The following is a 56504-nucleotide window of genomic DNA, read 5'->3' as shown; positions in this document are numbered from 1 at the left end:
GTGGCAGCGCGATCCGGCGCTGGCAGCACCAATATTCGCACCACCTGCGCATCAGCGACACGCTGATCGTCTGCGCCTCGGTGCTACTGGCGCAGTACGTCCGATTCGGCGAAATCGCCAACACCTCGGGTTACTCGGACGTCGCGATGACGATGCTGTCGTTTCTCTTCGCGGCGCTATGGCTGTCGTCGCTGGCGGTATTCCAAACGCGCTCACCGCGAGTCATCGGCGCCGGCATCGACGAGTACCGCCGGATCGGCAGCGCCTCGTTCTGGACGTTCGGAATCATCGCGATGGTCACCTTGCTCGCCAAGGTGGACCTGGCCCGCGGTTACCTTGCGATCGCGCTCCCCGTCGGGACCATGGGCCTGCTGGGGAGCCGCAGCCTGTGGCGCAAGCACATCCGGCAGATGCGCGCGAACGGTCAGTGCCAGACGACGGTGCTGGCGATCGGGGACCGCAAGGCGGTCTCTCACCTGGCCCACGAACTTTCCCGCAACCCGCTGGACGGATACCTCGTGGTAGGCGTTTGCATTCCAGGCTACGGGCCACCGCGCGGCAACACCATCACCCTCGGCGGACGCGCTGTGCCGATCCTCGGTGACGTCACCCACGCGGTGGCCGCCATCAACAGCTGCGGTGCGGACACCGTGGCGGTCACGCAGACGGACCACTTCGGGATGCACGGGATCCGAGAACTGATGTGGCAGCTGGAAACGATGGACGTCGACGTCGTGGTCTCACCGGGCGTGATGGACGTCGCGGAGGCCCGCCTGACCCTGCGCCCGACCGCGGGGATGCCGCTGTTGCACGTCGAGAAGCCGCAATACGAAGGGACGCAACGCTTTCAGAAGCAGGTGTTCGACTTCCTGTTCTCGCTGGCGGCCCTGATCGCGACGGCGCCCGTCCTCGTCGCGGCGGCCGTCGCCGTCAAGCTCACCAGCAAGGGCCCGGTGTTCTACCCATCCGAACGGATCGGCATCGACGGCAAGCCCTTCAGGATGCTGAAGTTCCGGACCATGGTCGACGGCGCCGACACCCAGATCGAGCACCTGTTGGCGCTGAACGAGAGCGCCGGCGGCATGCTGTTCAAGATGCGCGAGGACCCACGGGTCACCCCCGTCGGCAAGATCCTGCGCAGGTTCAGCATCGACGAGCTGCCCCAGTTCATCAACGTGCTCAAGGGTGACATGAGCGTCGTCGGCCCGCGCCCCCCGCTGCGCCGAGAGGTCGACAACTACGACGGTGACGTCAAGCGGCGACTGCTGGTGAAACCGGGGGTCAGCGGGCTGTGGCAAGTGAGCGGCCGATCGGACCTCTCCTGGGAGGAGTCGGTGCGGTTGGACCTGTCCTACGTGGACAACTGGTCGATGTCGGGTGACCTCATGATCATCGCCAAGACGGTTAAGGCCGTTCTCACCAGTCACGGCGCATACTAGGGAGTCATGACTGAGCCGACGACGCCCGAGGCGGTCGTCCCGTCGGTGCCGCTCTCCCGGATGGCTCACGCCTTCTCGATCCAACTGATCTGCCGCGCACTGGGAATGCTGGCCTCGGTGGTCTCCGTGGCGATGACCGCGCGGTACCTGGGTCCGGGCCGCTACGGCCAGCTCTCCATCGCGGTCGCGTTCGTGGGAATGTGGAACAGCTTCGCCGATCTCGGTGTCGCCACCGTGATCGTCCGCCGCGTCACCTCCGGCCGCGGCGACCTCGAACGTCTGGTGCGCGTCAACAGCGGACTGGCCCTGATCTACTGCGTTCCGCTCGCCGCACTGGCGGCCGGTTCCGGGTTGCTCGTCTATCACGACTACGACGTCCGGGTCATGCTCGTGGTGCTGTCCGGGGGCCTGCTGCTGCAGACCATGACCACCCGCTTCGAGCCGGTGTTTCTGGCCACCGTCCGGTTCTCCGCGGTGGCCATCTCCGACGTCACGGCCCGCACGGCCACCCTGGCCATGGTCGCGGTCCTGGTCTCCGCGCACTCGAACGTCATCTGGTTCGCGGTGGCACAGCTCATTCCGCCCGCCGTCCAGCTGGTTATCCAGGGCGCCGCGGCGATGCGGCACATCTCGGTGCGCCCGGTGTTCGCGCTGCGCGAGGCCGCCGATCTGTTGCGGGAAACCCTGCCCCTGATCGGATTCCTGGTTGTCGGAATCCTTTACACCCGCGCCGACGGTGTGATCTTGTCCTTGCTCAACACCCACTCCGAGGTGGGCGTGTACGGGCTCGCCTTGACGATCGCGTTCAACACCATCGTGGTGTCGCTGGTGTTCCTCAAGGCGACGCTGTCGACGGGCACCGAACTGTTCGCGCGGGACGTGGCGGCGTTCGCCGCCTTCCTGCGCCGCAGCGTCGAGCTCATGTATTTCGCGGCGGTCCCCGTCGCGGTGGTCGGAGCGCTGCTGGCCGGACCGTTGATCGCGTTCTTCGGCGACAAGGCGTTCGTCGCGCGGGGAACGCCGACGCTGGCATTGCTGTTCGTCGCGGCGGCGCTGCGGTTCGTCGGCGGCACTCTCGGCCAGGGTCTGGTCGCCAGCCACCACCAAAAGGTTCTGCTGTGGTTGACGGTCGCCACGCTGGTGGTCAACGTCTCGCTGAATCTGGTTCTCGACGGGCGGCTGGGCGCCGTCGGGCCCGGCATCGCGCTGGTGTGTACGGAATTCTTCAACATGCTGTTCAGCAGCTGGTGGCTGCACCGGCGGTGCGGTTACCGTACGCCGGTGATGTTCTTGCTGCGGGTGCTGATCCCGACGGCCGCCAGTGTCGCGGTGACACTGCTGCTTTCGGGTCAGCACGTCGCGCTGATCCTGCTCGCCGCCGCCGCGGCCTACCTGGCCACCAGCGCCGCGGTCGGCCCGCTCAAGTGGTCGTCGCTGGCGTCGTTGCGCAGCAAGCAGCTGGCGTGACCGGCCGCGTGAAGTCTCCACGGGTGCTGTGGCTTTCGCCATGGACACGGCCGGCGGTGCGCGTGCAGTCCGAAGCGCTGATCCGGCACGGGGCCGACGTGCTGCTCGTGACCTCTGACCGGCACCCGGAGTCAGACGCCGCCCGCGAGTACGAGGTGGTGCTCGAGCCGCGATTCCTGTCGGCCAAGACGTGGCCGCCGACGCTCAAGGCCTGGCGGCTCGTCCGCAAGTTCCGGCCGGACGTCGTGATCGCCGAACAGGTCCGTGATCCACGGTGGATTGCGCTGGCCGGAAGGACGCCACGCATCCAGGTGATCCACGACGATCGCCCCCATGACCCCGCGGAAGCGCTGCCCGCCTACGAACTCGCGGCGCTCGATCGCTGGGGCGCCCGCTCTGCGGCCACCATCGCCTACTGCGAATACGTCGCGCGCGCGGTCGCGACACGACGCGACGTGATCGGCACACCGGTGCACGTTGTACCGCTCGCCAGCGATCTCGATCTCGACCGCGTCCCTCCGTTCGTGGATGCCGAGGGGCGCCACGACTTTGTCATGTTCGGCCGGCTCAACCCCTATAAGAACGTGGACGTGGTGTTGCGGGCCTGGCAGTGCCACGTCGAAGGCGGCGGCTGGCGCGGCGACGACCTCATCCTGATCGGCGACGGAGCGCTGGACGCCGACAAGCTGCCCGCGCACACGCAGTGGCGTCGCGGCGGCTATCGCTACCGCGATGTCGTCACCACCCTGGCCGCCGCCAAGGGCTCGATCGCCCACTACCGGCGCGCCACTCAAAGCGGCGTGCAGGTCCTCTCAATGCAGTTGGGCGTCATGCCGATCGTTTCCACCGAGGGCGGGCCGCCCGAGTATCAACCCCCGGACTGCCCCCCGATCGGCGTCGACGACGTTGCCGGACTGGCGGCCGCTTTCGACGTCCTGGCCGACCCGGACACGGCGGCGCGGCACGGGGCCACCGCGGCGCGGCACTACGAGCGCCATTGCGCCGTCGACCTTGTCGCGGATCGCTTCCTGGAGGTCATCGACGAGGTGATGGGCCGTCGACGTTGACCGGGTACCGAACACACCTCGCGTATCCGGATGTATGGACGCGAGAGGGATAGAAACGTGAGCACGTATCTGGTCACCGGGGGTTGTGGATTCATCGGATCGGCGGTCGTCAACTCGTTGCTGGAGCGGGGCGCCGAGGTCTTCGTCATGGATGACCTCTCGCTCGGAAAGGACCACTGGCAGAAGGCACCCCGCAAGCCGACGCTGATCGTCCGCGACATCCTCGACGCCGACGCGTGCGACGAGGCATTCCGTGACATCAAGCCGCAGAACGTCATTCATCTTGCGGCGCAACACTTCGTCCCCTGGTGCGAGGAGCACGTCTACGAGGCGTACACCTTGAATGTGCATGGCACGTTGAACGTCCTGGAGTCGTCACGCCGGCACGGCGTCTCAGCCTTCTTCTTCGCATCTACCGGCGACGTCTACCATCCGAACTTCGTGCCCCACCGGGAAGTTGATCCGACCGGGCCGGTGTATGTCTACGGCCACACGAAATACCTGGCCGAGCAGCTGTGCATGCGCTATTTCGAGTCCACCGGATGTTTCCGCACGCTGGTGATCGGGCGGCTGTTCAACGCCGCCGGACCGCGCGAAACCAATCCGCACATGCTCGCCGAGGTCACCCGTCAGATCGCGCAGGAGGGCAAGCGCGAAGTGGAAGTCGGTAACCTCTGGCCACTGCGCGACTACGTTGACGTCGACTCGATGGGCGCCGTTATCGTCGACACCGTTTCGCGGATAGCGGGATTGGAGATCGTCAACATCGGATCCGGCAAGGCGATCGAGGTCCGCGAAGCGCTGGACATCATCGCGTCCGTCCTGCCGTTTCCCGTTGACTTCACCTCGGTGCCCGAGCGCCAGCGCCCCAACGACCGACCGTTCCTGTGCCCGGATACGCACCGGCTGCGCCGCACCATCGGCCGTGCGGCGGAGCCGTTCGGCCAAGCCACGGCGCGAAAGATCTTTGCCGAGTACCCGGGCATCGCGCTCGAAAGTGGCCGCGGTGCGCCCTGATTCCGTCCGCCCGCTGCGGGTCGCCCTGGTAGGCGACTACCCCACCGATGAAGGCGCGACCGTGCACAACGGGGTGCAGTCGGTGACGTACACGTTGGCGCATGCGCTGGCTGCCCGTCCCGACGTCGAGTGCCACGTCGTCAGTGCGATGAACGGTGTGACCACAACCTACCGGCGGGCCGGCGCCCTGCACGTTCACTACGTCAAGCGCCTGAACCTCCCCCGATTGGTCACACTGCGTGTCAACGACGTGCCGCGCCTGGCGGCGGTGATCCGTTCGATCAATCCCGATGTCGTGCATGGACAGGGCCAGGATCGCCACGCGCTCGGCGCGTTGGCGAGCGGGGCGCCGACGGTCATCACTCCGCACGGCGTGCTCTTCATCGAGAGCCGGTTACTGCAAAGAAACCGGTGGGACGCGTTGGGCGCCTTGAAGAAACGGGCTGTCGCGAACATGGAGCGGGAGGTGTTTCGCCGCGCCCGGGACATGATCATCATCTCGCCGTACCTGGCGCAGGTTTACGGGCCGATGCTGACGGCGCGCTGCCGGTTCATCGAGAACCCGATCCAAGACGACTTCTTCCGCATACGGCGCGCACCGGAGCCCGGCCGAATGTTGTTTGTCGGAACCCTGGTGCCGCGCAAGAGTGTGGACCATCTCGTGCGCGCGGTCGGCGAGGTCGCCAACGACCGTCGCGCCATTGCCGACCGGCCGTGGCGGGCGGGCCTGCAACTCAGGGTCGCCGGCCCCATTGCGGACCCGAGCAGCGAACACGAAGTCCGGCGGGCGATCGACGAATGCGGCCTGGGGGAACGGGTAAGGCTGCTCGGCCCCATCGGCCACGAAGAACTGCTCGATGAATACGCGCGGGCCCAGGTTCTCTTGCTGGGCTCGCGCGAAGAGACCACTCCGCAAGTCGTCGCTCAGGCCATGGCGTGTGGACTGCCGGTGATCGCCTCTCGCGTTGGCGGCATTCCGGACATGGTCGAGGACGGCAACACCGCGCTGCTGTTTCCGCATGGCGATGTCGCGGCCTGCGCCGGGCACATCCGCCGGATACTTGACGACGACGCCTTCAGAGCCGGCATCGAACAGCGGGTACGCGTCGAGGCTCAGCAGCGTTTCGACCCGGAATCGGTTGCCGAGCAGACCGTTAGCGCCTATCGGGAGGTCATCGCCCGAGATCGGCAGACCTGAAGTACTCGATCGTGAGTTTGACGCCTTGGCCGAATGGGACCACCGGACGCCAGTCGAGCCTCGACTCGGCGAGGGCGATGTCCGGCTTGCGCTTCTTCGGGTCGTCCTCGGGCAGGGCCCGGAAAACGATCGGAGAGGGCGATCCGGTCATCTCCTTGATGATGCGGGCGACCTCGAGGACGGTCAGCTCGTCCTGGCTACCGAGGTTGACGGGTCCGGTGAAGGACGCCTCGCTGGTCGCCATCTTCACCAGCCCGTCGATCAAATCGTCGACGTAGCAGAAGCTTCGGGTTTGGCTGCCATCGCCGAAGATGGTGATCGGTTCGCCGCGGAGCGCCTGCACGATGAATTGTGAGACGATCCGCCCATCCTCGGGATCCATCCTGGGGCCGTAGGTATTGAAGATCCGGACGACCTTGATCCGAGCGCCGAAGCGGCGCGCGTACTCGAGCATGAGTGTTTCGGCAACCCGCTTGCCCTCGTCGTAGCACGCGCGGGGGCCGAAGCAGTTGACGTTCCCCCAATAGCTTTCGGTCTGCGGATGCAAGGTGGGATCGCCATAGATCTCGCTGGTAGAGGCCTGCAGCATCGTCGCCTCTTTGGCGAGCGCCAGCTCGAGCACGTTCCTCGTGCCGAGGTAGTTGGTGTCGAGGGTGAACACGGGGTCGCGCTGGAATGCGAAGGGCGAGCCCGGGCATGCCATGTTGAAGACGAGGTCCAGCGGTCCCGCCACAGCAGCGGCGTCCAGCGGCCGCGTGACGTCGTGTTCGAAGAAGCTGAACCCCGGGTCACCCGAGAGGTGGGCGAGGTTTTCACGCCTGCCGGTATAAAAGTTGTCCAGGCCGAGAACCTCGACGCCGTCGCGGCGAAGGCGATCGCAGAGGTGGGATCCGAGGAATCCGGCGGCGCCGGTGACGAGGGCTCTCATCCACCCAGCCTAGTGGCGGCCCATGCCGTAGTAGTCGAAACCCTCGGCCCGCAACCGCCTGGGGTCATAGATGTTTCGACCGTCGAAGACGACATGACCCCGCATGGCCGACCTGACGCGCTGCCACGACGGCCGGTGGAACTGCTTCCACTCGGTGACCAGGACGAGCGCGTCGGCGCCCTCGACCGCCTCGTACATGTTCCCGGCGTATTCGATCGAATCGCCCAGCGCCTCTTTGGCTCGCACGCTCGCCTCCGGGTCGAAAGCCCGCACCGTCGCGCCGAGCTCGAGCAGTCGCCGCACGATCACCAGCGAGGCGGCCTCGCGCATGTCGTCGGTCTGCGGCTTGAAGCTCAGGCCCCACAGGCCGACCCGCAGGCCCGTCAGGTCACCCGCGGGCCGTCCGTCACCGAAGTGCGCGACGATTTTGGCGACCAGCGTTGCCTTCTGCTCCGTGTTGACCTGGTCGACGGCGCGCAGCAGCCGCATGTCCGTGCCCAGTCCCGCGGCGGTGTGGATCAGGGCCTGAACGTCTTTCGGCAGACAGGACCCGCCGTAGCCGACTCCCGGGAACAGGAATTCGTAGCCGATGCGCCGGTCCGCCCCGATGGCCTCCCGCACCGCGCTGATATCGGCCCCGGCCTTCTCGCAGAGGTTGGAGATCTCGTTGATGAACGAAATCTTGGTTGCCAGAAAGCAATTGGCCGCATACTTGGCCATCTCGGCGCTCTTGATGTCCATGACGATCAACGGATGGAAGGTGCGCAGGTACGGCTCGTAGAGCTCCCGCATGATCTCCACCGCGCGTTTGGAGTCGCTGCCGAGGATCACGCGGTCGGGCTTCATGAAGTCGGTGACCGCCGTGCCCTCCTTGAGGAACTCGGGATTGGACACCACGTCGAATTCCTGCGAGGCCGTGGCGGCGATGATCTCGCGGACCCGCTCGGCGGTGCCCACCGGGACGGTCGACTTGTCGACGACGACCTTGTAGCGATCCAGGTATGTCCCGATGTCGGCGGCCGCCGCGTGCACGTAGGACAGGTCGGCCTCGCCGCTTTCGCTCATCGGCGTCGCGACGGCGATGAAGACCACGTCGCCGTGTTCGATCGCCCTGCGCCGGTCGGTGGTGAAATCGATCGAGCCGTTCTCCCGGTTCCGGGCGATCAGCTCGGCGAGGCCGGGTTCGTAAATCGGAACCCCCCCGGCCAGAAGCTCGTCCACCTTCGCCTGGTCGATGTCGACACACACCACGTCGTTGCCGCTGTCGGCCAGGCAAGCGCCCGTGACGAGCCCGACGTACCCGCATCCGATGATCGAAATCTTCAAGACGACACCTTCGCTTCCCGATGATCGCCCAATCGTCCCGCACGCGAGCGGCCCACGCGCACTTTTTCAGCTAGCTTCTTTGACCGCTCGACATCAACCGGAATCGGCAGCCGGCCCCGGCACGCCACCGGCGCGGGACAGCGGGAATCTTTGTCCAAATGGGATTTTGGCGACAGCCCAGGTCGGATAGGGTGTGGTGCGTGCCTAACGCGGATGCCGAGCGCGACCCGACGCCATCGGCGCCAACCCGGCGGCTCCTCCATCGCGTCGGCGGCACGGCAAAAACGAAAGTCCGCCTGTCGCTGATGAAGGCCGGCCGTCGAGTGACGGCCAGCCGGCTGGCGAATCTGCGTTCAGTGCTCAGTTACCTCGAGCTCGGCCATTGGCTGGCGCACGATTTTTCGAATGCAACGGTAGATGTCGTCGCCGACCAATTTGCGTTGTTCGACCGGGCGCTGGCCAAGGTCCGCGGGCAACGGCCCCTGTACCTCGAATTCGGTGTGTTCGAGGGCGGCTCGATGCGGTGGTGGTCGCAGCACCTCCCGCATCCCGAAGCGAGGCTGATCGGTTTCGACAGCTTCGAAGGCCTGCCGCAGGACTGGCGGCCCGGCCTGGGAGCCGGCCACTTCGACGTCGGCGGCGAGCCGCCGAAGATCGACGATGCCCGCGTCTCGTTCGTCGTCGGCTGGTTCGACGACAGCCTCCCGAAGTTCGACGTCCCCGAGCACGACCAGTTGATCATCAACGTCGACTGCGACGTGTACTCCAGCGCTGCCACGGTGCTGAGTTGGGCGGAGCCGCTTCTCCAGCCCGGTACGTTGATCTACTTCGATGAGTTCCCCGACCGCGATCATGAGATGCGGGCATTCAGGGAACTCATGGCCCGTTCGCCACGGGAGTTCCGCCCGCTGGCCACGGCGCGTGGCCATCACTGGCTGTTTGAGGTCGTCAAGTGACTCCACCCGCGGCAGCTTCCGCTTTGGCTGTCCGCAAATAACTTGGGCGATACCCGGATTCAGCCCATGACCGACCACCCGCCGGCGATTCCGGGCCGCTCCGCTCGAGCGCCGATGAGCCGCTCCGCAAGCCGCACACCGAGCGCTATCCCGAGCAGCGTCGGGTTGGCCTGGCTCGACGTCGGCAGGACCGAGGTGCTCGCGACGTACAGCCCGCGCACCCCGTGCACCTGAAGGTCGGGGTTCACGACGCCGCCGTCGGCGGTCGCAGACATCCGGGTCGTGCCGGCCTGATGAAAGCCGGCGTAGCCCCGCATGAAATCGTGCACCGAGGCCTCGACGTCGTCGGCGAGCCACTCCACGTGTCCGACGCCGTGGCGGCGCAGCTGCTTGTCGATGAGGTCGATTGCCCTGCGCACACTTTCGTAGTCGGCGTCGGAGAAATGCATGTGGGTGCGTATCCGGCGCATGCCGAGGGCATCGCGTTCGTCGGTCAGCTCGATGCGGCTGTCCCAGTGCGGGAGATGCTCGCCGTGGTAGTGCAGCAGGTATCGATTGCCGGACCCCTTGACGAAGAAGCCCGGCGCCTTGCGGCCCCGGCGCAGGAACCGCGCGTAGGAGAACCGGACCGCGAATCGGATGGAACCGAACAGGTCTCGAACGATGTTGCGCAGGTGCGCGGCGACGCGCGGCGGGCCCGCGGTCTTGGTGTGGGCCTCGCGGATGGCCGCCGCGAGCAGGAAACGCCCCAGCGGGGAGATCAACGTCAGGTAGACACCCGACAGGATTCCGCTGCCGTGCGCGGGATCGCTGATCGGCGGATTCACCATCCAGACAGCGGCATTCGGCATCCCGAGTTCGCGTTGCAGCTGTGGAGTGAACGTGAAACGGCGTCGGACGTAGACGCCCTCGCGATCCCGCTCGTGTTCGTAGATGACGTCGTCGCTGGTGAAGTGCACGCGCGCGACCCGGGCCTCGACGTGGGACATGTACCAGCGCCCGAGGTGGCCGCCCGCGTTGCCCAGCCCGGCCGGATGATGACGATCCGACGCGAGCAGCAGGCGGGTGGCCTCCAGGCCGCCGGTGGCAAGGACGTAGTCCGCCGCAATGACTCTGCCCTCCCGTCCATCGAGCGTCTTGACGACGAGATGGTCGACGGCATCACCGGCTTCGGTGGTCACCACCTCGGTGCACGTGAGGCCGGTCCACACCGTCAGTCCGGGGGTGTCGCGCAACTCGGCGCGGTACTCGCGCCCGAAACGCGTTGGCAACGACCAGCGTTCGAGGTCGGTGGTGCACACCTGTTCATCGGGCAGCCCCACGACCAGGTCCCGCTGGGCCAGCTCCGGGATGCCCCGCGCATTGAATACCGCCTGCCCGCATCCCGCCCAGTCGCAGGCCCGCTGCAGGTAAGGCTCGACATCGTCGAACCCGATCGGCCAGGGCGACTGCGCGGTGATGGGCCGATTCTCGAAGTCGATGGCGTCGAACTTGACACATCGCCCGCCCCACAGCGCCGAGGTGCCGCCCAGCTGCCGGCGAACGGAGACCTCACTGCGTGAATGAAAGTAGTCGTCCTGGCGGGAGTCGAACGTCGCCAGCTCCTGTGCCGCGCGGTCCTTACGTTCCAGACCACTTTCGATCAGCGCCACCTCGACGCCGGCGGCCGCGAGCTCGAGCGCGGTAGCGATGCCAATCGGGCCGGCACCGACCACCACGACATCGGTTCGGATGGTCATATCGGGAGCGAACTGCGCCGGACCAACGATCACGCGGCGGGGCCCCGTCGCAACTGCCGGGCGAGATCTACGAAACGCCGCAGCAGCCCCGCGTCGGGCGGCGACGAGACGGCTTGCGCCGCGTCGGCAACCCGCCGCGGGTCGGTGCTGCTGTAGAGGATCGCGCGACAACCCGTGGCCGTGGCCGACGACGCCAAGATCAGCCTCGGCAACACACCGGGGGCCAGCGGGTCCATCTCGAGTGTTTCCCGCCAGCGTTCGGCCGTTCGGGCATCCGCCGACAGCGCCGCGGACAGCGTCGTGTACGTCCGGTTGAAGACCCCGAACACGAGATCAGCAGGTCGTGGCGGAGGACCGAGAAGGTCGCCGCGGACCTGGCTGACGCCCCGCGGTGCGAATGCACCGGCGAAATCCACCTCGAGGCCCTCGTCCTGGGACACACCCCAGGCGCGAATCTTGCCCGCCCGGTGGGCCCGTTCGAAGAACTCGCCGAGTTCCTCGCTGGCGACGGTGTCGAAAGGCCTTGGGCCGTGGACGAACAAGATGTCGACGTAGTCGACGCCCAGCGCCGCCAGGCTCAGGTCAAGGCTGCGGGTCGCGACCGCCGCGTCGTAGCGCCGCGGGGTCAGGTCCGGTTCCTGTTGCCGCTTGACCGCGCGGCGCAGCGCTGGGGCTTTGCGCAGCAACGCCCGAGCAGGCGCCTGGAAGCGGCCGAGACGCCGGGCCGCCCCGCCGACGTCGATGCCGAACTTGGTGGCCACCGTCACCGCGTCGCGATTCACGCTGCGCAGGAACACCCCCAGCTCGGACTCCGCCATGCCGAGGCCGTACATCCGCGCGGTGTCGAAGTGCGTGATGCCGTGCTCGACCGCGCTGCCCAGCACGGCCATCCGCTCCTTGCGGAACGGCGCCTGCATCAAACCCCCGCACCCGAAACCGACCGCGCTGACCTTCAGCGCCGGTCCGCTGAGCTCAATCTGCTCCAACGCCGAGGCTCTCGTAGATCCGGCGAAGCTCGGCGCCGATGACCTCCGGGCTGCGCGTCGCCGCGATGTGCGCCTGACCCTTGAGGCCGTCGCGCTCCGCCAGCTCCGGATCGCGGAGGTACCGGCCGATCGCCGCCGCCAACGCGGGCGGATCGTCAACGGGGACGAGCATTTTCGGGTCGGGAACGATGCCCGGCGTGCCGGAGACGGGGGTCGCGACGGCCGGGCGCGCGCCTGCCAGGGCCTCGGTCACGATCAGCGGCATCGCCTCGGCGCGCGACGGCAGCACCACCACCCGCGCGGACCGGATCAACTCGGGGATCGCGTCCGGATGCACCGCGGGTTCCACGGAGAAGCGCTCCAGCTGCGGGGGCGTGTAGTCGTCGATGGGCCCGACCACCCGGCACCGTCCTTCGATGCCCTCGTCGAGCAGCAGCTGCCACGCCGCCGCGAGCGTGTCGACCCCCTTGCGCAGGCCGATGGTCCCGGCGAAGAGCGCGACCGGCGGTGTCGTGCTTGCCCCGGGCGCGTCCCAGTCGATCGGTGCCGGGTTCACCGAGATGGTGCTCGGCACCCGTGGGGCCAGCTCCGCAACGGTGGCCCGCGCGTCCTGCGAGAACACGATCAGGTGGTCTGCGCGGCGCAGGGTGGCACCGATGTAGCGGCGGTGCCGAAGCGCTTCGTTGGCGACGTCGGCGCCCTGCAGCGTCGCGACAATCCGCAGGCCCCGCGCCTTGGCCAGGCGAATCAGCGATCCTTCGCGCAGCCACGCCCCGCCGTCTGAGATGTGGAAGTGCACGATCGTCGTGCGGGGCGCCCGGGCCAGCACGGCCGCCGCGCGCGCGGTCAGCACGAAGTTCTTCGCGTGGTGCCGCCCTTCCCACGTCGACAGGACGCGGATGTCGTCGGCGCCCATCTTGTGGTCCCGGATGACTCGAATCACGGTCTGCGTCCCGCCAAAGCTGTAGATGCCCGGCCCGACATGAATGACGGAGATCATCGCAGTCCGGAAATGAGATCGCACAGCGGCGCGTGGCGGGGATGGTCGAACAGGCAGCTATTTCGCATTCGGCTAACTCCCAAGGTGATTGGCCACGGCGTCAAAGTACACCGGTCGGCCGCTCGTCGTGCCCACTTCAGTGGGCTCCGGACGGTGCCGTGAGTACGGCCGCGTCGGGGTTGACCGCGGGGTTGGCGTCGCGCTCCCTGCCGCGCAAGCCGGCGAACCCCATCGCCGAACCGAGCGCGATGCCCAGCGCGAAGGCGTCCGATGGCATCTCGGGCAACGGCCAGACCCAGGATATTGCGAGGAGGCCGGCGCTGACCGCCACGCTGACCTTCGCCGCCGCGGTGCGGCAGCGCACCGCTTGGATCAACGGGATCAGTGCGAAGACGACGAACGCCGTCATCCCGACCGTGCCCGCCTTCGCCAGCCACCACAGATAGAAGTTGTGCGAGTAGGCGGGATAGAACTTCGCGGAAAACTCGTCGTCACCTTTCGGCGGCTGATACGCGTAACCCAGGCCATGGCCGAATACGGGCGCCTGAGCGATCGAGCGGTTCAGCAGGGAGTTCTCCCGCAGCCGCTCCAGCGCCGATTCGTCCACGGCGAGCGCGCTCGACGAAACCCCGCCGAGCACCCGCTCGTTGAAGGCGGTGAGCTGGTCGGCGAGCCACGCGCCGGCTTGCGAACCGTGCAGCAAGAACAGCAATCCCGGCACCGTCACCGCGATTACCGCCGCGAAGATCGCGGTGACGACGGCGGTCCGGCGCAGGGTTGGCACGCTCAGGCTGACCAACAGAGCCGCCCCCGCCGCGACGGCCATCGAGATAAGCGTGTTCCGGGAGAACGACAGCAGCGAAATGATCAGCGCGGGTGGGCCGAGGGTCAGCAGCGTGGCAGGCCTCAGGCAGCCGATGATGGCGGCGGCCACCAGCGCGCTCAGCGTCGCGGTGGCCGGGGATTGCGTGGTCAGGATGATCCGGACAGCTTGGTCGGCGCCGGTCGCGGCCCCCAGACTCTCGGCCCTGCCCGCCAGCCGGATGGCATGCAGCGAACTCACGACCGCCATGCCCGCCGAAAACCACAGGATGCCGGCCGTCACGCGGATCGACGACTTGATGTAGTCGCCGTACACCACCAACATCGCCAGCACGAAGCCCACGACGATCTCGAGCATGGACAGTGATTCGCGCAGCACGATGGTGGCGTCATGCCCGTTCTCGAATCCGGCCGCCGTCGACATCACGAGAACGACCAGGAACACGGAGGGCAGCCAGAAATCGGAGAATCGCGGTCGCACAATCGGAATCAGGTAGCCGATCGCCAGCATCGCGGCCAGCAGATACAAGTAGATGACCGCGGGGCCGACGACTTTGCCGACGTGCAGGCCCTGGGGCAGCGCCGCGAACGCCCCCACCAGCGCCACCCATACCATCGCCTCGGGTCTCACCCAATAGACGACCAGGCAGAAGGTTGCGGCGATCAGCATGATGCCCTCGGTGGTGAGTCGCACCGAGAGCACGCCGAACACGAAACATCCGAACAGGAACAGCGCCAGCGAGGCTGCGCTCATGGCCATGCGATGCCGACTGCGCAGGTAGAAGATCACGTCGAAGGACTGGCCTTCGAACGGTAGACCTGGGCGGCGGCCTTGCGGTGCAGCGACAGCCTCGCGTCGGTCAGGACCGTACCGACGATCTCCGCGTTGGCCGAGCGCAAAGTTGCCAACGCGTCCTTGAGTTCGTCGGTCGTGGTGCGTCCCGCCCGGACCACCAGCACCGTCGCCTGAACGGCGCCGGACAGCAGGACCGCGTCGGCCGTGGCCAGCACCGGCGGTCCGTCGACCACGATCCGGTCGAATCGCGACGACAATTCCCCCAGCACGGTGTCGAGCACTTCCGGCGGGTAAGCGGAGCAGGGCAAGGTCTCCCGGCGGGCCGCGCGTGACGCCAGGACGAACAGCCTCGGGAAGGGTGTCGGTTTGACGGCTTCGGCCGCGATCTCGGGGTTCGCCAGCGCGTTGGCCAAACCCTCCCCCGATTCGACCTTCAGCAAGCCGCCGATCACCGGCCGGCGGGTGTCGCCCTCGACCACCAGTACGTCGTCACCGACCTCGGCGAATGCCCGGGACAAGTTGAGGACCGTCGTCGTCGTCCCCTCCCCCCCGAACGGTGACGCCACCAGCAGCCGGCGCCCCTCGGGGCCGATCGCCCTGCGCACCCGGGTACGCATGTCCCGCACGGCGTCGTCGAACGTGACGTCGGTGCCGAACCGCGGAGCCCCGCCGCGCCGTCGCGGCAACTCGCCGAGCGTCGGCAGGCCCGACAGCTGTTCCAGCTTTTCGCGGGTGCGCACGGTGCGGTCGCTGGCCTCGCGGGTCAGCGCCACGGCCATGCCGAGAAGCAGGCCGGCGACCACGCCCATCGCCATGTTGCGTACCGGTGCCGGGGTAACCGCATGGTCGGGAACCTGAGGCGGTTCCACCACCCGCGCCCTCGCCACCGGGAGCGGCTTTCCGTTCTGCTCCTGCACGCCCGGGGTTTCCCGGGGCTGGCCCGGCGGCGTCGTCGCATCGGTGGGTTCGGGCCGGGGGCCCGCGGCGGGGCCATCCAGACGCGAAACCGTGCCCAGCGTCGGGATGATCGCGGCGAATTGGTCGGCCATCGCTCCCGCCAGCGCTGCCGCCCGCCTCGGGTCTGTGTCTTTGACCGTGATGGTGAACAGCTGCGATTTAGCGGTGTACTTCACCTGGGTTTGGGTCAGCAGGTCGTCGGCACTCATCGATAGCTGAAGTTGTTTGATCGCGCGGTCGGCCACCGTCCGGCCGCCGGCGATCTGGGCGTACGACGACAGCCGTTCCTGCGCCGTGAGGGTGCCGTTGTACAGCTCGGTCAGGTCGGTGGCCCCGGAGAACGAGATCAGGACGGTGGTCGACGACTGGTAATGCTTGGTCTGCAATGCGGTGATGGCCGCGGCGCCGATCGTGCACGCCAGCACCGCGGCGGCTGCCAGCTTCCAGTGCGCGACGAGAATCCGGACAAAGGTACGGAAATCCATCGACCAACGGCCTTTCTGAAAGCTTCGGCGGCGCGAAAGCATCCATCCGGTCGGTTATCGGATGGGCAAAAACATTGAACATTATTGAAGCATCGTCATGCGGTGTTTGCCCGAAAAGCGATTCTTCAAGGCGATCCGGGCGGCTCGAAATCCCGGCGGCGGCCGCCGCAGGCCGTCTTTCACGGTCGGGGGCCGGCCGTCAGCACATCGCGCGATATGTTGACCGTCGCCAGTGGGTAGCCGCCCGAGCCGTCACGGCCGTTGCGGGCCAACTGCATGGGCGGGTAATTCACCACGCGCGATGCGTCCGGCTTGTGCTGTTGCCATTCCACCGAGGCCCGCAGCGTGTAGTTGCCGGGGGCCAGGCCGGCCAGGTCGAGCTTGACCGACTCGGTCGACGACGCCGCAACGGGTTCATTGCCAGGGTTGCCGCCGGGGTCGTTGTGGACCAGCGTCTTCAGGTTGACGGTCGTCGGGAGCGTGCGGACCACCGCGCCCGAGAAGTTCACCAGCTGGTAGCGGGGAGCCCATTTCTCGATCGCGGCGGCAGAACCGTAGTTGGTCCAAGTCACGGCGATCGTCGCGACGCCGTCGTGAACTGGTTGCGGGCTCGGGCGCGCCTCGACCGAGTACCGATACCCGGCGGCGACGTTCGCCTGCGCCCACAGCAGGTACAGGGCGGGGTCCATCGGGGTCGTCGATTCAGCGTCCGCGAAGTCGCAACTCGAAGTCATCGCGACGTGATATTTGATGACGTCGTGTAAGGCCTTTTGGTAGTAGGACTGCGGCGAGGTGCCGTTCGGCAGCAGGCACCATTCGGTGATGACCGGCGCGGTGAGCAACCTGTCTTTCAGTTGGGCGATGACCGGATCCTTCTGCTGCACATAACGCGAGCCGTCCAATTCGACCCAGCCGGGCAACGGGGCGATCACCCCCAGGCAATCGGCCCGCACCCCCACCGGCGCTGCCACCTTCTTGGTGACTTCATCGGAGAGCATTTCGCGCACGATTTCCGGATTGAGCAGTGTCGTGATCAACTGCGTCCGCCGAAACGCGCTCACCGTCGCCGCCACCAGCTGCCTGATCGATGCGATCGTGATGCTCTGATCCCGGAACTGGCTGTAATAGCCCAGCTTCGCGACACTTTCCTCGGGCGAAGGACCGGGAGCGCCCAGCGTGTCGCGCAGATAGGCGATGTGGTTCTCGCTCCAATCCCCGTAGCCGGAGAACTCGAAAACGCTCAGCCGCTCGTCGCCGTCATACCGCCGCCCGAGCGCGGCGAGCAATTGTCCGAAGGCGTCGAGGTACTTGGGGTCGTTCCACTTCGGCACCACCTGCACGACCCCGGGCGTCCACCAATACCGTGCCGGTCCGGCGTAGTCGGTGGCGGCCGAGCGCATCCAGTCGGGGATCGCGATGTTGGTGTTGTTCGGGAACACCGTGTCACAGCAGGAGTGGTAGGCGACGATGCGAAGGGTCATCCGCATGTTTCTGCCGGCCAACTTGTTCAGCGCGTCATCGATCACGCTGAAGTCGAATTTCTGATCGTCCGGGGCGTCGGGGGGCAGCGTGCTGGGATCGGTGGGCTGTAACTGGCGCCAGGTGACACGCAGGCTGGCGTCGTCCGACGCGGGCCAGGCCGGGTACCGCTGCTGCGCGGGATTGGCTTGTGGGAACAGCGGGATCAGAAGATCTTCGTATTGGCCGCGCAGCGGATTCTGGACGTCCTGGACGGACAGCGGTATCGCGGGGCTGACTATCGCGGTCACCAGCTCGGGGTTTGCGCGGCCACCACACCCGTTCAACAAGAGCGTCGCGCAAATGGCGACCAGCAGTGTGGCCTTCCTCAACGCCCGGGCCGGGTCGGCGAACACGGACGTCGGCGAGGTCGGCATTCCGCACACCGAACGTGCGCCCTCCATCAGCTTCAAGGACTGACACCTCTCCGGTCGCTGGCGCTCTCCACCGCGAAGCGCACTGAAATCGGCAACGATGCAACGCTGCCCCACATCATCGGTCAATCATGCACATCTTCGATGCATATCCCGGCCACTGTTCAGTGGCGCCGGGGTGGGTGCGTTCCCGGACAGCACCCGGGCCAACCACTGGTGTTGGTATGGTCGCGCAATCCGCTGATCCCTCCGGGAATCGCTCAGGAGACCGCACGATGCCTTTGGTTCGATCGGCCACACGTCCGCTGGCGCCCGCGGTGAAGGCACTCGCGCCGCGTTTCTTCTGGCGGCGGAAATTCCGCATCCTGCAACGCCTTGGGCAGAGCCGGGCCGACATCCAGTTGGCGGTTTCGTTGTGCGACCCGAATCGGATCTCGCTGGACATCGGCGCCGACGTCGGACAATTCACGATCGCCATGCTGGCGTCGTCGCGGTCGGTGATCGCGTTCGAACCCCGGCCCGCGCAGGCTCGCGATCTGGCCGCGATGTTCGACGCCGCCGGCGTTCCCGTACGGGTGGAGGCGATCGCGCTTTCCGACACCGCCGGCGTCGGGACGATGAGAGTGGTCGAATCCGAGCCCGGCCGCAGCACGATCGACAACACCAACATCCTGAGCGACGTAGGCGACGGCGGGATCCGAAGCATCGAGGTCCCCATCAAGCGGCTCGACGATCTACGCCTGCACGACATCGGCATGATCAAGATCGATGTCGAGGGCCATGAACTCGCCGTATTGCGCGGCGCCACAGATACTCTCGCGCGGGACCGGCCCGCGATCATGGTGGAGGCCGAGCAACGGCATTACCCCAACGCGGTTGCCGAGATCACCGAGCTGTTGCGCCGCTCCGGCTACTCCGGGTATTTCGATCTCGATGGCGTTCGGCGGCCGATCGGCGATTTCGACCCGCGCGAGCACCAGGACCCAGCCAACGTCGGCGACCGGGAGAACGACTGGGCGCCGCGCGGCGTCTATGTCAACAACTTCGTCTTCATCCCTCGGGAAGAGTGAGCGGTGGGCGGCACGCCGCCGGCTCTCGGCGACGATGACCGCCGCGCGAGTTGTCGATGTCCGGGGCCATCGGTGCGATGCTAGGTGGCGCCCGTCGGCAATGCCTTGCGCCCGGTCAAAAACGGCAACGGCAGCCAGCGCGCGGCCAGCAGCGCCTCCATCGCGTCCGCGGGAACGGGACGCGACAACAGAAAACCCTGGGCCCGCCGACACCCGTGCTGGATCAAAGTCATTGCTGCGACCGGTGTTTCGACTCCCTCGGCCACCACGTCCAGACCGAACGCCTCGGCCAGCCCGATGATGGCGCGAACGATCGCCAGGTCACCGGCGTTGTTGCCCAAGTCGCGCACGAACCCGGTGTCGATCTTGAGCATGTCGACGGGCAGGGATTTCAGATGCGACAACACCGCGTAGCCGGTGCCGAAGTCGTCGATGGCCAGCTGCACGCCGATTTCCTTGAGCTCCGCCAACGTCTTTCGAGTGGTCTCGATGTCGTGCACCACGGCGCGCTCGGTGATCTCCAGGCACACCGAGCCGGCGTCGAGACCGAACTCGTCGATGGTGTTGGCGACGTCGCGCACGAACCCGCGGGTGATGAGCTGAAGCGGCGACACGTTGATCCGCATCACGGTGCCCCGGCCGAGCCCGTTCGCCTGCCAGCGACCGAAGTCGGCGCACGCGGTGCGCATCACCCAGCGGCCCAATTCCATTGCCAGGTTGGTCGATTCGGCGATTCCGATGAACGAATCCGGCAGTAGCAGCCCCCAGATCGGGTGGCGCCAGCGCACCAGTGCCTCGGCGCCCACGATGGCGCCGGTCGACAGGTCGACCTCCGGCAGGTAGTGCAGCAGCAACGCCTCGCTGCCGATGTCGCCTTGCAGATGCAACTCGATGTCGTTGCGGAACGCGCGCTTGAGCGACATGTCATCGGTGGACACCGCGATCTGGTTGCCACCCCCGCGCTTGGCCGTCAGCACCGCCTCGTCGGCGCGGCGGAGGAGGTCGGTGCAGTTGTCCCGCCCCGGGACGCCGACCGCGAGCCCGACGCTGACCGTGCGGCTGATCACGTGGCCGCCGATGGCCAGGCGTTCGCACAGCATGCCAGAGAGGCTGCGGGCGAACGATTCCGCGTGCTCGGGCGACATCGGCTGGTCGGGTACGACGACGAACTCGTCCCCGCCCAGCCGGGCGATCGTGCAGTCGGGAGCGCAGATCTTGATGCGTTGCGCGAAGACCCGGATGAACCAGTCACCCGCGGTGTGCCCGAGGTAGTCGTTGATCGGTTTGAGCCGGTCGAGGTCGAGGTACAGGACCGCGACGGGCCCGGGGCGACCCGTCAAGAGCCGCTCGGTCAGGTGCGCGACCAGGGCGCGGCGGTTGAAAAGCCCGGTCAGATCGTCGTGCTCGGCCAGATAGCGGAGCTTGTCTTCGGCCGCGATGCGGGCCTGCAGCTGCGCGAACAGCGCGGCGACGGCCTCGAGCGTGTTGATCTCCTCCTGCTCCCACTTGCGGGCGCCGAACTTGACGAAGCCGAGCAGGCCGGTGGTCGTCTCGCCGGAGACCAGTGGGGCGGCGGCCACCGAGGGCGAGGCGGCCACTTTGGCCCCGCCCACCGGGCGGCGGAAATAGCGTTTGGATTGGGCCGGCCGGATCACCACCGGTTTGCGCCCCTGCTTGCACTGCGCAAGCACCGACTCCGCGATGTCCAGCTGGGCGAAGGCCGCCGGCTCCGGGTCCGAGGCGTCGGTTCGCGGCGGCCACTCGGCGACCAGCGTCGACGCTCGGGTGTGCGGGTCGAGGTAGCGCAAGAAGCTGGCGTCCACGTCGAACTGCTCGACCAGCTGCGCGAGCACCTTCTCGCTCACCAGATGGGCCGTGGCTGCGGTCGCCTCCATCAACTGCGTGGCGACGGAGGTGACGACCAAGTCCAGACTGCGCGGCACGGTCTCCTCCGATACGGGCGTGCATCCCACCTGTCGAGGGTTGCCCGATCGGGGAATGTTCTTGCTGGCGAATCCCGTCGACCGCGCGCCCATGCGCATCGGCGGGGCCCTCTGGTTCGCTTCGTCGGTCCATCCGGAGCAGGGCAGGTCAGGATGGGTATTGGTCAGCAGAACGTATCACGCGGGAGACGCCGGATCCCCGGTAACGAGCAACTTCCGGTCCGGACCGCTGCGCGTCATTGACCGCTGGCGGCCGCGTCGCTGGCGATGTCCAGTGTCGCGATCGGATACAGGCCGGAACCGTCGCGACCGTCGCGGGCCAGTGCCATCGGCGCGTAGTTCACCACGTGCGAGGCGCCCGGCTTGTGCTGCTGCCATTCCACGGACGCCCGCAGTGTGTAGTGCCCGGGCGGCAGGCCGGTCACGTCGACGCGCACCGATTCCGTCGTGGACTCCGGAACCGCCTCCTCGCGTGACGGGCTGGAGTCGTCGTGGACCAGCGACTTGAGGTTGACCGTCCCCGCGATGGTGCGGACCACCGCTCCCGAGAAATCGACCAGCTTGTATCCGGGCGTCCACTGTTCGGTGGCCGCGGCGGAGCCGTAGTTGGTCCAGACGACGGAGATCGAAGCGACCTTGCCCTGGATCGACTGCGATCCCGGCTTGGCCTCCACCGAATACCGGTAACCGGCGGCGGTGTTGGCCTTCGCCCACAGGAGGTACAGCTTGGGATCCATCGCCGACGTCGCATCCCGGTCGGGGAAGTTCGCGCTGGACGTCATCGAGACGTGATACCTCACCACGTCGTGCAGGGCCTTCTCGTAGTAGGACCGGGGGTCGGCCCCGTTCGGCAGCCGCCACCACTGGCTGATCACCAGCGCCGAGGTGAGCCGCTGCTTGATCGCGTTGACGGCCGCGTCGTTGAAGCGCACGTAGTGGGAGTCGCTGGACTCGGCCCATTCCGGCAGGGGCGACTGCACACCAAGGCAATCCGCGCGGATGCCGACCGGCGCGGACAGCTTCTTCGTCACCTCGTCGGCGATCAACTCGCGGACGATTTCCGGATTCTCGGCCGTGGTCACCAATTGGGTGTGGCCGAACGCGCCCACGTTGGCGGCCACCAGCTTCGCGATGGACGCCTTGGTGATGGTCTGATCGCGAAACTGACTGTAATAGCCCAACTTCGGCTGGCTGTCGTCCGGCGTGGGACCCGGCGCGCCGAGCGCGTCGCGCAAGTACGCGAGGCTGTTCTCGCCGAAATCGCCGTAGCCGGAGAACTCGAAAACGCTGAGCCGCTCGTCGCCGTCGTAGCGGCGACCGAGCGCGGCGAGCAGCTGGCCGAAGTTGTTGAGGTAGTCGGCGTCGTTCCAATTCGGCACCACCTGCGTGACTCCCGGTGCGGAGCTGTTGGGCGGCGCGGGAAGGCTGGTGGCCGCCGAACGGATCCAGTCCGGGATCGCGATGTTGGTGTTGCCGGCATAGGAATCGTTGCAACAGGATTTGTAGGTGTACACGCCCAGGATCAGCCGCATGTTGCGGCTGCCCAGCTTCGTCAGCGCGTCGTCGATCGCACTGAAGTCGAACTTACGGTCGTCGGGAGCGTCGGCGGGCAGCGTGCGCGGGTCGACCGGCTGTAACTGCCGCCACGAAACCCGCAGACTGGCGTCGTACGACGCGGGCCACGCCGCGTACCGCTGTGCGGAATTGCCTTGCGGGAAAAGCGGATTCATGCCCTCTTCGTATTGACCGCGCAGCGGGTTGGGGATCTCCTGAGCGGTGGGCGGAATGGCGGGACTGACCATGGCGGAGAGTGGCCCGGGATCGCTCTTGCCGCCGCACCCGCTCAGCACCATCGCCGTGCACACGACAGCGGCCAGCGCGCTCTTCCTCGACTTCACGGTTGCTTCTCCCAAGACACACCGATGCTCACTGAAGTGGCCCCATGCTGCTGGGTTATCGGGTGCGTGTTTCCGACGCGGGGCAGGTCACGAATTGGCGTAGCGCAGCCTAGCACGCAGCACCCGGCGGCCCCCCGATCCGAGAGCCGCAGCAGTGAGACGGGTCACAATATGGGCGGCCCTGTCACGCACGAGGGGTCCGCGGTGTCTCAAGGGCATCAGGCCCGTGAGAACAGGAGACAGCAATGACCGAGGTGGCCGCCCAGAAAGTTCATGTCGTCGTGGTCGGAGGCGGATACGCCGGAACCCTCGCCGCGAACCATCTGCGCCAGCGTCCGGACATCGACATCACCCTGGTGAACGCCCGCCCGGTCTTCGTGGAGCGGATCCGCCTGCACCAGTTGGTCGCCGACACCGGCGCCGCGACCGCCGACTACGCGACGCTGCTCGGCGACGGTATCCGGTTGGTCGTCGACACCGTCGAGCGCATCGACGCCACCGACCGGCGCGTGCTGTTGTCCTCGGGCGCCGAGCTCGACTACGACTATTTGATCTACGCCGTCGGCAGCACCGGCGCGACCCCGGCCACCGTGCCCGGATTCGCGGACTTCGCCTACCCGATCGCCGACCTGGAGAGCGCCCAGCGGCTGCGCTACGCACTCGCCGACCTGCCGCTGGCCGCGCCCGTCACCGTCGTCGGCGGCGGGCTGACCGGCATCGAGACGGCTTCCGAACTGGCCGAACGGGGTCGGCAGGTGACCCTGGTGTGCGGCGAGGCGCTCGGCCCGTCGCTGAGCAGGCGCGGCCGCCGGTCCGTCGCCAGGCGACTGCGCGGTTTCGGGGTCAACGTGCTGGAATCCGCGACGGTGGCCGAGGTGCGCTGGGACGCGGTGGTGTTGAGCGACGGCGGGGTGCTGCCGAGCGCGGCCACCATCTGGACGGCCGGCTTCGCCGTGCCGGACTTGGCCGTCCGCAGCGGCCTGAGCACTGACGTGCTGGGCCGGCTGCTCACCGACGAGACGCTGACCAGCGTCGACAACCCCTACGTCGTCGCGGCGGGTGACGCTGCCGCGCCGTCGGGCCAGCCGCTGCGGATGAGCTGCCAGGCCGCCGGGCCGCTGGGCGCGCAGGCGGCCAACACCGTGCTCAGCCGCATCTCCGGAACCGCTCCCGCCCCGCTCAGCCAGGCGTTCGTCGGCCAGTGCATCAGCCTCGGCCGCACCTACGGGACGGTCCAGCTGGCCCACACCGACGACACCCCGGTGAACCTGGCGATCGGCGGCCGCACCGCCGCGTCGATCAAGGAGGCCATTTGCAAGGGCACGCTGTGGGCCATCCGGCGCGAGGCCGCCAAGCCCGGCTCCTACCGCTGGATCAAGGGCGGCAAGCGGCCCGCGCAGGAGCCGACCGAGATCGCACTGCGATGACGCACCCACCCACCGACAGTGAGCACGCCGAACGATTCACCGTGCTGCGGCCGCTGTTGTTCACCATCGCCTACGAGATGCTCGGTTCGGCCACCGAGGCCGACGACGTGCTGCAGGACAGCTATCTGCGGTGGGCGGCGGTCGACTTGTCCACGGTCCGCGACACCAAGTCCTACCTGGCCCAGCTGGTGACCCGGCAGGCGCTCAACGCCCTGCGCGCCGACGCGCGCCGACGCGAGGAGTACGTGGGCCCGTGGCTGCCCGAACCGCTGCTGCTCGACGAGCAGGATCCCTCCGCGGACGTCGTTCTGGCGGAATCGATTTCGATGGCGATGCTGGTCCTGCTGGAAACGCTGAGCCCCGACGAGCGGGCGGTGTTCCTGCTGCGCGAGGTGTTCGGCTTCGACTACGGGGAGATCGCGGAGGCGGTGGGCCGGCCGGCGCCGACGGTACGGCAGGTGGCGCACCGGGCGCGCGAACACGTGCGGGCGCGGCGCAAGAGGTTCGACGCCGCCGACCCGCAACGCAACGCCGAGCTCACCGCCCAGTTCCTCCAGACGGCCGCCAGCGGTGACGTCGAGACGCTGATGACGATGCTCGCGCCCGACGCCACCTGGACGGCGGACAGCGGTGGCAAGGTCAGCGCGGCCCGCCGGCCCGTGGTGGGCGCCGACCGGGTGGCCCGCGCCATCGTCGGCCTGATCCGCAAGGCGACCGAGTTCGCGGGGTTCCGCGTGGAAATGGTGACCTGCAACAGCGCGCCCGCCGTGCTGCTCTACCTCGGCGACCACCTCGAAGGGGTGATCACGCTGGAGATCGCCGACGCCTTGATCACCAACTTCTACGTGACCCGCAACCCGGACAAGCTGGCGGCGCTGGCGACCGCCCGCGACGTCAGCCGCGGTTAGGGTCCGGCCGGTCGACGGCGCCCGCAGTGCGAAAACCCGCCCTTCTGTCAAGCTAGGGCGGTGCGTATCGACCGGCTCGGTGACCTTGGTGCGGCACCCCAGGTGCTGCGCGCCGTCGGCGACGCCACGGCACGCCTCGGCCTGCCGCCGCCGGCCGCGCTGACCGGCGACTGGTTCGGCTCGCTCGCGGTGATCGCACCGAGCGTGTCGGCCCAGCCGGTCGACCCCGACGCCGCTTTCGCCGTCCAGCAGAACCCGCAGACCGTCGACCCGCGGGCGGTGGGCGGCGGCTGGGTCGGTTACCTCTCCTACCCCGATCCCGGCGCCGACGACCGGCCGAACCGCATCCCCGAAGCCGCCGGCGGCTGGACCGACTGCGTGCTGCGCCGCGACCGGGACGGGCAGTGGTGGTACGAGAGCCTTTCCGGAGCCGCCGTTGCGGACTGGCTGGCCGCCGCGCTGGCCACGGCGCCTTCGCCGGTCCGCGACTGCCGGATCGACTGGGGTGCCGCCGACCGGGCCGCCCACCGCGACGGCGTGCTCAACTGCCTGGAGGCCATCCGCGCCGGCGAGGTTTACCAGGCGTGCGTGTGCACGCAATTCACCGGGACGATCAGCGGCGCCCCGCTGGATTTCTTCGCCGACGGCATCGCCCGCACCTCCCCCGCGCGCGGAGCCTACCTCGCCGGGCCGTGGGGCGCGGTGGCGTCGCTGTCTCCCGAGCTCTTCCTGCGGCGGCGCGGGACGCTCGTGACGTCCAGCCCGATCAAGGGCACCCTGCCGCTGGACGCGTGGCCGTCGGCGCTGCGGGCTTCGGCGAAAGAGGTCGCCGAAAACATCATGATCGTCGACCTGGTGCGTAACGACCTCGGCCGCGTGGCGATCGTCGGCACCGTCACCGTGCCCGAGTTGTTGGTGGTGCGGCGCGCCCCGGGCGTGTGGCACCTGGTGTCCACCGTGTCGGCGCGGGTGCCCGCCGAACTGCCGACGTCGGCGCTGCTGGACGCCGCCTTCCCGCCGGCCTCGGTCACCGGCACCCCCAAACACCGTGCCCGCCAACTGCTTTCGCAATGGGAGCCGCATCGGCGCGGAATATATTGCGGTACAATCGGTTTGGCCTCTCCCGTGGCGGGATGTGAACTCAACGTGGCGATTCGCACCGTCGAGTTCGACGCCGCGGGCAGCGCCGTGCTTGGCGTCGGCGGCGGCATCACCGCCGACTCGGATCCCGACGCCGAGTGGGCCGAATGCCTGCACAAGGCGTCGCCCATCGTCGGGCAGCCCCGCATCGCGGCCGCGTTCTCGGCAGGCTGACCCTCACGCGCGGCGCGACTGCAGGACCGCGTCGTAGAGCTGGCGCGACCGCACCCCGGGATGCTCGGCGGCCACCTCGCCGCAGGCGTCCTTCACCCGCGCACCGCCTGCGACCAGCTCCTCCACCCGGGCCACCAGCGACGGCAGGTCGACACGCGGGGCGGCGCCGGCCAGCACGACGGTGACTTCGCCGAGCACCCCGTCGTCCGCCCACGCCGCCAGCTCGTCGAGCGACCCGCGCACCACCTCCTCGTGCACCTTGGTCAGCTCCCGGCAGATCGCCGCCCGGCGGGCGCCGCCGAGTTGATCGACGGCGTCGCGCAAACACGCGGCGAGCCGGCGGGGCGATTCGAAGAACACGCAGGTGCGCCGCTCGTCGGCCAGCGAGTCCAGCCAGGCCCGCCGCGCGGCCTTCCTGCGCGGGGCGAACCCCTCGAAACAGAACTTCTCCGCGGGCAGCCCGGACAGGGCCAGCGCGGTCATCACCGCCGAGGGGCCGGGGAGGCAGGTCAGCGGGATCCCGGCATCCACGCACGCCGCCACCAGCCGGAAGCCCGGGTCGCTGATCAGCGGCATCCCGGCATCGCTGACCACCAGTACCGTCGCGCCGGCTTGCAGCGCGCTGATCAGCGGGTCCACCCGGGCTGCCTCGACCCGGTCGAACAGGCTGATCACCCGGCCGGTGATGGTGACGCCCAGGGCTTTCGCCAGCGTGCGCACCCGCCGGGTGTCCTCAGCCGCCACCACGTCGGCGTGAGTGAGGGCATCGATCAGGCGAGGCGAGGCGTCCGACGGCTGGCCCAACGGAGTCGCGCCCAGCAACAGGCGGCCAGTGGTCATGACGGACAGCCTACGATCGACACCGATGTCCGCCCCGCCCCGCGAAACCTTGGTCGCCGGCCAGGAGCGTGTCGTGCCCGCGGTCAGCCCGGGGCCGATGGTTCCGGTGGCCGACTTCGGTCCCACCGATCAGATTCGCGGCTGGGTCGTGACGGGCGTGATCGCCGTGCTGGCAACGATCAGCCGGTTCCTCAACCTCGGTTCGCCGACCGACGCCGGCACGCCCGTCTTCGACGAGAAGCACTATGCGCCCCAGGCCTGGCAGGCGCTGCACAACCACGGGGTGGAAGACAACCCGGGGTTCGGCCTGGTGGTCCACCCGCCGGTCGGCAAGCAGCTGATCGCGATCGGCGAGGCGATCTTCGGCTACAACGGCGTCGGCTGGCGGTTCACCGGCGCCCTGCTGGGCGTGGTGCTGGTTGTGCTGGTGACGCGGATCGTCCGGCGGATCAGCCGGTCCACGCTGGTCGGCGCGATCGCCGGGATTCTGGTGATCTGCGACGGCGTCAGCTTCGTCACCGCGCGGACCGCCCTGCTCGACGGCATCCTCACCTTCTTCGTGGTCGCGGCGTTCGGCGCGCTGATCGTCGACCGGGACCAGGTCCGCGAGCGGATGCACGTCGCGCTGCTGCAGGGGCGCGCCGCCGAGACGGTGTGGGGTCCGCGGCTCGGGGTGCGATGGTGGCGCTTCCTGGCGGGCGTCCTGCTCGGATTGGCTTGCGGGACAAAGTGGTCCGGGCTGTACTTCGTGTTGTTCTTCGGCGCGATGTCGCTGGCGTTCGACGTGGCGGCGCGGCGCCAGTACCAGGTGACCCGGCCCTGGGTGGGGGTCTTGCGGCGTGATCTGATCCCGACCGCGTACGCCCTGGTGGTCATCCCGTTCGCGGTGTACCTGGCCAGTTACGCGCCATGGTTCGCGTCCGAGACGGCGATCGACCGGCACGAGGTGGGCCAGTCGATCGGCCCCCATTCGGTGGTCCCGCTGCCGGATGCCATCCGGTCGCTATGGCATTACACCGCCAAGGCTTTCGACTTCCACAAGAGCCTGACCAACGCCGCAGGCAACTACCACCCGTGGGAGTCCAAGCCGTGGGCCTGGCCGATGTCGTTGCGGCCGGTGCTGTACGCGATCGACCAGCAGAACGTGTCCGGGTGCGGTGCGCAGTCGTGCGTCAAGGCGGAGATGCTGGTGGGCACCCCGGCCATGTGGTGGCTGGCGGTACCGGTCCTGGTCTACGCGTGTTGGCGCGCGTTCGTCCGTCGGGATTGGCGTTACGCCGTTGTGCTGACCGGTTATTGCGCGGGGTGGCTACCCTGGTTCGCCGACATCGACCGGCAGATGTACTTCTTCTACGCGGCGACGATGGGGCCGTTCCTGGTGATGGGCATCGCCCTGATATGTGGGGACATCCTCTATCCGCCCGGCCGTACTCACGGCCTGAGCTCGGAACGGCGCACGCTCGGGCTGATCGCGGTCTGTTGTTATGTGGCGTTGGTGGTGACCAACTTCGCCTGGCTGTTCCCGGTGCTCACCGGGTTGCCGATTTCGCAGCAGACGTGGGACATGGAGATCTGGCTGCCCAGCTGGCGCTGACGTCTTCGGCGTCGAGATTGCCGTGAGGGCTGTACAAATCGCGTTGTCCACAACCATGGCGGCAATGTGAACGGGCCAGTGGTGGTGACGCTCATGATGAGCGCATGGCTAGGGTCTTTGTCGGGAGCGAAGCGATAGCGCGCGGATCGCTGACCCGGGGTCAATTGCGTTGGAATTACCGCCAAATCCATCGGGACGTATACGTGCCGAAGAACGCGGGCGCATCGCTCCATGACAATATCTACGCCGCCTGGCTGTGGTCGGGCCGGCGGGCGATCATCGCCGGCCGGGCCGCAGCCGCACTCCACGGAGCGAAATGGGTGGACGATTTTGTCCCGGTAGATGTCGTCGGGCCTTTCAACCACGCACCGCCCGGCATCATCGTCCGTCGGGACCATATCGCCGCCGAGGATCTCGTCGAACTCCATGGCCTACCGGTGACCAACCCGGCGCGAACGGCGTTCGATCTGGCCCGGCACCTACCCCGCGGTCTGGCGGTTGCCCAACTCGACGCGCTGTCGGCCGCGACGGCCCTCGACCCGTTAGACGTGACTCGGCTGATCGCTCGTAACAAGCGGGCCCGCGGCGTCCGACGATGCCAAGTCGCCCTGTCCCTGATGGACGGTGGTGCGCAATCGCCGAAAGAAAGCTGGTTGCGGCTGGTCTTGATCGACGCCGGTCTTCCACGGCCCACCACGCAGATCAGAGTCACCGACGGGCGGCTCGTGGCCTACCTGGATATGGGTTGGGAACAACCGATGGTCGCGGTGGAGTACGACGGCGAGCAGCACCGCACCGACAGAAGCCAGTACGTGAAGGACATTCGTCGAGCGGAGATGGTGAGCCGCCTCGGTTGGACTGTGATCAGGGTGATCAACGAGGACCGGCCCCGCGTCATCGTTCAACGGGCACGCGATGCGTTGGCGAGCCGATCGTCATCGAGATTGCCGTGAAGGCTGTGAACTGGCCGCCAATCACGACCACGCCGGCAATCTCGACGTCTAGCGCAACGGATCGCGGGCCACGGGGCACGACATGCACCGGGGGCCGCCGCGGCCGGTGCCCAGTTCGGAGCCCGCGATCGTGAGCACCTCGATGCCCGCGTCCTGCAGGCGGGCGTTGGTCTGCGCGTTGCGCTCGTAGGCGACGACGACGCCGGGCGCCAGCGCCAGCGTGTTGTTGCCGTCGTCCCACTGCTCCCGTTCGGCGACGACGGGGTCCAATCCGGTGTCGATGACGCGCAGCCGGTCGATCTCCAGCGCCTTGGCGGCGGCCTCCAGGAACGGCGCCTCGTCGCTGATGGCGACGCCCTCGGGCGTGCGCTCGATGGTGAACGCCGAGAGCGTGTCGACGACGTTGGCGTACATCACCACGGTGTCGGTGTCGACCATCGTGCACACCGTGTCCAGGTGCATCTGGGCGCGGCGCTGGGCGATCGGCACGGCGAGCACCTTGCTGGCGAGGCCGTCGTCGAAGAGGCTGCGCGCCAACGCTTCCGCGCCGGCCGGGGTGGTCCGCTCGCCGACGCCGACGGCTATCACACCCGGGCCGAGCAGCAGCACGTCGCCACCCTCGACGGGCGCGGTGCGCGACTCGTAGGCGCGCCGCACCCCGGTGAACCGCGGATGATGGGCGTAGATCAGGTCGGTCAGCGACGCCTCGCGCACCCGGGCGCGCAACGCCAGCGTGGGGATCACCACGCGCGGACCGATCCAGATCGACGAGTCGCGGGTGAACACCAGGTTGGGCAGCGGCTCGATGACGAAGTCCGCGCCCTGGTGCATGCGCAGCACCAGCGAGACGTCGGTCCGGATATCCGACGGCAGTTCGTTGAACGTCATGCCGGCCATCAGCACGTGGGCCAGCCTGTCCGCGTCGAGCCCCCGCAGATAGCCCGAAAGTGCTTGCGCCAGAGGCACTCCCAGCCGGCGCGCGTCGACAGCGGCGGCCACGCCCTGCATCCGGGCGGCCCCGCTGTGGGTCAGGGCCTCGGCCAGCAGGTCGGCCAGCAGCAGCACCTCCACCCCGCGGGAGCGGAGCAGCTCGGCGAACTGGTCGTGTTCGTCCTGCGCGCGGGCGACCCAGGGCAGCCCGTCGAAGAGGAGCTGATCCATGTTGCGCGGATTGAGCCGCCGCAGCTCGCCGCCGGGGCGGTGCAGGATGACGACGCGCAGCGCTCCCACCTCGGAATTGGTGCCCAGCTCAACCACACCCACCACGGTAGCGGCGCCGGACCCGGCCGTCCCGGCGCCCGGCCACTCGAACGGGTGTGCGATAGACTGGGCGCCGTGGAGATGGCGGTACAAGGCTCCCTGTTCCAGCACACCGAGCGCAGGCAACTCGGTGACGGCGCCTTTATCGAAATCCGCGCCGGCTGGCTCACCGAAGCCGACGACCTGCTCGAAGCGCTCCTGACCGCGGTTCCGTGGCGGGAGGAACGCCGCCAGATGTACGACCGGGTGGTCGACGTGCCGCGGCTGGTGAGTTTCCACGACCTCACGGTCGACGAGCCGCCGCATCCCCTGCTGGCCCGGCTTCGGCGCCGGCTCAACGACATCTACGCCGGCGAACTCGGCGAGCCGTTCACCACGGTCGGGTTGTGCTGCTACCGCGACGGCTCCGACAGCGTCGCCTGGCACGGCGACACCATCGGCCGCAGCAGCTCCGAGGACACCATGGTGGCCATCATCAGCCTCGGCGCCACCCGCACGTTCGCCATGCGGCGGCGCGCGCGTCCTGCCAAAGGCCCGTCGTTGCGGCTGCCGCAGGCGCATGGGGATCTGCTGGTGATGGGCGGATCCTGCCAACGCACCTGGGAGCACGCCGTGCCCAAGACGTCGGCGCCGGTGGGCCCCCGCATCAGCATTCAGTTCCGCCCGCGCGGCGTCCGCTAGCTGCGGACGGCCTTCACCGCGCTCACCAGCAGGTCGCGGGCGCGCTGCGTATCGACCGGCGCGACCGGCTGCCCGGGGATCACCAGCGGATTGGCCGTGACGATCACCTGGTAATCACCGAACTGGGCCGAATAGTCGTAGAGTTCGCCGGTGCGCGGCCCGCCGGCGACCAGCGCCTGCAGCACGCGGTGCACCCCCAGCGTGTGAGTCCCGTCGATCTGCGGGGCGTCGACCACCTCCACGCCGCCGCGGAGCTGCGGCCCGGAGAACGCGATTTTCGCGCAGTCCTTGCCGGGTTCGTTGAGAGGCAACGCTTTTGACGTTTCCACGGCGATGACCACGAACCGGTTGCCCTTGCCCTCGGCGGACACCGCGGCCATGTTGCCCTGCAGGTCCGGCGGCATTTCCGGCCCCGTCGCCGCCTTCGCGCAGGTGGCGGGATCGAACGTCAGCCCCTCCGGGAGCTTGCGTCCGGACAGCACCTTGGGATCGATCCCCCGCTCGCCGATATCGGTGACCTTGAAGTCCGGCCCGAAGCTCGACTTCACGTCGGCGACCTTCTTGATGTCGGCTTTGGCCGAGGTCGCCTCCCCCGACGAGCAGCCTGCGAGCACACCCACCACCGCGACCGTGACCGCCACCTTGAACACCGTGGCTAATCTACCCAAGGCGGTTGCGTCAGCTGCGCAACGTGGACACCGTTTTGACGAGCAGATCGCCGGCGAATTGCGGTGGCAGCGCGGGCACCACCGAACCCGGATCGGTGGTCAGCGTGGTGAACGCGTAGAAGTTCCCCAGGTACGCGGTGAAGGTGTATGTGCGCGAATCTATCTCGGTGCCCGACTCGACCGACGACTTGACGTCGGTGACCATCCCGACGGTTTGGGCGCCCTCGATGTGCGGGGCGTCGATCAGGTGCACGGTCGCCGTCGTGCGCCCGGCGGTCATCGTCCACTGGCCACACGCGGCTACCACATCGTCGGGCAGATCCACCGGCCCCGGCAAAGCCACCACCACCGCGTCGACGATGCCGCCGCTACCCGACCCCGACACGCCCTGGGCCGTCTGGTCGCGCCCATTGCCGGGATCGGCGAGCTGACCGCATTGCGCCGGCTTGGCGCGGGTGTCCGACGCCTCCGGCCCGAGGCTCCAGATCACCCGGGGTGACGCCCCGCCGGGAATGCCCGTGGTCGCCTCGTAGCCGGGCGGGAGCTCGCGAACGACGCGTTTGATGTTGGCCGGGTTGACCGCCTTCGGCGCCGGCGTTTTCGTCGGCGCCGGCGAGGGAACGGGGGCGGGCGCGTGACCGCACGCGGCAACCACCAACGCGAGCGCGCAAACCGGGCCGATCCGGAACGGGCTCAGCCGACCACCTCGATCATCTGGCGGGCGACGTGCTCGATCTGGGCGGCCACGTCACGCCGGAACCCGTGGTCGCGCCGGTGCGGCACGTCGATGACGGTGGTGATGACGCCGATGTCCTCGCGCTGCCAGACCGCCCCGTAATGGTCCATGATGGTGCGCATCGGCAGGTTGTCGGAAAGCATTCGCGCGGAGAATCTTTCGACCCCGGCGACCCGAGCGGCGATCGACAGCGCATTGACCAGGAAGGTGCCGATCCCCCGGCCCTGATAGGCGTCGGCGACGGTGAAGGCGATCTCGGCGATGCTGCGGTCGGCCTCGTCACGCACGAAACGCGCGTCGGCCACCGGGTCGCCGCCGTCGATCACCACCCAGACGAAGTGGTCGACGTAGTCGACCTCCGACAGGTAATGCATCAGCGCCGGGGTGGGCAGGCGCGGCGTCATGAAACGCCGGTACAGCGTCTCGCTGGAGAATTGGATGTGCCCGTGCACGGTTCGCTCGCTGTCACCGGGCAGCACCGGTCGCAGCATCAGGTGCGTGCCGTCGCGGACCCGGATCGGGATCGGCGTGATGAACCCGGCGAGCCGCTGGCGCACCGTCCGCAGCAGCCGCTCCATCACCCCGGGGATGTGCACCATGCGCGCGAACGCGTCGTTGTCACCGATCCAACCCGTCAGCGGCCCGGCGGTGGTGACCGTCGCGGTCCGCGGGATGTGACGCAGCAGCGCGATCTCCCCGATCAGCATCCCCGGGAACGCATGCTCGACGATGACCACACCGTCGTCGCCGACGTGGGTGATCTCGACGATGCCGGACGAGATGAGCAGGAAGGAAACGGCCTGCTCGCCCTGCTTCATCAGCACTTGGCCGGACCCGGCGCGCAGCGGTTGCAGGGAGGCGGCCAACGGCGCGAGATCGGAGGTGGGACACCCCTCGAAGATGTCCATCGTCGCCAGCTCGTCCGCGCGCGCGCCGGTCAAGGCCACTGCGATAGCCCGCCGATCACACGGTCGTGGCGTGGGTCTGCGCCTCGCGGTGACCGCCGCTTTGCCATGACCTGCCCGCCTGCGTTGCCGTCGTCTACCCCGCCAGTCCCGAAACTCCCGACGCGGTCGGATGTTGCCCAGGTTATGGGCTCGGTTCCGGGCGCGGCAAGGACGCGCGGCCGATAGTTCGCGAGGGCGCGTCGGCCGGTCCGCCGGTGATGCCGCGGGGCATGATGATCGGGTGAGCGCAGGCCGCCGAAGTTCACCGAGGCTGACCGGCGCGGGACCGCGGAAAATCCAGGTGGGCGGTCTCTGGTTCGACGCCCTGACCCAGGAACAGGTCGTCGGGGCGGTGCGCGGCGCCTGGGCCGCCGGCCGCGGCGGATCGATCGTGCCGGTGAACATCGACGTCGCCCTGGCGGCCGCCCGCCGCACCGAACTCGCCGACCTGATCGCCCGCGCCACCCTCGTCGTCGCCGACGGCATGCCGCTGGTGTGGGCGGCGCGGGCCAAGGGCGACAGGCTGCCCGAGCGCGTCGCCGGCTCCTCGCTGATATTTCCGCTGAGCGCCGCGGCGGCCGCCGACGGCAAGTCGGTCTACCTCCTCGGCGGCGCCGAGGGCGTACCGGAGCGGGCGGCCGAGGCGCTCGTCGCGCACTCGGCCGGCCTGCGCATCGCGGGCACATGCTCGCCGCCCTTCGGCTTCGATCAGACGGAGGAGGGGGCGCGGCGCGCCGTGGCGGCCGTCGTGGCCGCCGCTCCCGACCTGGTCTTCGTCGGCCTGGGCTTTCCCAGGCAGGAACGGCTCATCGAATTGCTGCGCGCGGAGCTGCCCGGCGCCTGGTGTCTCGCCTGCGGTGGCGGCATCGCGATGACCGCCGGGATCGTCCGCCGGGCGTCCCCCGTGCTGCAACGGCTGGGCTTCGAGTGGGTGCACCGGCTGGCGCTCGAGCCGCGCCGGCTCGCCCGCCGGTACCTGCGGGACGATCTACCGTTTGCGCTGGCATTGGTGATTCGCTCTGCGGCGCAACGGTTTAGGCGGGACTAGATTCCTTCGCGCTCAAGATGATTCGCACGGCGGCGGCGAGGTCGTCGACCACGACGTCGGCGCCGTGAGCGTGTCCCCCGCCGGGGCGCAGCAGGACGGTCGCCGCGCCGGCCGCCCGGCCGGCCAGCACGTCGGTCTCGCTGTCGCCGATCATCACCGACTCGGCCAACGCGAATCCGTGCTCGCGCGCCGCGCGCAACAACATGCCCGCCCCGGGCTTGCGGCAGTCGCAGCTGGCCGCCGCGTGCGGGCAGTGGTACTCGGCGTCGAGGCGGGCGCCCTCGTCCGCCAGCAGGTGTTCCAGCCGGTCCTGGACGGCGGCGAAACGCGCGGCCTCCGCAGCCGGTTCGGACAGCCAGCGCTGATTCGTCACCAAGACGGTGCGCAGGCCCGCCGCGTTCAACGCGGCCACCGCGCGGGCGGCGCCGGGCAATAGCACCAGCTCTTCTGGCGACCTGACGTACTCGCCGTCGGCGGCCTTGACGTTGATCGTCCCGTCCCGGTCCAGGAAGACGGTACGGACGTTGCGCAGATCGGGCATCCGGTCGGTCTCAGGAGGGCCGGTCAAACAGCGCCGCTTCGACCATCTCGCAGATCGAGTGACCGAGGTGCAGGCATGCCTCCTGGACGCGGCCGGTGTTGTCGCTGGGCACCCGGATGCACAGCGCGGCGACGTCGGCCACCTTGCCGCCGCGCGCACCGGTGAGCGCGACGGTCGCCATCCCGGCGTCGGCGGCCGCCTCTAGCGCGCGAACGACGTTCGGTGAGTTGCCCGAGGTGGTGAGGCCGACCACCACGTCGCCCGCGCGGCCGGCGGCGAGCACCTGGCGGGCGAACACCTCGTCGTAGGAGTAGTCGTTGCCGATCGCTGTCATCGCCGCGGTGGCGTCCGGCAGGCTGATCGCCGCCAGACCGGGTCGGTCAAACGCGAAGCGGCCCATCAGTTCTGCGGCCAGATGCCCCGCGTCTTGCGCGGATCCGCCGTTGCCGAAAAAGATCACCTTCCCGCCGGAGCGAAGCGAGGAGATCATCAGCCGCGCGATCTCGACGGTCTGCGCGGCGATGGCGCCCGAGAGCATTTGCTGCTTGACGGCGATCGTGTCCGCCAACCGCGCCTGGACCAGCTCGACGCTCGGGGCGACGACATCCGAGCTGCTCATGCCTGCCATGTCGTGAGTCCTTTGCTCTCGAAGGCGAATTCGGTGATGGTCGCTCCGGCCGACTCGAGGGATTCGATGAGGCGGTGTTTCTTCGCGAAGTCGCAGAACAGCAGGATGTAACCGCCGCCGCCGGCCCCGGTGATCTTGCCGCCGAGTGCACCGTTGCGCAGGGCCAGGTCGTAGAGCTCGTCGATGCGTTCGTTGGTGATGTAGGGCGACATGCGCTTCTTCTGCGTCCACGCCTCGCCGAGCAACGCGCCGAAATCGTTCAGCTTGTTCGTCAGCAGGGCGGCCTTCATGGCGACCGCCAACTCCTTCTGCGCCCGCAGTCCCGCCAGGGTGTCGTCCGCGCCCGTGGTGGCGCGCCGCGTCTGGTCCTCGATCACCCGCGCGGAATCCCGCGTGATGCCCGTAAAGCACAGCAGCAGGCTGAGTTCCAGCTCGAACGCGGTCTCCTCGCGGATGCGCAGCGGGTTGACGATCACGCGGTCGGTGAACTCGATGAAGTTGAATCCCCCGAACGTCGCGGCGTACATGTCCTGCATGCCGCCCGTGATGCCCAGGTCCTCACGCTCGATGGCGCACGCCAGCTGCGCGGTCTCGTATTCGCCCATCGGGACGCGGTAGTGCTCGGCGAGCAGGCCGGTGAGGGCAACCATCATCGTCGACGACGAGCCCAGCCCCGAACCCGGCGGTGCGCTCGACCGCAGCACCAGGTCGTAGCCGTCCGTGCCGTCCTTGCCGAACCTGCGCACAGCGGCCTTGATCAGATCCAGGCTGCCGTCGTAGAGGATCTCGCTGTCGAGCGTCATCTCGTGGGTGGTCTTGAAGTCCACCGACTCGATCGTGACCCTGCGATCGGTCCGCGGGGAAAGCGAACCCTGCGCGTAGCGGTCGATGGTCGCCGACAGGACGCAGCCGCCCTCGGTGGTCGGGAACGGCGGTACGTCCGTGCCGCCCCCAGCGAACGAGATCCGCAGCGGCGCGCGGGCACGGATTCTTGGCCGGGGCAGGGGATTCACTGTCGACGTATATCCGCTCAGCCGGCCGACGCGCGTCCCGCGATAGTCGGCGAAATGTGCGCCACGTGCCAACCCCAATGCATCGATCTCTTCGGAAGAGCCCTAGCGTAGCAGCCGGATCGGCAGAAAAATCGGGATTCACCTGCGGATTGTGCCCACCCGTCCACGCCTTCACGAAAGCCATGAAATGAGCCAGGATGCAGTCGAATTGACCCGCGGCCTCCTCACCGAGACCGCCACGCTGCGGCACGGTTTCCTCGACGTACTGGGCGAGTCGACGACTTCGCCGGCCCCGACGTTCGCCCAGCGCGCCATGAACAGCCCTCTCGTCGCGACAATCTACGAGCGGCTGTGGCGGCCGGCCGCCTTCTACGTCGCCAGCGGCGTCACCACCGGCGCGGAGCAGCGGCGCGCGGCATCGGCGCTGAAGCTGTCCGGCGCAGACAGATTGCTCGATGTCGCCTGTGGCCCAGGCAATTTCACGGGTTCCCTGGCCGCACAACTATCGGACGGCGGGCTGGCCGTCGGCTTCGACATCTCCGAGCCGATGCTGACGCGCGCCGTCTTGGACAACAGCGCCCCGCGCACCTGTTATGTCCGCGGCGACGCTCGCGCGCTGCCGTTCGCCGACGAGACTTTCGACGCGGTCTGCTGCTTCGGCGCGCTGTATCTGATGCCCGAGCCGTTCGGTGTGGCACGCGAAATGGTGCGGGTGCTGCGGCCCGGGGGGCGGATCGCGATCCTGACCAGCTACACGCCCGACCTGCCCGCGATCCGGTACGCGATGACCAGCGGCGCGCGCGTCATCGGGCTGACCATGTTCGACCGGCACGCCTTCGTCGAGCTGTTCGCCTCGGCCGGCCTGGTCGACGTCGAGCAGCAGACCCAGCGCGCGTTGCAGTTCGTCGTCGCCGCTAAGCCCGAGAGCTAGGACGCCACCTTGCCCACGCCGAGCACCCGGACGACCGGCGTTCCCGCCTCGCACTCCAATACCCAGGGTTCGCCGCCGTCGACGGGCTCCGAGGTGAGCGTGAACATCACCGGCCGGCCGCTGCGCTGCGTCATCTGCGTGCATTCCACCCGGAACAGGCGATAGTCGCCGCCCCGATCGATCGCGAGCGAGAACCCGGGCCGCACCGACTCAACCGGCACCTTCTGCAGGTAGTAGTCAACGTTCATCCGTCGACCGTAGGGCCGTCAGAACGGCGCGCCGGGTGCCGCCACGCGGCTCTTAGGCAATGTTCAGGCAAATTTTGGGACGGCATTAGGGTTCGCCGCGCGCGTGCGCTCCCGGCTGCATGACGAACTCCACGACGATCGCCGCCATGTCGTCGATCGCACTGCGGAGCATGACTTCGTAACCGTGGGTGCTCAGCGTGGGCAGACATAGCAGGCCCGCGCGCGGCGTCAGACCGTTGGCCTTGGAGTGCGACGCGTCCGACTCAAAGGCGCCCAGCACCGCCCCCTGCGGCGACAGGCCCAAGTCGTTGGCGATGCCCGTCAGCCGGTCGGCGACGTCCTTGTCGTAGACGCACAGCGCGTCGCTATAGCCGATGATCGGGCCGCCGCTGACTTTGGTGCCGTACTCGCGCTCGGTCGGGCCGACCTCGAGCGCGAGGGTCAGGGTGCCGGGCAGCGATCCGCTGGCGTAGGTGCCCCCCACCCCGCCGATCTCTTCGTTGGTGGTGAACGCGAGATAGACGTCGTCGACGGGTCGTTGGCCGCGCTCGCGCAGCACGCGAGCGGCGCGCAGCAGGGCGGTCACCGCGGCGCGATCGTCGAGGAAGTAGCAGCCCAGATAGTCGCCGATTTCGACCAGGGTCCGCTTGCTGCGGTCGACGCACACCCGCGTGCCCGGGCGCACCCCCGCGGCTTCCAACTCGTCGGGGCTGCGGCCGGTGAAGACGTAGACGTGGTCCCAGTCCAGCGCCTTGTCGCCCTGGTCGGGCTTGGTCTGCCAGATCCGCTGGCTCTCCTGGGTGGTGTGTTCGGAGCCCAGTGTGAGGACCGCGGTCAGCGTGGCGTTCTCGCCGAGCACGGCGACCGGACCGAGGCCGAAGTTGCCCGGGTACATCGTCCCGAGCTGCGTCAGGTGCAGCGTCCCGTCCGCTTCCACCCGCTTGACGAGCATGGACAGTTCGTCCATGTGCGCCATGACCCGCGTCGCGACGCCGGGCTCGGCCGCCGAGGACACCCGGTGCCGGTGCCCGTGCCCGGCGCCCTCGGCGGGGGGCTCGGCACCGATGTAGCCGATCAGGTTGCCGGCGTCGTCGGTCCACATGTCGTCAACGACGGGACGGAGTTCTCGGGCACACACGGCGCGGACGTCGGCTTCCTGGCCGCACGGCCCGTAGGCCCACAGCAGTTCCTGCAACAGCTCGTCGATGGAATCGTCCTCGCGCGGCGCCATTCGGTCCTTTCGGTTGATGGCTTGTCGCAAGGATCAGTACCCGCGCCGCGTCATGGGCAATCGCGCTCACTCGCAGGCGAGTTCCGGTCGTTCGGGGCGGTGCGGCAGCAGGCTGGGCAGCCACTTCCCCACGTCCGCGGCCGTGAGGTTCGAGGCCCGCTCGAGGTGTTGGCCCACAACGATGTTCGCCTCCAACCGGGCGCGCGCCGCCACGTCGTCCGGGTTGCCGGAGGCGCACGCGGCGGGGAGATCACCCGACCGGTTGCCCTGGGGGGTCGCTCGCCGCGCGCTGGAACGGTGAACGACGCCGCGTACCATTCGTTGACGGTCGTCATTGACGGTCGTCAGCCAAAGACGTAGGGTGCGTCGATGGGGTCATCGCCCGCCTCCTCCGTGACCGAAACTCCACCCGGTGGCGTCCGGGAGGCCCGGCGACTCGAAACGCGGGCGCGCCTGTTCGACGCCGCGCTGGGCGAGATCGGGCAGCGCGGCTTGGCCGCGGCCGATGTCAGCGCCATCGCCGCCGCGGCGGGCGTGGTGCGGGGAACGTTCTATTTCCATTTCCCGACGAAGGAGCACGTGCTCGCCGAGCTGGAGCGCGCCGAGGAGAGGCGGATAATTGGCGAGCTCGGCGACGCCAAGGGCGATTTGGCCACTGTCCTGTCGGACGTCGTATCGCGGATACTCGACGCCGAAAATCGTTTGGGTGCAGGCGTTTTCCGGGACATGCTCGGTCTGCATTTCTCGCCATCGCGTCCCGTTGAAGAGGAGCTGGCGCAGCACCCGATCGCACAGTTCCTGGCGGGCGTGATCGGCCGTGCGCAAGACGCGGGACAAGTCTCGTCCGACGCGGACGCAACGGAACTGGCGATGTTCTTTCTCACCGGGCTCTTTGCGCTGCTCGCCGTTGGATCACACGACCCTGCGCTGTTAAGTCGTTACGTATCAACGAGTGTCAACGGAATGGAGAAACGATGAACAGCACGAGCATCGAGGGGTATCGCGATTTCCTCGCTAGGCGCGACGGCGAGGCCGACCTACTCAACCGACGATTGGCGAAGCGCGAGCAGTTCTTCGGTCAACTCGAAGCGAACCCCGTCCGGTCGGCCCACCCGATCGATCAACAGACGTTCCTGCGCAACCTGCGCCGCCGGCGGCCCGAGGCAGGCCTGGATCGCAAGATGCTGTTCCTGCTGGCGACGGCCAAGCTGAATCAGGCCGAGCGGTTCGGCGTGGGGCTCGGCGAAACCTACGGGCGCAACAGCGGTCACGATGCGCCGCCCGAAAGCGTCTACCTCGAACTGGAAGAGCACTACCACACCCGGCTGCTCGCATACGCGCTCGACGTCTTCGACCTGACGTTCCAAGTCGCCCCTCCCCCGTTCGTCATGCGCCAGTTCGTCAAAACCGGCGTGTTCATGCCGCAAAGGCTGGGCTTTGCGTTCGTCGGCGCCGGCGAGATGGCGGGCTGCATCATGTTCGACGAGTTACGCCGCGCCGGCACAGAACTGTTCGCCGACGAACCGGAAGTCTGCGCGCGAATCGAACTGCTCTACCGCGAAATCCTCACCGACGAGATCGGCCACGTCGGCTACTGCGCCTCGCGCTGCACCGCCGGCGAGCGGGTGATCATGCGCCGCATCTACCCGTTCGTGGGGCGGATGTTCGCCCGGCAAACCGCCGAGATCGGCATGCTGGTCGACCCGAAGGCGTTGCACGCCCGACTCGACCGGCCCTTCGACGTCGACGAGCTCACCGCCGGCATGGGCAACGAAACCTATCTCGTCGCCCGTCCGTGAGGGGCGGCTCGCGCACCGCGTCGCGTGGCAGGTGGTTGGCGGGAGGGACTGAGGTGTGGGAAACCTCGAGCCACGGCCCGTTGCTTGAGCCGTAACAGTCTGGCCTCAGCTTGTTCCATTGGGACTCTGTTCAGTCCCTTCCTGAGTTGAGCCTGCCACCCGGTGGCCACCTACCGGTAGTGCTGATCGCCTTTCGGGGGCATTGTTCGCTCAATGGACTGCGGGGTGCTCGGCGAACCAAGGCCCGCGGACGCTGGAATTTGCCGACGGCCAGGCCAAATCGCCACGACGGATGGTCGCCGGTGCCATCCTTTTGGGTATGTCCGAGACGCGGCACGTTGTCCTGATTCACGGCAACTGGTCACGCGGAGAACAGCTGGCCGCCGCCCGCGCCGCGTTCCAGGATCGCGGTTACACCGCGCATACGCCGACGCTGCGGCATCACGAATTGCCGATCCACGAGGGGGCCGCCAAGGTGGCCTCCCTAAGCCTGCGGGATTACGTCGACGACCTGGTGGCCTTCGTCGGTTCGCTCGAAACGCCACCGTTGTTGGTCGGCCACTCGATGGGCGGCCTGCTCGCCCAACTGGTCGCCGCACGCACCCCCCACACCGGGCTGGTCGCGGCATGTCCCGCCCCCGCTGCCGGCATCGGCGGTTCGACTCCCGCCAACAGGCGGATGTCGGCGCCGTGGTTCCTGCGCTCGCGCGCCTGGGCCAAACCGGTGCCTCCTCCCCCGTTCGAGCGATTCCGGCAATGGGTGGCCAACACCCAATCTGAGGACACCGCCCGCGAGATATATGACGGCCTGGTTTGCGATTCCGGTCGAGCACAGTGCGAGATGCTCCTTGCGATACTCAGGCTCTCCCGGGCAACCCGCGTCGATGCCGCCGCGGTGAGCGCGCCGGTGTTGGTGATTGGGGGCGAATGCGACCTGATCGTGCCCGCAGGGGTGTTGCGCAAGACCGCGGCGCAATACCGGCACGCGGACGTCGTCGTGATACCCGACTCCGACCACATGGTCTTCTCGGGGGCTTCCCTACCGCTAACCATGAGCCACATTGACGCGTGGCTGACGAAGAATGAGCTCTTCGCCGCCACGCCGAACTAGGTGCCGTGACGCGCGCTTGCTGATCGACCGCCTTGGCGAAGCGCCCTTTACCTGGTCAATCTCTGTGGAGCTAAGGGGATTCGAACCCCTGACCTACTCGATGCGAACGAGTCGCGCTACCAACTGCGCCATAGCCCCTGATCGCTAGCAGGCTACCAGCCGCGGGCCGAACCGCCGAAATGCGATCGCTACTCGCCGACGGCTCGCGGCAAGTCCCTGGGCCAGCCGTAGTTGCGCATCGGCATCGCGTAGTCCAGGTGCTCGAAGATCGGGTCCTCGTCGTCGATCTCGAGAACCACCGCCCCCGGCCGCCGCAGGCGCGACGGGACCACGTCGTAGTCGCGGTCGTAGGCGTTCTCGACGCCCATACGCGCCCGCGACATCCGCTGCATCCGGCGGCGACGGACCTTCTCCTCGATGCGGGTCTGGCGCCGCAGGTACGCCAGGTAGAGCAGCGTCACGACGGTGGCGCTGCCGCACGCCCACCAGGCGGTCGGCGAAATCTTGAACGCGGCCGTGGCCGTGCCGACCAGCACGACGGCCATCACCATCAACACGCGCTTGCGGAAGGCGTACTTGCGGGCGCTGACCGCGGCGGCGGTCTTGGTGTCGAAGCGGCGGCGCCGAGAGGCGTTCCGCGGGACGGGCGGCGGCATCTCCTCGTCGTCGGCCTCGGCCTCGGGCTCCAGACCCGAAGAGTCGTCGACGTATTCGAAGCCCTCGTCGGCTTCGTCGCCGGCGTGGGCGACCACGTCGGTGTCGGAGTCCTCGTCGTCCTCGTCGGCCTCGGCTTCTTCCTCGACGACGGCATCGACGGCCGCCGGCAGGGCCTGAGAATCCTCGACGACATCGACGTCGAGGTAGTCGGGCTCGGTGAGCTCGGGTGTCGCGATCTTCATGACGACGGGGCGCGCGGCCCGCAGCTCCTCGGTGTCGTGCTCTTCGTCTTCGTCACCCTCGGCGAGGTCGAGCTCGTTGTCGGCCGACTCTTCCGGCGGTTTCCAGTCGGGGTCGCTGCGATGACCCGCGGCCGGGCCGCTGCGCTTGATCAGGCGGGAGTTCGCGCCGCCGTTGAGGACCCGGGTCGCCAGGGCGACGTCGCTGGTGCGGCGCACGGCGTCGCGTTTGCTGACGAGCATGGGCACCAAGACGAACAGCCAGAGCACTACGAGCGAGATCCACAACAGTGACTGCGGAATGCTTGGCATGACGACCTGCTCTCTTCGGTTCCGATTCCGCGAAGCCCCTCGGAGGCCAGCGCGGCCGGGTCTTGGTGACCAGGACAATTACACACCTGTAATTTGCCTCTCACAAGCACCACGAGTCACTCGTGTCGCGGTAGCCACACGGGGGCCAAATGCGCTAGTCGCGGCGCGGCCGCCCAGCGCGGGGCTGCGCCGTCACGCCCAGCTGGCGTGCCCGCCCCGGACCAGGGTCGATGCCACCGACCCGGACACCTCTTCGGCCGTAATGGCCATCAACAGGTGGTCCCGCCACGCCTTGTCGACCTCGAGGTAGCGCTGCAACAAACCCTCTTGCCGGAAGCCGACTTTTGCCAACACGGCCCGGCTGGCCGCGTTCTCGGGGCGCACGGTGGCCTCGACGCGGTGCAGCATCACCGGACCGAAGCAGTGATCCAGGCCCAGCGCCAGGGCTGCCGTGGCCACCCCGCCGCCGGTCGCCGACCGCGGCACCCAATAGCCGATCCACGCCGATCGCAACGCCCCATGGGTGACGTTGCCGATGGTCAGCTGGCCACAGAAGCGTCCGTCGAGCTCGATGACGTAGGGCAGCATGCGGCCCGCACGGGCCTCCGCGCGCAGGCCGGAGCACAGCGCCGGCCACGCGGCGACGGTGTGCCGGGTCGTCCAATCGCTCTCCGCGCTGGGCTCCCACGGCTCGAGGTGGGCGCGGTCGGCCAACCGGATGCGGCTCCATTGGGCGCCGTCGCGCATCCGCACCGCCCGCAGTCGGACGACTCCCGCCGGCACCCGCAAGGGCCCGACATCCAGCGGCCAGCCCGGGTGGCGGGCGTTGGTGCGCAACAGGTTCACGAGCTGGCGGAGTCGTTGCACTTAACCGCGCTGAGCCAGGAAGGCGACATCGACGATTTCGCCGGTGCGGATCTGTTCGGCGCCGCTGGGCACCACCACGAGGCAGTTGGCTTCGGCGAGGGTGGCCAGCAGGTGCGAGGACGCCCCGGGCGGCCCGCCGAGTGCCTGCACCAGGTATTCACCGGTCTCCTGGTCGCGCATCAACTGGCCGCGCAGGTAGCCCTTGCGCCCGGCGACCGACGTGATCGGCGACAGGGTGCGGGCCTGCACGATCCGGCGCATCGGCTGACGCTTGCCCAGCGAGAGCCGGATCAGCGGCCGGACCATCACCTCGAAGACCACCAGCGCGCTGACCGGGTTGGCGGGCAGCAGAAACGTCGGGACGCCGTCGCGGCCGAGCTGCCCGAAGCCCTGGACCGACCCGGGGTGCATCGCGACGCGGACGACTTCCATCTCCCCCAGCTCGGAAAGGACCGAGCGCACCGACTCGGCCGCGGCGCCGCCGACCCCGCCGGCGATCACCATCACCTCGGCGCGGTTGATCTGGCCCTCGACGGTGTCGCGGAATTCCTTGGGGTCGTTGCTGACGATGCCGATGCGGTTGACCTCGGCACCGGCATCGCGGGCCGCCGCCGCCAGCGCGTAGGAGTTGACGTCGTAGACCTGGCCGTTGCCGGGGGTGCGTGAAATGTCGACCAGTTCACCACCGACGGCCAACACCGTCACCCGGGGCCGCGGATGCACCAGCACCCGCTCGCGGCCGACCGCCGCGAGCAGCCCGACCTGGGCCGCGCCGATCACCGTGCCGGCGCGCACCGCGACGTCGCCGGGCTGCACGTCGTCGCCGGTGCGGCGCACGTACGCACCCGACGGCGCGCCGCGCAGGATCCGCACTCGCTTGCTCCCGCCGTCGGTCCAGCGCAACGGGATCACCGCGTCGGCGAGCGTGGGTAGCGGGGCTCCCGTGTGCACTCGGGCGGCCTGGCGCGGTTGCAGGCGGCTGGGGGTGCGCGCGCCGGCCTCGACGGTTCCCATCACCGGCAGGACCAGGCCCTCGCGCCGGTCTTCGTCCAGCTCGGCGTCGCCGGGCGGCGGCTCAGGCATGCTGTCGGCTCCCACTTCGCCGATGCCCAGCACGTCGACGCTGCGCACCGCGTAGCCGTCGATCGCGGCCTGGTCGAAGCCGGGCATGGGCCGCTCGGTGACAACTTCCTCGGCACACATCAATCCCTGCGCCTCGGCGATGGCCACCCGGATGGGCCGCGGCGCCACCGCGGCAGCGGTTATCCGGGCCTGCTGCTCCTCAACAGAACGCACAGCGCGCCTCTCTGCCCTCTGATGCCCCTGGCGGGCACCGCCCTCATCAGCCCTACGGGCGCCGTCGTGGGCCGGGCGTATCGGCCGGCTACTTCTCGGCCAGGCCTAACCGCGCCACCAACCATCGCCGCAAATCCGGGCCGTAGTCGTCACGATCCAATGCAAAGTCAACCGCAGCCTTGAGGTAGCCGCCGGGATTTCCCAAGTCGTGTCGAGATCCGCGATGCACGACGACATGCACGGGGTGGCCCTCCGCGATGAGCAACGCGATCGCATCCGTGAGCTGCACCTCGCCGCCCACCCCGCGGTGGACGCGGCGCAACGCGTCGAAGATGGCCCGGTCGAGCACGTAGCGGCCCGCGGCGGCGAAAAGCGATGGGGCGTCCTCTTGCTTGGGCTTCTCCACCATGCCGTTGACCTTCAGCACGTCCGGGTTGTCGTCACCGGGCACCGGCTCGACGTCGAAAACCCCGTACGCGCTGACCTCGTCGGGCGCCACCTCGATCGCGCACAACACGGTGCCGCCGTATTGCGCCCGCACCTTCGACATCGTTTCGAGGACGCCGGTCGGCAGCACCAGGTCGTCGGGTAGCAGCACCATCACGGCGTCGTCGTCCGACGTCAGGGTGGGCTCCACGCAGCCGATGGCGTGGCCCAGGCCGAGCGGCTCGGCCTGCACGACGGACTCGACCTTGATCAGCTGCGGCGCGCGCCGCACCTTGTCGAGCATCGCCTTCTTGCCGCGCGCCTCCAGCGTTCCCTCGAGGACAAGGTCCTCGACGAAGTGGGCGACGACGCCGTCCTTACCCTCGGAGGTGATGATCACCAGGCGGTCGGCGCCCGCCTCGGCCGCCTCGGCGGCCACCAGCTCGATGCCAGGGGTGTCGACGACCGGCAGCAGCTCCTTGGGCACCGTTTTCGTCGCGGGCAGGAAGCGGGTACCCAGACCGGCGGCGGGCACGATCGCCGTGTGTGGGACCACCACTTTTGGGCTTGACATTGTTCACACGATAACCCGACAGCGGTTTGCCGAGTCGATGTGGCGCGGCCAAAGATCCGGCTGCAATGGTTGAGGCATGGCGACCACCGGTAAGGCCGCGTTGCGGGCCCAGTTGCAGGCGGCCCGCCGCCGCGTTGCCGACGAGGTGCGGGCCGAGGAGGCCCGGATGCTGAGCGGGCGGATCGAGGCCCTGAAAAGCATCATGAGCAGCGGTGACACCGTGTGCGCGTACGTGCCGGTGGGCGCCGAGCCCGGGTCGATAGACATGCTCGACGTGTTGCTGCGGCGGCCCGGACGCGTGTTACTGCCGGTTGCGCGCACGGCCGCCGACGGCGCGGCGCTGCCATTGCGCTGGGGCGAATATCGGCCCGGCACCCTGACGTCCGCGCGGTGGGGGTTGCTGGAGCCGCCGGAACCCTGGTTTCCGGCCTCGGCCATCGCCGAGGCGAGCCTGATCCTGGTGCCGGCGTTGGCCGTCGACCGCTTTGGGGCCCGGTTGGGCCGCGGTCGTGGCTTCTACGATCGCTCCCTGGGCGGCCGGGGTCCCCACGCGCGGCTGATCGCGGTGGTGCGCGACGCGGAGTTGGTGGACCGGTTGCCCGCCGAGCCGCACGACATCCCGATGACGGACGCCCTCACGCCCAGGCGGGGACTAGTCGCGCTCGGTCGCGGGTAACAGATCGGGAATGAGTGACGTCACGTGGCGGTTCTAGCACTTGAGACGCTAGAGTGCTAACAGGCTTTTGCAACCATCCGGAGGTTTTCGTGCCGACTTACAGCTATCAGTGCACCGAGTGCGACGATCGCTTCGACATCGTGCAGGCCTTCACCGACGACGCGCTGACCACCTGCAAGCGCTGCTCCGGGCGGCTGCGCAAGCTCTTCAACTCCGTAGGAGTGGTGTTCAAGGGCAGCGGCTTCTACCGCACCGACAGCCGCGAGTCCGGCAAGAAGTCCGCGAGCTCGACCAACGGATCCTCGTCGAGCGACTCCGGCTCGAACGGCGCATCAAGCGAAAAGTCCGGATCGACCGAGAAGTCCGGTCCGAGCGAGAAGGCGACCAGCAGCTCCGCGGCGTCCACCGCGTCCGCCTCGAGCTGACGGGTTATCCACAACCGTTGCGCCGACGACGTTCGGCGCTGACCCCCATGCGCCTACCGTTGCGGCGTGGGCGAGTCGTCACTGAACCCAAGCCCGTTCAACCGCCTTTTGCTGCTGCGTCCCGATTGGACACGTACGGTGCTGGCGCGGCGGATCGCGGCGGGCGGGCTTGTCGTGTTGGCCGGCGTGGCGGCGCTGCGCTCCAACCCGGCGGGTGACTACGCCGAGGTGGTGGTCGCCGACCACGACCTGCGGCCCGGCGCCGCGTTGACGCCCGCGGATGTCCACCTCGAAAAGCGTTTGGCCGCAACCGTTCCCGATGGCTCACTGGCCGACGTGAGCGCGGTGGCCGGGTCGACGCTCGCCGGTCCGACGCGGCGCGGCGAGGTGCTCACCGATGTCCGGTTGCTCGGCAGCCGGCTCGCCGAGTCGACCGCGGGACCCGGTGCCCGCATCGTGCCGCTGCGCCTGGCCGACAGCGCCCTGATCGACCTTGTCCGCGTCGGCGACGTCGTCGACGTGCTGGCCGCACCGGCGACCGCGGGGCCGGAGCCGGCCCAGGCCACCCCCAAGGTGGTGGCCACCGACGCCGTCGTGGTGCTCGTGTCGGCCAAGCCGAAGGTCCAGGCCGCGGACGGTGACCGCGTAGTGTTGGTTGCGCTGCCGGCTCGCGTGGCGAACACGGTGGCGGGCTCGGCGCTGGGTCAGGCGGTGACCCTCACCCTGCACTGAGTGCCTCGCCGTCGTTGGCCCCGCAGCTGACAGCAAACTCTGTCCAATCCCAGGAAGGACATCTGAATGTTCAAAGGGTTCAAGGAGTTTCTCTCGCGGGGCAACATCATCGACCTGGCCACCGCGGTGGTCATCGGTACCGCCTTCACCGCGCTGGTCACCCAATTCACCGACAGCATCATCAAGCCGCTGATCAACCGCGTCGGTGTCAACGAGAAGTCGAATCTCGGCATCCTGCGGATCGGCATCGGCGGCGGCCAGACCATCGACCTCAACAACGTGCTGTCGGCCGCCATCAACTTCGTCATCATCGCGGCCGTCGTCTATTTCCTGGTCGTGTTGCCGTACACGACCCTGCGCAGGCGCGGGGAGGTCGAGCAGGCCGACGACGCCCAGATCGTTCTGCTGACGGAGATCCGCGACCTCCTGGCGCAGACCAACGGCGACTCGTCCGGTCGGCACGGCGGCGCTGCCACCACCACGACGCCCCCGCCGGAGCACGGACCGCGCGCCGACGCCGAGGCGTAGGGCCCCGGCTAGATCTCCAGGCTCGACAGCTGCCCGATGATCTGTGCGGCGAGGGGATTCAGCGTCGCCATCCCGTCGCGCACCGCATAGCGGGAACCGGCGAGGTTCACCACCAACGTGCTCCCGGACACGCCGGCCAGGCCGCGTGACAATCCGGCGTCGGTGATCCCCGCGGAGAGCCCCGAGGCGCGAATGGCTTCGGCGATGCCGAGGATCTCGCGGTCCAGGATCTCGCGGGTGGCTTCGGGGGTGACGTCGCGTGGGGTGACGCCCGTCCCGCCGACCGAGACCACCAGGTCCACCCCGCCGATCACCGCGGTGTTGAGCGCGTTGCGGATCTCGACCTCGTCGGCCGCGACCGCGACCACACCGTCGACGACGAACCCCGCCTCGGTGAGCAGCTCGGTGACCAGCGGCCCGCTGTGGTCCTCATCCCCGTGGGCGGTGCGATCGTCGACCACCACGACCAGGGCCCGGCCAACCACCAACTCCGCACCCGTTTCCATGGGTGCCACCGTATAACCGAGCTCGGACAATCCGGCCGCCGAGGGTTCTTCGACTCGCATTACTGATCCGCCTTCCCCAGAGTCACCGGCACGGTACGGCTGCCACCACCAGCGGGATCCTGGAAGGTCAGCGAAATCTTGTCACCGGGCGCCTTCGACCGCACGGCGGCGACCAAGGCGTCGGCGCTGTTGATCGGGCGGTCGTCGACCTTGGTGACGATCACGTTCTTGGGCACTCCGGCGGTCGAGGCCGCCCCGCCCGGCACCACGTCGACGACCTTGGCGCCCGGGGAACCCTTGTCGTTGGTCACCTGCACGCCGAGCGACGCGTGGGACGCCTTGCCGCTGCTGATCAGCTCGTCGGCGATGCGCTTGGCCTGATCGACCGGAATGGCGAAGCCGAGGCCGATCGAGCCGCTCTGGGCGTCCGGCGAGTCCGCACCCAGGGTGGCGATCGCCGAGTTCACGCCGACCAGCTGGCCATTCATGTTGACCAGCGCGCCGCCGGAGTTACCCGGGTTGATGGCGGCGTCGGTCTGGATGGCGTCCAGCACGGTGTTCTGGTTGCCCGACTCACCGGTGGTGGACACCGGCCGGTTCAGCGCGCTGACGATGCCGGTGGTGACCGTGCCCGACAGACCCAGCGGCGACCCGATGGCCACCACCGGTTGGCCGACGCGCAGGTCCGACGAGGAGCCCAGGGAGATCGGGGTCAGGCCGGACATGCCCTGCACCCGGATCACCGCGATGTCGCTGGTGGGGTCGGCACCGACGACCGTGAACGGCGCGGTGCGGCCGTCGGCGAAGGTCACCGTCGTCTTCGGAGCCGGCCCGGCGGGACCGCCGGGCGGACCACCGGGGGGCGCACCGGGAACCACGGGCGCTTTCGGCGGCCCCGCGGCCGCCGCGACCACGTGATTGTTGGTCAGGATGAGCCCGTCGGCGGAAAGGATGATGCCGGAGCCCTCCTCGGACTGGCGGCCCAGGTCGGTCTCCAGCATGACGACACTGGGCACCACCTTGGAGGCGACCTGTTCGACGCTGCCCGGCGGCATGTTGGCCGCCGGGACGCTGGGTGCGCCGATGACGGTGTGCCCATTGCTGGTGGTCGAATGCGTCCCCAGCTCGACGGCCGTCGCCGCGGCCCCGCCGATGCCGGCCGAAACCACCGCGATGGTCAGCGCACCGACAGTCAAAAGCCCTGCGCGGGAACGTTTTTGGGGACCCGGCGGCATCGGCGGCAGCATGCCGGGAATCGGGCCCGTGCCGGTGGCCCCGGGGACCGGGCCTACCCCGGTCCGGCCGGGGATCCGCCCGGGACCGGTGCCGCTGAACGGGTCGTACGGCTGCCGGAACTGGTTGGTCTGGGATTGATGCCGCCAGTCGAACGGCTGGCCGTACGGTTGGGCGTGCCCCTGGCCGTAAGCAGAGGTCCCCGGGTGGCTCGGGGTGGGCGCAGGCTGATTCGGCGCAGGGTGGTACCCCGGCTGCTGCGGCGGTGGCGAATACCTCGGGTCATTCGTCATAGCGCTAGGTCGCTCTTCCTCTATCTCAGTATTCGGCTCGTCGGTTCGACAGGGCTCTTCAACAGTAGTGGCTGCACACCTACGTTGCCCGGGCGGACTGAGAGTCCACTGAGATAACGTTCGCGGGTTCCCGAGAGTTCGACTGGCCGGTCATCCGAACCGCGGGTTCGGTGACGGATTCTTCGCCGGCGGCCGCGGCAGACGACGTCGGATAGGCCGAGGGCGGCATCGGCCGGCCGGGCAGCAGCACGTAGAACGAGGTCCCCGGCGGCTGTCCGCCCGGCACGGTGTCCTCGACGCGGAGCAATCCACCGTGGTTCAGCACGACCTTTTTGACGATCGCCAGCCCGAGCCCCGAACCGGGCATGGCGCGCGCGGTCGTCGACCGGTAGAACCGCTCGAACACCAGCCGCCGTTCGTGCGGCGGGATGCCCGGGCCTTGATCGGAGACCACCAACTCGGCGTGCGACGGGTCGAGTTGCCGCATGGTGATGCCCACGTGACCGCCCGGCGGGCTCCACTTGGCCGCGTTGTCCATCAGGTTCAGCACGGCGCGCGACAGGCCCGCCGCGTCGCCGTACATCTGCCAGGGGGTTACGTCGACGTCGAAGTGAATGTCGTTGCGGCGCCGCCTGACCCGCTCCAGACTGCGGTCGATGACCTCGGACATGTCGACCGGTTCGTGCACCACCTGGCCGGCGTCGTCGCGGGTGAGGTCCACGAGATCACCCACCAGCGTGGACAGTTCCTCGATCTGCGCCAGCACGTCGGCGCGGAGCTCGACCATCTCCTGCTCGGGCAGCCGCGGCGCCCCCGGTTCCATGGAGGCCATCAGCAGCTCGACGTTGGTGCGCAACGACGTCAGCGGGGTGCGCAGTTCGTGCCCCGCGTCGGTGACCAGCCGCGCCTGACGCTCGCGGGATTCGGCCAGCGCGCGCAGCATCAAGTTGAAAGCCTCGGTGAGCCTGGCCAATTCGTCGCTACCGAACACCGGGATCGGCCGCAGGTCGTCGGTGCGCGCCACCCGTTCGGTCGCCTCGGTCAGGCGGGCCACCGGGCGCAGCCCCGCCCGCGTGACCATGCCGCCCGCGACCGCGGCGACCGCGACGCCGATGCCGCCGACGATCAGCAGCACCCAGCGCAGCTTGGTCATCACGGCCTCGGTCGGCTTGAGGCTCTTGGAGATCAGCAGCGAGCAGCCATTGGGCAAGTGAATGGCCAGGACTCGTTGATCGGACGCGGTGCGCCGGGACATGAACAGATCACCGCGGATCACCGCCTTTTCCGGCGCGCCGACCGGCAGCGTCTGACCCGGCTGTTGCGCCGTGTAGATCGAGTGGCCCGGGTTCACCAGCATCGCGTTGACATCCGAATACGCGGTGCCCTCGATGGCCTTGCCGGGATCGGCGGCCAGTGAGCCGCTGGCGATCAGCAGCTGAGCCCGGCTCTGCAACTGGTTGTCGATATCGCTATACAGCGCAGCCGAAATCACCGCGTACACGGCGAACGCCATCAGCACGACGACCATGGCCACCATCGACATCGCCAGCAGCATGACGCGCCACCGCAGGGACAACGAACTGGTGGCGCGAAGCGGCACGCGTGGGGGCCGTTGGTACCTGATCATCGCGGGATGTGACTGGTCACGGCGGCGTCTCCCGAAGGACATAGCCCACGCCGCGCACCGTGTGGATCAGCCGTGGCTCGCCGTCGGCCTCGGTCTTGCGGCGCAGATAGCCGACGTAGACCTCCAGCGCGTTGCCGGAAGTGGGAAAGTCGAAGCCCCACACCTCTTCCAGGATCCGGCTGCGGGTGAGTACGCGGCGCGGATTGGCGATCAACATTTCCAGCAAGGCGAATTCCGTGCGCGTAAGGCTGATTTGGCGCTGCCCGCGGGTGACTTCGCGGGTCACCGGGTCCAGCGTCAGGTCGGAGAACTGCATGGCCACCGATTCGGCGTCGTCGTCGTCCGGCTTGGTCCGGCGCAGCAGCGCCCGCATGCGGGCCAGCAGTTCCTCGAGCGCGAACGGCTTGGGGAGGTAGTCATCCGCGCCGGCGTCGAGCCCGGCGACGCGCTCGGAGACCGAATCACGGGCGGTGAGCACCAGGATGGGTAGGTCGTCGCCGGTGCTGCGGAGCTGACGGCAGACCTCGAGCCCGTCCAGCCGCGGCATCATCACGTCGAGCACGAGCGCGTCGGGCCGGTCGCTCGCGATCATCTCGAGCGCCTCCAGCCCGTCATGGGCCAACTCGACCGAGTAGCCATTGAAGGAAAGCGATCGGCGCAGCGACTCACGCACTGCGCGATCGTCGTCGACGACCAGTATCCGCACGGGCCTAGTGTCGTCCCGACGCCTGAGAGCCGGCTGAGAGGCGCGCCGGGTATTTGCCGAGATTAACTAACGCCGGTCCAGGTCGATCAGACCGAGGCGGGCCGCCTTGAGCAGCCGGCGGGGCACCTTGTGCTTCTGGCCGGCGACCGTCACACCGACGAGTTCGGTCTTGGTGGCCTTCCACTGCGCGCGACGGCTACGGGTGTTCGCGCGCGACATCCTGCGCTTGGGTACGGCCATGGTCGGGCCTAACTCCTCGTGTCGGGGGCTTGTCGCGCGGCGTGGCCGGTGCGGCCGAACGTGCGACGATTGCTCCCAGGATAGTCGGTGGCCTGCCGGGCACCAAAACGAAGCCCTCTGGCGCCGAGATGGCCGTGGCGGTTGTGATCCGGGCGCCGTCCACGACCGTGGCGGCAATCTCGACGTCGGAGGCGAGGGGCGTCCTTGACGTGACACTGGCGCGACCCGCTAACCTACCGGTTGGTTGGTTGGTTTGCGCTCACCGGTGAAACGCAGATTGGAGGACTGCATGGCCTCAGCTCCTGGTCGTGACGCGGTCCGGATCGCGAACTGCTCCGGGTTCTACGGCGACCGGCTGTCGGCGATGCGCGAGATGCTCACCGGCGGCGACGTGGACTACCTCACCGGCGATTACCTGGCCGAATTGACCATGCTGATCCTGGGCCGCGACCGGATGAAGCACCCCGAGCGCGGCTACGCCAAGACGTTTCTGACCCAGCTCGAGGACTGTCTCGGGGAGGCCCGCGATCGGGGTGTGCGCATCGTCGCCAACGCCGGCGGACTCAACCCGGCGGGGCTGGCCGCCGCGATACGCGCCCTGGCCGAGCGCCTCGGCATTCCCGCGCGGGTCGCCCACGTCGAAGGCGACGACCTGCTGGCGCGCGCCGCCGACCTCGGGCTGGGCAGCCCGCTGACCGCGAACGCCTACCTGGGCGCGTGGGGCATCGTCGACTGCCTGGGCGACGGCGCCGACGTGGTCGTCACCGGCCGGGTCACCGACGCCTCGGTGATCGTCGGAGCCGCCGCCGCGCACTTCGGCTGGGGCCGCACCGACTACGACCGGCTGGCCGGCGCGGTGGTCGCCGGCCACGTCATCGAGTGCGGCGTGCAGGCCACCGGCGGCAACTACTCCTTCTTCACGGAGGTCGCGGACCTGACCCACGCCGGCTTCCCGCTGGCCGAGGTGCACCCCGACGGCTCCTCGGTGATCACCAAGCACGCCGGCACCGGCGGGCTGGTGAGCGTCGACACCGTCACCGCGCAATTGCTGTACGAGATCACCGGCGCCCGCTACGCCAACCCCGACGTCACCGCGCGGATGGACACCGTCGAGCTGTCCCCCGACGGCCCCGACCGGGTGCGCATCCACGGCGTGCGCGGCGAACCGCCGCCGCCCACCTACAAGGTGTCGCTGAACAGCATCGGCGGATTCCGCAACTCCATGACCTTCGTGCTGACCGGTCTCGACATCGAGGCCAAGGCGGACCTGGTGCGCCGGCAGCTCGACGCCGCGCTGACCGTCAAGCCCGCGGAGCTGCAGTGGTCGCTGGCCCGCACCGACCACCCCGACGCCGACACCGAGGAAGCCGCCAGCGCGCTGCTGCACTGCGTGGTCCGCGACCCCGACCCCGCCAACGTCGGGCGCCAGTTCTCCTCGGCCGCCGTGGAATTGGCTCTCGCCAGCTATCCGGGCTTTCACGTGACCGCCCCACCGGGCGACGGTCAGGTCTACGGCGTGTTCACCGCCGGCTACGTCGACGCCAAGGAGGTGCCCCACGTCGCGGTGCACGCCGACGGCACCCGGGTCGAGATCGACTGCGTCACCGAGACTTTGGAGCTCGCGCCCGCCGAGCCCCCACCCCTGCCGGAGCCGTTGCCCGACGGCCCGACCCGCCGGGTGCCGCTGGGCCGCATCGCCGGCGCCCGCAGCGGCGACAAGGGCGGCTCGGCCAACGTCGGGGTCTGGGTTCGCACCGACGAGCAATGGCGGTGGCTCGCCAACACGCTGACCGTCGAGCTGCTCAAGGAGCTGCTGCCCGAGGCCGCGGAGTTCGTCGTCACCCGCCACTTGCTGCCCAACCTGCGCGCGGTCAACTTCGTCATCGACGGCATCCTGGGCCAGGGCGTCGCCTACCAGGCGCGGTTCGACCCGCAGGCCAAGGGATTGGGCGAATGGTTGCGCGGCCGCCACGTCGACATCCCCGAAAGGTTGTTATGAATCTGTGGACGACGCCGGAGCGCGAAGAGCTGCGAAAGACGGTGCGCTCCTTCACCGAACGCGAAATCCTGCCCCACGCAGACGAGTGGGAGCGCGTCGGGGAGCTGCCGCGTGAGCTGCACCGTCGCGCCGGGGCGGCCGGCCTGATGCACCTCCTCACAGATGATCACCGCGTCGGCGCCGTCGCCGCCACCCCCGCCGACCGCCTCGGGAAAGTTCGCCCCCAGCAGGCCGGCCGCCCCGGCGCGACGGTGCAGCTCACGCGGCAGCTCCCCGACGCGCTCCCACTCGTCTGCGTGGGGCA

Annotated in this window: 53 protein-coding genes, 1 tRNA gene and 2 pseudogenes (1 of these 56 running past the window's edge); 24 read left to right on the top strand and 32 right to left on the bottom strand. The window is 68.6% G+C overall.

Annotation, left to right across the window (positions count from 1 at the left end):
* The 5 genes in view from A5691_RS11755 to A5691_RS11735 are tightly spaced (at most 57 nt apart) and all read left to right on the top strand, a layout consistent with a single transcriptional unit that may run on beyond the window.
* Nucleotides 1–1439 carry the 3' portion of a sugar transferase gene (locus tag A5691_RS11755; RefSeq protein WP_156675782.1) on the top strand. It extends 133 nt beyond the left edge of the window, so the window shows 1439 of its 1572 coding nt (coding positions 134–1572); its start codon lies off the left edge, out of view; it ends in the stop codon at nucleotides 1437–1439.
* A gap of 6 nt (nucleotides 1440–1445) precedes the next feature.
* The gene (locus tag A5691_RS11750; protein ID WP_067888192.1) at nucleotides 1446–2906 is read left to right on the top strand and encodes an oligosaccharide flippase family protein; all 1461 of its coding nucleotides are present in this window, start codon (nucleotides 1446–1448) and stop codon (nucleotides 2904–2906) included.
* Between the two features lie 23 nt (nucleotides 2907–2929).
* A complete protein-coding gene (locus A5691_RS11745; protein ID WP_067757504.1) occupies nucleotides 2930–3973 on the top strand; it encodes a glycosyltransferase family 4 protein in 1044 nt (347 codons plus the stop codon).
* Nucleotides 3974–4030: 57 nt separating this feature from the next.
* Nucleotides 4031–4990 (top strand): NAD(P)-dependent oxidoreductase, encoded by a 960-nt coding sequence (locus A5691_RS11740; protein WP_067757482.1) that lies wholly within the window; start codon nucleotides 4031–4033, stop codon nucleotides 4988–4990.
* Nucleotides 4971–6188: a glycosyltransferase family 4 protein gene (locus A5691_RS11735; RefSeq protein ID WP_067888195.1), complete on the top strand. Its 1218-nt coding sequence runs from the start codon at nucleotides 4971–4973 to the stop codon at nucleotides 6186–6188. Before A5691_RS11740 ends, A5691_RS11735 begins: the two co-directional genes overlap by 20 nt.
* On the opposite strand, the gene A5691_RS11730 is transcribed toward A5691_RS11735, so the two are convergent.
* Nucleotides 6163–7116, bottom strand: coding sequence for a UDP-glucuronic acid decarboxylase family protein (locus tag A5691_RS11730; protein WP_067888199.1), 954 nt, complete (start codon nucleotides 7114–7116; stop codon nucleotides 6163–6165). The genes A5691_RS11735 and A5691_RS11730 overlap by 26 nt on opposite strands.
* A gap of 9 nt (nucleotides 7117–7125) precedes the next feature.
* Nucleotides 7126–8442 (bottom strand): UDP-glucose/GDP-mannose dehydrogenase family protein, encoded by a 1317-nt coding sequence (locus A5691_RS11725; protein ID WP_067888203.1) that lies wholly within the window; start codon nucleotides 8440–8442, stop codon nucleotides 7126–7128.
* Between the two features lie 200 nt (nucleotides 8443–8642).
* Here A5691_RS11725 and A5691_RS11720 point away from each other — a divergent pair, with 200 nt between their 5' ends.
* Nucleotides 8643–9398 (top strand): class I SAM-dependent methyltransferase, encoded by a 756-nt coding sequence (locus A5691_RS11720; protein WP_197508459.1) that lies wholly within the window; start codon nucleotides 8643–8645, stop codon nucleotides 9396–9398.
* A 59-nt stretch (nucleotides 9399–9457) separates the two neighbouring features.
* Here the strand turns inward: A5691_RS11720 and A5691_RS11715 are convergent, their stop codons facing one another.
* From A5691_RS11715 to A5691_RS11690, 6 genes are all read right to left on the bottom strand, one after another.
* Nucleotides 9458–11170 carry a GMC family oxidoreductase gene (locus A5691_RS11715; RefSeq protein ID WP_067888206.1) on the bottom strand — a complete coding sequence of 571 codons (1713 nt, stop codon included), beginning with the start codon at nucleotides 11168–11170 and terminating at the stop codon, nucleotides 9458–9460.
* Complete coding sequence (locus A5691_RS11710) at nucleotides 11167–12093, bottom strand: aldo/keto reductase (protein WP_067757507.1); 927 nt, start codon at nucleotides 12091–12093, stop codon at nucleotides 11167–11169. Before A5691_RS11710 ends, A5691_RS11715 begins: the two co-directional genes overlap by 4 nt.
* A 16-nt stretch (nucleotides 12094–12109) precedes the next feature.
* Nucleotides 12110–13123 (bottom strand): glycosyltransferase family 4 protein, encoded by a 1014-nt coding sequence (locus A5691_RS11705; protein WP_067757497.1) that lies wholly within the window; start codon nucleotides 13121–13123, stop codon nucleotides 12110–12112.
* 136 nt (nucleotides 13124–13259) lie between these two features.
* Nucleotides 13260–14705: an O-antigen ligase family protein gene (locus A5691_RS11700; RefSeq protein WP_231982296.1), complete on the bottom strand. Its 1446-nt coding sequence runs from the start codon at nucleotides 14703–14705 to the stop codon at nucleotides 13260–13262.
* Nucleotides 14706–14731: 26 nt separating this feature from the next.
* The gene (locus A5691_RS11695) at nucleotides 14732–16183 is read right to left on the bottom strand and encodes a polysaccharide biosynthesis tyrosine autokinase (protein ID WP_067758031.1); all 1452 of its coding nucleotides are present in this window, start codon (nucleotides 16181–16183) and stop codon (nucleotides 14732–14734) included.
* A 179-nt stretch (nucleotides 16184–16362) separates the two neighbouring features.
* The gene (locus A5691_RS11690) at nucleotides 16363–18006 is read right to left on the bottom strand and encodes a hypothetical protein (protein ID WP_067758171.1); all 1644 of its coding nucleotides are present in this window, start codon (nucleotides 18004–18006) and stop codon (nucleotides 16363–16365) included.
* Nucleotides 18007–18350: 344 nt separating this feature from the next.
* On the opposite strand from A5691_RS11690, the gene A5691_RS11685 reads away from it, so the two are divergent.
* Entirely contained in the window at nucleotides 18351–19145 is a 795-nt protein-coding gene (locus A5691_RS11685; protein ID WP_067758034.1) for an FkbM family methyltransferase, read from the top strand.
* Between the two features lie 80 nt (nucleotides 19146–19225).
* Here the strand turns inward: A5691_RS11685 and A5691_RS11680 are convergent, their stop codons facing one another.
* Together A5691_RS11680 and A5691_RS11675 are read right to left on the bottom strand one after the other, a co-directional pair.
* A complete protein-coding gene (locus tag A5691_RS11680; RefSeq protein ID WP_067758174.1) occupies nucleotides 19226–21088 on the bottom strand; it encodes a bifunctional diguanylate cyclase/phosphodiesterase in 1863 nt (620 codons plus the stop codon).
* 236 nt (nucleotides 21089–21324) lie between these two features.
* The gene (locus A5691_RS11675; protein ID WP_068018507.1) at nucleotides 21325–22941 is read right to left on the bottom strand and encodes a hypothetical protein; all 1617 of its coding nucleotides are present in this window, start codon (nucleotides 22939–22941) and stop codon (nucleotides 21325–21327) included.
* 290 nt (nucleotides 22942–23231) lie between these two features.
* Between A5691_RS11675 and A5691_RS11670 the strand changes: the two genes are divergently transcribed.
* The 3 genes from A5691_RS11670 to A5691_RS11660 are packed head-to-tail and all read left to right on the top strand — an operon-like array spanning nucleotide 23232 to nucleotide 26635.
* On the top strand, nucleotides 23232–24413 hold the full coding sequence (locus tag A5691_RS11670) for an NAD(P)/FAD-dependent oxidoreductase (protein WP_067758037.1): 1182 nt from the start codon (nucleotides 23232–23234) through the stop codon (nucleotides 24411–24413).
* Nucleotides 24410–25321, top strand: coding sequence for an RNA polymerase sigma-70 factor (locus A5691_RS11665; protein ID WP_067758040.1), 912 nt, complete (start codon nucleotides 24410–24412; stop codon nucleotides 25319–25321). The genes A5691_RS11670 and A5691_RS11665 overlap by 4 nt, the downstream gene beginning before the upstream one ends.
* Before the next feature lie 60 nt (nucleotides 25322–25381).
* Nucleotides 25382–26635, top strand: coding sequence for an aminodeoxychorismate synthase component I (locus tag A5691_RS11660; RefSeq protein ID WP_067758043.1), 1254 nt, complete (start codon nucleotides 25382–25384; stop codon nucleotides 26633–26635).
* 3 nt (nucleotides 26636–26638) lie between these two features.
* On the opposite strand, the gene rsmI is transcribed toward A5691_RS11660, so the two are convergent.
* A complete protein-coding gene (rsmI, locus tag A5691_RS11655; RefSeq protein WP_067758180.1) occupies nucleotides 26639–27475 on the bottom strand; it encodes a 16S rRNA (cytidine(1402)-2'-O)-methyltransferase in 837 nt (278 codons plus the stop codon).
* A gap of 25 nt (nucleotides 27476–27500) precedes the next feature.
* On the opposite strand from rsmI, the gene A5691_RS11650 reads away from it, so the two are divergent.
* Both A5691_RS11650 and A5691_RS11645 read left to right on the top strand, forming a co-directional pair.
* Nucleotides 27501–29069 (top strand): dolichyl-phosphate-mannose--protein mannosyltransferase, encoded by a 1569-nt coding sequence (locus A5691_RS11650; RefSeq protein WP_067758046.1) that lies wholly within the window; start codon nucleotides 27501–27503, stop codon nucleotides 29067–29069.
* A gap of 104 nt (nucleotides 29070–29173) precedes the next feature.
* Nucleotides 29174–30022: a DUF559 domain-containing protein gene (locus A5691_RS11645; protein ID WP_067758049.1), complete on the top strand. Its 849-nt coding sequence runs from the start codon at nucleotides 29174–29176 to the stop codon at nucleotides 30020–30022.
* A gap of 48 nt (nucleotides 30023–30070) precedes the next feature.
* Here A5691_RS11645 and arcA read toward each other — a convergent pair whose 3' ends face one another.
* Nucleotides 30071–31285 (bottom strand): arginine deiminase, encoded by a 1215-nt coding sequence (gene arcA / locus A5691_RS11640; protein ID WP_067758183.1) that lies wholly within the window; start codon nucleotides 31283–31285, stop codon nucleotides 30071–30073.
* Between the two features lie 72 nt (nucleotides 31286–31357).
* On the opposite strand from arcA, the gene A5691_RS11635 reads away from it, so the two are divergent.
* Nucleotides 31358–31963, top strand: a complete 606-nt coding sequence (locus A5691_RS11635; protein WP_067783174.1) for an alpha-ketoglutarate-dependent dioxygenase AlkB — start codon at nucleotides 31358–31360, stop codon at nucleotides 31961–31963.
* On the opposite strand, the gene A5691_RS11630 is transcribed toward A5691_RS11635, so the two are convergent.
* From A5691_RS11630 to A5691_RS11620, 3 genes are read right to left on the bottom strand one after another with little or no spacing between them, the layout of a single operon-like run.
* On the bottom strand, nucleotides 31960–32613 hold the full coding sequence (locus tag A5691_RS11630) for a DUF5642 family protein (protein ID WP_067758055.1): 654 nt from the start codon (nucleotides 32611–32613) through the stop codon (nucleotides 31960–31962). The two genes, A5691_RS11635 and A5691_RS11630, sit on opposite strands and share 4 nt — an antisense overlap.
* A gap of 28 nt (nucleotides 32614–32641) precedes the next feature.
* Nucleotides 32642–33328 carry a DUF5642 family protein gene (locus tag A5691_RS11625; protein ID WP_067758058.1) on the bottom strand — a complete coding sequence of 229 codons (687 nt, stop codon included), beginning with the start codon at nucleotides 33326–33328 and terminating at the stop codon, nucleotides 32642–32644.
* The gene (locus tag A5691_RS11620) at nucleotides 33325–34275 is read right to left on the bottom strand and encodes a GNAT family N-acetyltransferase (protein ID WP_067758186.1); all 951 of its coding nucleotides are present in this window, start codon (nucleotides 34273–34275) and stop codon (nucleotides 33325–33327) included. The genes A5691_RS11625 and A5691_RS11620 overlap by 4 nt, the downstream gene beginning before the upstream one ends.
* A 340-nt stretch (nucleotides 34276–34615) precedes the next feature.
* On the opposite strand from A5691_RS11620, the gene A5691_RS11615 reads away from it, so the two are divergent.
* Nucleotides 34616–35362, top strand: coding sequence for a WecB/TagA/CpsF family glycosyltransferase (locus A5691_RS11615; RefSeq protein ID WP_231968918.1), 747 nt, complete (start codon nucleotides 34616–34618; stop codon nucleotides 35360–35362).
* Here A5691_RS11615 and A5691_RS11610 read toward each other — a convergent pair.
* The 3 genes from A5691_RS11610 to A5691_RS11600 are packed head-to-tail and all read right to left on the bottom strand — an operon-like array spanning nucleotide 35349 to nucleotide 37535.
* A complete protein-coding gene (locus A5691_RS11610; RefSeq protein ID WP_067758061.1) occupies nucleotides 35349–35903 on the bottom strand; it encodes an HAD-IIIA family hydrolase in 555 nt (184 codons plus the stop codon). The genes A5691_RS11615 and A5691_RS11610 overlap by 14 nt on opposite strands.
* A 10-nt stretch (nucleotides 35904–35913) precedes the next feature.
* Nucleotides 35914–36531, bottom strand: a complete 618-nt coding sequence (locus A5691_RS11605; RefSeq protein WP_082950256.1) for an SIS domain-containing protein — start codon at nucleotides 36529–36531, stop codon at nucleotides 35914–35916.
* On the bottom strand, nucleotides 36519–37535 hold the full coding sequence (locus A5691_RS11600) for a GHMP kinase (RefSeq protein WP_067758189.1): 1017 nt from the start codon (nucleotides 37533–37535) through the stop codon (nucleotides 36519–36521). Before A5691_RS11600 ends, A5691_RS11605 begins: the two co-directional genes overlap by 13 nt.
* Nucleotides 37536–37731: 196 nt before the next feature.
* Here A5691_RS11600 and A5691_RS11595 point away from each other — a divergent pair, with 196 nt between their 5' ends.
* Nucleotides 37732–38475 (top strand): class I SAM-dependent methyltransferase, encoded by a 744-nt coding sequence (locus tag A5691_RS11595; RefSeq protein ID WP_067758067.1) that lies wholly within the window; start codon nucleotides 37732–37734, stop codon nucleotides 38473–38475.
* Here A5691_RS11595 and A5691_RS11590 read toward each other — a convergent pair.
* The 3 genes from A5691_RS11590 to A5691_RS29120 all read right to left on the bottom strand — a co-directional run bounded on the left by A5691_RS11590 (nucleotide 38472) and on the right by A5691_RS29120 (nucleotide 40272).
* Nucleotides 38472–38723 (bottom strand): hypothetical protein, encoded by a 252-nt coding sequence (locus tag A5691_RS11590; RefSeq protein WP_067758071.1) that lies wholly within the window; start codon nucleotides 38721–38723, stop codon nucleotides 38472–38474. The two genes, A5691_RS11595 and A5691_RS11590, sit on opposite strands and share 4 nt — an antisense overlap.
* Before the next feature lie 85 nt (nucleotides 38724–38808).
* The gene (locus A5691_RS11585; protein ID WP_067758074.1) at nucleotides 38809–39954 is read right to left on the bottom strand and encodes a M42 family metallopeptidase; all 1146 of its coding nucleotides are present in this window, start codon (nucleotides 39952–39954) and stop codon (nucleotides 38809–38811) included.
* Between the two features lie 66 nt (nucleotides 39955–40020).
* Nucleotides 40021–40272 (bottom strand): hypothetical protein, encoded by a 252-nt coding sequence (locus A5691_RS29120; RefSeq protein WP_067758079.1) that lies wholly within the window; start codon nucleotides 40270–40272, stop codon nucleotides 40021–40023.
* Between the two features lie 51 nt (nucleotides 40273–40323).
* On the opposite strand from A5691_RS29120, the gene A5691_RS11575 reads away from it, so the two are divergent.
* The 3 genes from A5691_RS11575 (at nucleotide 40324) to A5691_RS11565 (ending at nucleotide 42864) form a co-directional block, all read left to right on the top strand.
* Entirely contained in the window at nucleotides 40324–40932 is a 609-nt protein-coding gene (locus A5691_RS11575; RefSeq protein WP_067758082.1) for a TetR/AcrR family transcriptional regulator, read from the top strand.
* Nucleotides 40929–41753 (top strand): hypothetical protein, encoded by an 825-nt coding sequence (locus tag A5691_RS11570; protein ID WP_068016089.1) that lies wholly within the window; start codon nucleotides 40929–40931, stop codon nucleotides 41751–41753. Before A5691_RS11575 ends, A5691_RS11570 begins: the two co-directional genes overlap by 4 nt.
* Before the next feature lie 319 nt (nucleotides 41754–42072).
* Complete coding sequence (locus tag A5691_RS11565; protein WP_067758194.1) at nucleotides 42073–42864, top strand: alpha/beta hydrolase; 792 nt, start codon at nucleotides 42073–42075, stop codon at nucleotides 42862–42864.
* A gap of 65 nt (nucleotides 42865–42929) precedes the next feature.
* On the opposite strand, the gene A5691_RS11560 is transcribed toward A5691_RS11565, so the two are convergent.
* From A5691_RS11560 to A5691_RS11540, 5 genes are all read right to left on the bottom strand, one after another.
* Nucleotides 42930–43002 (bottom strand) — tRNA-Ala (locus A5691_RS11560).
* Between the two features lie 50 nt (nucleotides 43003–43052).
* A complete protein-coding gene (gene glpR, locus A5691_RS11555; RefSeq protein WP_067758088.1) occupies nucleotides 43053–44072 on the bottom strand; it encodes a gephyrin-like molybdotransferase receptor GlpR in 1020 nt (339 codons plus the stop codon).
* Between the two features lie 192 nt (nucleotides 44073–44264).
* Entirely contained in the window at nucleotides 44265–44918 is a 654-nt protein-coding gene (locus tag A5691_RS11550) for a GNAT family N-acetyltransferase (protein WP_197499159.1), read from the bottom strand.
* A 21-nt stretch (nucleotides 44919–44939) separates the two neighbouring features.
* Entirely contained in the window at nucleotides 44940–46235 is a 1296-nt protein-coding gene (gene glp, locus A5691_RS11545; protein WP_067758095.1) for a gephyrin-like molybdotransferase Glp, read from the bottom strand.
* An 88-nt stretch (nucleotides 46236–46323) separates the two neighbouring features.
* Nucleotides 46324–47235, bottom strand: coding sequence for a UTP--glucose-1-phosphate uridylyltransferase (locus tag A5691_RS11540; RefSeq protein ID WP_067758098.1), 912 nt, complete (start codon nucleotides 47233–47235; stop codon nucleotides 46324–46326).
* Between the two features lie 76 nt (nucleotides 47236–47311).
* Between A5691_RS11540 and A5691_RS11535 the strand changes: the two genes are divergently transcribed.
* From A5691_RS11535 to mscL, 4 genes are all read left to right on the top strand, one after another.
* Nucleotides 47312–47911, top strand: a complete 600-nt coding sequence (locus A5691_RS11535; protein WP_067758101.1) for a 5-formyltetrahydrofolate cyclo-ligase — start codon at nucleotides 47312–47314, stop codon at nucleotides 47909–47911.
* Nucleotides 47912–48000: 89 nt separating this feature from the next.
* The gene (locus A5691_RS11530) at nucleotides 48001–48336 is read left to right on the top strand and encodes an FmdB family zinc ribbon protein (protein WP_067758104.1); all 336 of its coding nucleotides are present in this window, start codon (nucleotides 48001–48003) and stop codon (nucleotides 48334–48336) included.
* A 66-nt stretch (nucleotides 48337–48402) separates the two neighbouring features.
* Nucleotides 48403–49068, top strand: coding sequence for an SAF domain-containing protein (locus A5691_RS11525; RefSeq protein WP_067888344.1), 666 nt, complete (start codon nucleotides 48403–48405; stop codon nucleotides 49066–49068).
* Nucleotides 49069–49134: 66 nt separating this feature from the next.
* On the top strand, nucleotides 49135–49596 hold the full coding sequence (mscL, locus tag A5691_RS11520) for a large-conductance mechanosensitive channel protein MscL (protein ID WP_067780546.1): 462 nt from the start codon (nucleotides 49135–49137) through the stop codon (nucleotides 49594–49596).
* A gap of 8 nt (nucleotides 49597–49604) precedes the next feature.
* Here the strand turns inward: mscL and A5691_RS11515 are convergent, their stop codons facing one another.
* The 5 genes from A5691_RS11515 to rpmF form a co-directional block, all read right to left on the bottom strand.
* Nucleotides 49605–50162, bottom strand: coding sequence for a molybdenum cofactor biosynthesis protein B (locus tag A5691_RS11515; protein WP_055402749.1), 558 nt, complete (start codon nucleotides 50160–50162; stop codon nucleotides 49605–49607).
* Nucleotides 50162–51628, bottom strand: a complete 1467-nt coding sequence (locus tag A5691_RS11510; RefSeq protein WP_068016094.1) for a S1C family serine protease — start codon at nucleotides 51626–51628, stop codon at nucleotides 50162–50164. Before A5691_RS11510 ends, A5691_RS11515 begins: the two co-directional genes overlap by 1 nt.
* 79 nt (nucleotides 51629–51707) lie before the next feature.
* Nucleotides 51708–53255 carry a HAMP domain-containing sensor histidine kinase gene (locus A5691_RS11505; protein WP_068016096.1) on the bottom strand — a complete coding sequence of 516 codons (1548 nt, stop codon included), beginning with the start codon at nucleotides 53253–53255 and terminating at the stop codon, nucleotides 51708–51710.
* A 16-nt stretch (nucleotides 53256–53271) separates the two neighbouring features.
* Nucleotides 53272–53961 (bottom strand): two-component system response regulator MprA, encoded by a 690-nt coding sequence (gene mprA, locus A5691_RS11500; RefSeq protein ID WP_067271149.1) that lies wholly within the window; start codon nucleotides 53959–53961, stop codon nucleotides 53272–53274.
* Nucleotides 53962–54027: 66 nt separating this feature from the next.
* Nucleotides 54028–54201, bottom strand: coding sequence for a 50S ribosomal protein L32 (gene rpmF / locus A5691_RS11495; protein ID WP_007168835.1), 174 nt, complete (start codon nucleotides 54199–54201; stop codon nucleotides 54028–54030).
* 289 nt (nucleotides 54202–54490) lie between these two features.
* On the opposite strand from rpmF, the gene A5691_RS11490 reads away from it, so the two are divergent.
* A complete protein-coding gene (locus tag A5691_RS11490) occupies nucleotides 54491–56200 on the top strand; it encodes an acyclic terpene utilization AtuA family protein (RefSeq protein ID WP_068016099.1) in 1710 nt (569 codons plus the stop codon).
* Nucleotides 56155–56301 (top strand): annotated as a pseudogene (locus A5691_RS27280) (acyl-CoA dehydrogenase family protein); the annotation flags it as partial. The gene A5691_RS11490 and the pseudogene A5691_RS27280, both read left to right, overlap by 46 nt.
* Nucleotides 56302–56328: 27 nt before the next feature.
* Here A5691_RS27280 and A5691_RS27275 read toward each other — a convergent pair.
* Nucleotides 56329–56504: pseudogene (locus A5691_RS27275) on the bottom strand (acyl-CoA dehydrogenase family protein); the annotation flags it as partial.

Origin of the sequence: Mycobacterium sp. E183, from assembly GCF_001667735.1 — a bacterium.
Lineage (GTDB): Bacteria > Actinomycetota > Actinomycetes > Mycobacteriales > Mycobacteriaceae > Mycobacterium.
Note: the sequence above shows the minus strand (reverse complement) of the source record. Positions and strands in the feature narration are given on the sequence as shown.

What these genes read in the sequence shown, in the direction of transcription:
- A5691_RS11685 (WP_067758034.1), top strand. Translation starts at nt 18,351, where the DNA reads ATGCCTTTGGTTCGATCGGCCACACGTCCGCTGGCGCCCGCGGTGAAG.
- A5691_RS29120 (WP_067758079.1), bottom strand. Translation starts at nt 40,272, where the DNA reads ATGGTACGCGGCGTCGTTCACCGTTCCAGCGCGCGGCGAGCGACCCCC.
- A5691_RS11570 (WP_068016089.1), top strand. Translation starts at nt 40,929, where the DNA reads ATGAACAGCACGAGCATCGAGGGGTATCGCGATTTCCTCGCTAGGCGC.
- rpmF (WP_007168835.1), bottom strand. Translation starts at nt 54,201, where the DNA reads ATGGCCGTACCCAAGCGCAGGATGTCGCGCGCGAACACCCGTAGCCGT.
- A5691_RS11675 (WP_068018507.1), bottom strand. Translation starts at nt 22,941, where the DNA reads ATGGTGCTGAGCGGGTGCGGCGGCAAGAGCGATCCCGGGCCACTCTCC.
- A5691_RS11665 (WP_067758040.1), top strand. Translation starts at nt 24,410, where the DNA reads ATGACGCACCCACCCACCGACAGTGAGCACGCCGAACGATTCACCGTG.
- A5691_RS11700 (WP_231982296.1), bottom strand. Translation starts at nt 14,705, where the DNA reads ATGGCCATGAGCGCAGCCTCGCTGGCGCTGTTCCTGTTCGGATGTTTC.
- A5691_RS11695 (WP_067758031.1), bottom strand. Translation starts at nt 16,183, where the DNA reads ATGGATTTCCGTACCTTTGTCCGGATTCTCGTCGCGCACTGGAAGCTG.
- A5691_RS11510 (WP_068016094.1), bottom strand. Translation starts at nt 51,628, where the DNA reads ATGACGAATGACCCGAGGTATTCGCCACCGCCGCAGCAGCCGGGGTAC.
- A5691_RS11750 (WP_067888192.1), top strand. Translation starts at nt 1,446, where the DNA reads ATGACTGAGCCGACGACGCCCGAGGCGGTCGTCCCGTCGGTGCCGCTC.
- A5691_RS11595 (WP_067758067.1), top strand. Translation starts at nt 37,732, where the DNA reads ATGAGCCAGGATGCAGTCGAATTGACCCGCGGCCTCCTCACCGAGACC.
- A5691_RS11575 (WP_067758082.1), top strand. Translation starts at nt 40,324, where the DNA reads ATGGGGTCATCGCCCGCCTCCTCCGTGACCGAAACTCCACCCGGTGGC.
- A5691_RS11590 (WP_067758071.1), bottom strand. Translation starts at nt 38,723, where the DNA reads ATGAACGTTGACTACTACCTGCAGAAGGTGCCGGTTGAGTCGGTGCGG.
- A5691_RS11730 (WP_067888199.1), bottom strand. Translation starts at nt 7,116, where the DNA reads ATGAGAGCCCTCGTCACCGGCGCCGCCGGATTCCTCGGATCCCACCTC.
- A5691_RS11585 (WP_067758074.1), bottom strand. Translation starts at nt 39,954, where the DNA reads ATGGCGCCGCGCGAGGACGATTCCATCGACGAGCTGTTGCAGGAACTG.
- glpR (WP_067758088.1), bottom strand. Translation starts at nt 44,072, where the DNA reads ATGCCAAGCATTCCGCAGTCACTGTTGTGGATCTCGCTCGTAGTGCTC.
- A5691_RS11605 (WP_082950256.1), bottom strand. Translation starts at nt 36,531, where the DNA reads ATGGCAGGCATGAGCAGCTCGGATGTCGTCGCCCCGAGCGTCGAGCTG.
- A5691_RS11610 (WP_067758061.1), bottom strand. Translation starts at nt 35,903, where the DNA reads ATGCCCGATCTGCGCAACGTCCGTACCGTCTTCCTGGACCGGGACGGG.
- A5691_RS11505 (WP_068016096.1), bottom strand. Translation starts at nt 53,255, where the DNA reads ATGATCAGGTACCAACGGCCCCCACGCGTGCCGCTTCGCGCCACCAGT.
- mscL (WP_067780546.1), top strand. Translation starts at nt 49,135, where the DNA reads ATGTTCAAAGGGTTCAAGGAGTTTCTCTCGCGGGGCAACATCATCGAC.
- A5691_RS11705 (WP_067757497.1), bottom strand. Translation starts at nt 13,123, where the DNA reads ATGATCTCCGTCATTCATGTCGGGCCGGGCATCTACAGCTTTGGCGGG.
- A5691_RS11620 (WP_067758186.1), bottom strand. Translation starts at nt 34,275, where the DNA reads ATGGACATCTTCGAGGGGTGTCCCACCTCCGATCTCGCGCCGTTGGCC.
- A5691_RS11645 (WP_067758049.1), top strand. Translation starts at nt 29,174, where the DNA reads ATGGCTAGGGTCTTTGTCGGGAGCGAAGCGATAGCGCGCGGATCGCTG.
- A5691_RS11650 (WP_067758046.1), top strand. Translation starts at nt 27,501, where the DNA reads ATGTCCGCCCCGCCCCGCGAAACCTTGGTCGCCGGCCAGGAGCGTGTC.
- rsmI (WP_067758180.1), bottom strand. Translation starts at nt 27,475, where the DNA reads ATGACCACTGGCCGCCTGTTGCTGGGCGCGACTCCGTTGGGCCAGCCG.
- A5691_RS11515 (WP_055402749.1), bottom strand. Translation starts at nt 50,162, where the DNA reads ATGCGAGTCGAAGAACCCTCGGCGGCCGGATTGTCCGAGCTCGGTTAT.
- A5691_RS11535 (WP_067758101.1), top strand. Translation starts at nt 47,312, where the DNA reads ATGGCGACCACCGGTAAGGCCGCGTTGCGGGCCCAGTTGCAGGCGGCC.
- A5691_RS11490 (WP_068016099.1), top strand. Translation starts at nt 54,491, where the DNA reads ATGGCCTCAGCTCCTGGTCGTGACGCGGTCCGGATCGCGAACTGCTCC.
- A5691_RS11540 (WP_067758098.1), bottom strand. Translation starts at nt 47,235, where the DNA reads ATGTCAAGCCCAAAAGTGGTGGTCCCACACACGGCGATCGTGCCCGCC.
- A5691_RS11565 (WP_067758194.1), top strand. Translation starts at nt 42,073, where the DNA reads ATGTCCGAGACGCGGCACGTTGTCCTGATTCACGGCAACTGGTCACGC.
- A5691_RS11670 (WP_067758037.1), top strand. Translation starts at nt 23,232, where the DNA reads ATGACCGAGGTGGCCGCCCAGAAAGTTCATGTCGTCGTGGTCGGAGGC.